Below are 57,671 nucleotides of genomic sequence, written 5' to 3'. Positions count from 1 at the left end.
GAGTCCCCAAACCCCTGAGATTTCGGTCCGGCCTTGCCTCGATCGATGTTCTCGGTGCGTTTGTAACCAGGCAGTGAGATCACTGACCATGCGCCCTTGGGCAACTGTCGCCGAGCCACGGATACCTGGCATTGGTCGTCCCAATAAGCGGCGTATTGCCAACCGTTGTGAGTCCAAAGCGAGCCAGGGCCAAAGTTCCATGTTGATCCTCGCTTGACGATATCCTTTGGCATTCCGTTTGTTGCTACGGTTGATACTCGGACATGCGGTCGTGGCTCGGGGGCATCAACGTCGCTAGAAACCCGATCATCGCTATCGGGATCGTTCGACATCAACACCTCGTTGCGGGAGGTTCCGTCACCGTGCTTTTCCGACCGACCAGTTTGTTGTGCCGGAGCAGACGGTGTGCTCCACAAGAGTGCAAGGGTTAAGAAGATTCGATACATGCGTGGGTGCCGATTAGCGGTTCCTTTCAGTCATGGCGATGGGGGGCTACAGCAAAAACTCACCCGGTAGCGTCTCAAGGATGCGGCGCAACTCGCGCCGCATCTCTTCAAGCTGTGTATTGTACGCGGCATCGTCAGCAAGGTTGTGTTGCTCGCCGGGGTCTACCGAAAGATCATAGAGTTGGTCGCGGTCAAAATAACCTGGCAGTGTCCCTGTGGATCTCGCCTCTGCATGGCCACCGCCTGGGATTGCCGTCAAATGGCTGAACGGCATTGATGGATCCTCGGTCACGATTTCGAGGTGCCGACGTCGTCGCTCTGCGTTCCACTTGTTGAGTAATCTTTCTCGCTGGTCCCGTGTCATGTTCTCAATGTGTTCGGGATAGCGTATCGCCATATACTTCCAATTGCCCTTGCGGACCCCCCGTGCAAACCCCAGCTCAAAGTAGAGCACTCGATCGGTGGGGGCAGGTTGTCCTTCAAGGTACGGAAGAAAGCTCTCACCATCGAAGTGGAACTCCGATGCGTCTACTTTTGCGAAATCGAGGATGGTCGGGGCAAAATCAACGATCGACACCAACGCGTCGCTGGTCGCTCCTACGGGGAACCCTCCCTTTCGCCAGACGATGCTTGGGTCATGCACGCCCCCTTGGTACAGCGTTCCTTTGGCGTTTTGCCCATGGTCACTGAAGAAAAAGAAGACGGTGTTGTCGAGTTGTCCGGTTGCTTCGAGCTTGTCGAGCAGCGCACCGACGGCGTCGTCAAGCCAAAGCATGTTTGCCGTGTCTGGGGTGACGGGAAGGCCGGCTGCGGTCAGACGATGTGCGATTTGTTCGCGTGAAGGCATCGCTGTGGGTGCCTTTTCGAGATACCCCACGGCAGCGATCTTTGGATCCGCGTTCCACGAGCGTTTTTCGTTCGTGGGGCCGTGTGGTACCGTGGTGGCGAAGTAAAGGAAGAACGGCTTGTTGCGTGGTTGGCCAATGAACTCAACGCCACCCTCAGTGATCCAATCCAAGTTCTGGACGGCCACATCGTGCAACCCCAGAAAATCAGGATTGTTGTGGTAAACGCGGTCGACCGAGTCAAATCCGGTGTTGCGAATCGCCTCACAGACACGATCGTGATTCCGAAGTAATTTTGCCGCATTTTCAGGTCGTCGTGCACTGGCATCAAAATCGGGAAAGGACTCCAGTCCATTCACTTCGACCACATGGTTCTTTCCGACCATGCCCGTCTCGTATCCCGCCTCTTGCAGCAATGCCTGCAGCGTCGTATCGCCCCCGACAATGTGCGTATTGAACTCAACGATTGACTGTCCTTCTCGCCGCGTCCTCGACGTGAACGGATTGTTTTTCGCACGACTGGCATAGTTTCCCGTCAGCACGTTGTAGCGACTTGGCGTACAGATGGGAGAACAGACGTGCTGCTCACGCATCACCGTTCCTTGGCGGGCCAACCGGTCAATATTCGGCGTTAGATTTCGACCTTCCCCTTGCGGCAAACAATTGAAGTGCTTCGGAAGCATGTCGTCTGCGATAAAGAAGACGATATTCGGAGGTCGATGCCCCTCGGCCGGTTGAATCGCCATAACGCCTTCGGCGAGCAGCGGAAGGTAGATTAGCGTGCTCAACAATACAGCGTAGGTTCGGTACATAAGGCCTGTGCCAGGTGGGAGGTGCGTTGGGATACGATGGTTCTGGTACAATGGTATCTTGTGAGGTTGCGGCGGGGACAGCAACCCCTGCCTGGCAGGTTGGAACATGTAAGTGTTTTGTACCGGAGCGAGAGTATGATGAACGACACGTTTACGTCAAACGAGATTCATGGCGGGACCAGTACGGAGGTATTGAAGCGGAGTTTTCTTGATAATCTCAGCTATCGCCAAGCAAAATTCCCTGCGGTTGCGACAACTTATGATCACTACATGGCGTTAGCGTACACGGTACGTGATCGTATCATGCAGCATTGGCTTCAATCCGCGAGTACGTACTACGAGCAATCGGTCCGTAGCTTGTGTTACTTGTCAGCCGAGTTTTTACTCGGGCCGCACCTGGGCAACAACCTCGTCAATCTGGGGATGGAGTCCGAAACGCGGCAGGCGATGCTGGAATTGGGTCTTGATCTCGATAGGCTACTGGCCGAAGAAGAGGAGCCTGGGCTAGGAAACGGTGGGTTGGGCCGGCTAGCAGCATGTTATTTGGATTCGCTCGCATCGCTTCAAATCCCCGCGATCGGCTACGGCATTCGATACGAATTCGGAATTTTCGATCAAGAGCTTAAGGATGGTTGGCAGGTCGAGCGAACCGACAAGTGGTTGCGATACGGCAATCCGTGGGAAGTGGCACGGCCCGAGATTACGTTTACGGTTGGCTTTGGTGGTTCGGTGCGCGAACAGGTCGACTCGGCAGGCAACTACCAGGTTGAGTGGGTTCCCGATCGGCACGTGATGGGAATGGCGTACGACACACTGATTGGCGGCTACGGTGTTCCCACCGCGAATCTATTGCGACTGTGGCAGGCGCAGGCATCGGAGTCCTTTGACTTCCAACTGTTCAACGTCGGTGATTATCAAGGTGCCGTGCTGGAAAAGATCGCCTCGGAGAATATTTCTAAGGTGCTCTATCCAAACGACGAAGCCTTACAGGGAAAAGTTTTGCGTTTGCAACAGCAGTACTTCTTCACGTCGTGCGCGCTTCAGGACATGATACGCATCTACCTGCAACGTAGTTCGCAGCTCGGAAATCTGCACGAGAAGTTCACCGTACAATTGAACGATACCCATCCGGCGATCGGAGTTGCTGAGCTGATGCGTTTGCTGATCGACCAGCACGCGATGCCCTGGGAGTTAGCATGGGAGATCACGCGTCGGACGTTTGCGTACACGAACCATACGCTGTTGCCCGAGGCTCTCGAACGATGGTCGGTGGAACTTTTGGGGCGTCTTTTGCCTCGCCATCTGCAGATCATTCTTGAGATCAATCGACGGCACTTGGAAGGGGTTCGGAAGCGGTATCCTGGGGACGAAGAGCGAGCGAGTCGATTGTCACTGATCGAGGAACAAGGCAGTCGTGCAGTGCGGATGGCACACTTGGCCTGTGTCGGGAGCTACTCGATTAACGGTGTTGCTGAATTACACTCGCGGTTGTTGCGGGACGAAGTGCTGCGAGATTTCCATGATTTGACTCCTGAGAAATTTCATAATGTGACCAACGGTGTGACGCCACGGCGATTCATGCTATTGGCGAATCCACGACTCTCCGCTCTGATCACCCACGCCATCGGTGATGGCTGGATTCGCGACCTTGATCAGTTGCATCGGCTCGAACCTCTGGCCGACGATGCAGCGTTTCGTGCCGAGTGGCGTGTCGTGAAGCGAGCCGTCAAAGAGGACCTGGCGGAAAAGGTCCAGCAGCGGACGGGAATTTCCGTTGACCCAGAGAGTCTATTTGATGTTCAGGTCAAGAGATTTCATGAGTACAAGCGGCAACATCTCAATCTGCTACATATTCTGAGCCTTTACTTTCAAATTAAGGATAACCCTGCCGCGGACGTCACGCCACGAACGTTCCTGTTTGCGGGCAAGGCGGCGCCCGGTTACCAGATGGCGAAGTTGATCATCAAGCTGATCAACTCGGTCGGAGAGGTCGTGAACGGAGACTCGGATGTGAACGGAAGATTGCGCGTGGCATTTTTCCCCGACTTCAATGTGAAGAATGGACAGTGGATCTATCCAGCAGCCGACCTGTCGGAGCAGATTTCGACGGCCGGCAAAGAGGCATCGGGTACGGGCAATATGAAGCTATCGATGAACGGGGCTTTAACGATTGGCACGCTCGATGGAGCGAATATTGAAATACGTGATCACGTCGGGCCCGAAAACTTCTTCTGCTTCGGGATGACGGTCGAGGAGGTCGCGTCGTTACAGGCCGCTGGCTACGATCCTGGTTCGCTTGTCCGTGACAACGCAGATCTATCGCGAATCATGCACCGGCTTAGCGATGGCACCTTCTCTCGCGGCGATACAGAGTTGTTTCGTCCTTTGGTCGAGAATCTTCAATACCACGATCCGTTTTTCGTTTTGGCCGACTTTTCAAGCTATGTGGAAAGGCAACGGGAGGTCAGTGCGGCCTTTCAGGATCGCGAAGTTTGGACGCAAAAGTCCATTCTGAATGTAGCCAGGATGGGTCATTTCTCATCAGATCGTAGCATCCGCGACTATTGTCGTGAGATTTGGCAGATCGACGCGATTCAGCCGAACGGTTTCAACAGCAAGTTCAAACCGTGAAGCTGAGCGTGTCTCAATCGATTGGCCCCGTCGGTTCAATAATTGGGAGCAAGCAGATGGGCGAATGATTGCCGTTTCCCGATGCGGGTACGCTCAACGGTCTCGGTTGCCGTATTGGCGAAGTTGCATGGGCACCGCAGTTTAGTTGCCAGTTTGACGAAGGATGGGAATGGGGGGGGCTTGCATCGCATTGCCCAAAAAAAAGCTGGTGTGCGGTGGCTTATTGTACGCGACGTTTTGCCAGGCGATGCCGAGTCGGTATTGAGGGTCTTGCATCAGCGTGTAGATGCGGTGATCGGTTGGCACAGTCGTTGAGTAGACACGCAATGATTTTCCATCGGGGGCCGTTGTCACAATTTCTTCGCGCCAGTCACCGATGATGTCGCCCATCAGATTCGGACCGCGCGGCGCGCCACGCCCCTCGATAGCAAAAATCGTTTCTTCTTGCTGCGTTTCCCAATTCCATTTGGTGACTCCGTTGCGACCGATCAATTCACGCAACAAGTCTCCGTCCCACCAAACAGCGTATCCTGTCGAACGAGGGCTGCGGCCAATCGACTCGCCCTTTGCATTTCGCAATCCGCCGGGACCGCCCCAGGCTTCGCAGCCAAAATGTCGAGGATCAATGTCGGCGGCGATGCCCGCTCCAACGTCAACGCCCGGGCTATGGCTCCAGAGAATTTCGCCTGTCCTTGCGTCTCGCATCGCTGCGCCGGGAGTCTGAAAACGCACCGTGGATCCCTCGTTTTCCTGAACGGTGAAAACTTCCTGGCCTGGGCGATCTGGATCCAGGTCGCTGACATGCATTGCGTCACCGTGTCTCAAGCCGGTCGAGTAAAGTCCTTTCCCGTTATCATCAACGACCATCGCTTGGTAAACAATTTCGTCGCGACCATCACCGTCGACATCGGCAACCGACAATGAATGCCCACCCATCCCCGAAAACGGTGACGCGTCGGAATAGGGCGGATAGCTGATGCCGGAATCGAAAGTCCATCGCCGCGTCAACCGTCCCTCACGCCAGTCCCAGGCAACAAGGACGATGCGACCATAAACGCCTCGACACATCACGACGCTGGGTCGCTCGCCATCGAGATAGGCGACGCAGGCAAGAAAACGGTCGCAGCGATTGCCATAGCGGTCGTTTCCGCCATTCCCGCCGATGCCGCCCCAACCGTCGATCGGATCGCGGCCGGGAATATAATCGACCGTCTCCAGTGCTACGCCGTCTTGCCCGCTGAACACCGTAAAGTACTCTGGCCCATCGAGAATTCGCCCAAAGGATCGTGACGTCTCGTCCGTGTCACGCCAATCTTTCGTAGCGTCGCCGACAACATTTCCCTTTCCGTCGACCGTCCCGTCGGCCGTTTTGCAGGCGACTTCCGCTTTTCCATCACCGTCTAAGTCGTAAACCAAGAACGGAGTGTAGTGCTCACCTTCGCGTACATTCTTGCCGAGGTGAACTCGCCAAAGCAGCCTACCATTCCATTCGTAAGCGTCGAGTATTGGACTGCCAGTGATCCCGGAATGCGAATTGTCTTTTGGATTGGAAATCTGATGCAGGACGAACTCGTACTGGCCGTCACCATCCAGATCCGCGATCGACACATCACCTGCTCGATAGCCCTCGACGACTTGGATCGGGATCTCAGCATAACCAGAACGCCAAATCGGTACCGCCGTCGAGGCTTTGCCTTCGCCATCCGGACCGATGGTGTTAACGAAGTAGCGGTCGTTCGGTGAACCTACCGTCTGCTGATCTACGAAGTTCGTACCGGCAGCCAACGGTTGCTCGTTGAGACGAGTCGATGATCCGTCCGAAGAAAGTCGGTACAGGTTGAACGTTGTTTCCTGAGGTTCGTTCGCAAACAATCGCCAACTGATGAAAACCTTGTCGTCGGTTTTCACCGCAACAACCCCTCGGTCAAGGAGTTCCATTTGTCGTTGTGCCTGGATGTCGGATGCCGCGACAACTGCAAACAGAAAAAGGAAACACAGTGTGGAGTACTTCAATTGAGTTTCGCCTGGATTTGGTTTTGCCCGCCACCTCTTCCCAAATGAACCGTCTATCTCCATTTGGGTTGGGAGGACCTTCACCTGCATCCGTCCCAATGGCATGTGGCTACAATCGCTGCATCATCCAACACGATGACGCCTTAGGTTTTGAGCCCCGTTAAGTTTATGAGCCAAGGTTCTGCGTTCTGCATGATTTCCTTCCAAGTGACCACACGTCCCTGATAAGCGGCCGTCCTCCCAAGAATGGTGGTTAGATTACTGCGCACGCTTTCCGGTACCGTCGAGTTGCTGCAATCCTTGTTTTGGATTTGGTCATAGAACGTAGCGATATTGGTGACGGCGCCTTCTTTGAAGATGCCAGGCGAACTGCCACCTTCATAGGCGTGCTCGCCGCGAATTTGGACCTGGCCACCGTAGGCGGTTTCTAGCACCCCCTCCGATCCGAACATCCGATTGCGGATGCCTTCCGGTTCGCTTCCATGTCCATCGAATTGTCGCGAACTGAATGTGATGCCAATGTTGTCGGCATAATTGAAGATCACGCTGAAGGTGTCCCAGCACGACCCAAAGTCGCGCACTTTTTGCCCGCCCGTTCCAAAAGCGCTTTCCGGCGCAGCATTCATAATCCAACTGGCCACGTCCAGCGTGTGGATGTTCTGTTCGGTAATGATGTCGCCTGACAAAATGCGATTCAAACCCCACGCGCGAAGCTGGTCTTCCGGAGTCCCAGAGGCTGCCGCAACGATTTGACCTTTCCATGGAATTCCGGCATGGTAGGTCGATTCACCAAACGCAAACTTGCCAACAGCTCCCTCGTGCACCTGCTTGATCGCTTCCTGAAAATACGTGTTGGCACGAGTTTGAAAATCAACCAGAAAGCATAGCCCCTTCGCGGTTGCCTTCTTCCCGCTCTGCTCCACCGACTTGCAGCCCGGTACATCCACGGCGATTGGCTTCGCTAGATAGACATGCTTTCCTGCCTCAACAGCGTCTTCGGCTTGTTGCGGGTGGAAGTAAGGTGGGCTCTCAATCGCGACCGCGTCGAGATGGGGATCGTCGAGCATCTTCTTGTATCCGGAAAGCCCCGTATGCCTTCGGCTCGCGGATACCTTCAACGCATCGCCAAACGAATTCACACGATCCTCGAAATAGTCAGCAGCGGCAACGACTTCATAGCCGCCGTGAGCCGCAAACAACTTTGCGATCCATGTCCCTCGACCTCCACAACCAATCACGCCCAATCGAAGCTTTGGCGCGTTCGATGTTTGTGCGAGCGCCGGAGCTGCGATCAATCCGATGGATGCAGCCGCGACTCCACTGCCAAAAACACGGCGGTTGAGGACCTTAAGTTGAGAACGCTGTTGCGGGTGAGAAGGGTTCACGGGAAGGATTCCTTGATGCGAATCATGGGGGGGAAGGAACAGTATGGCGGGTACTTCGTCGGTATGATGATAGCCGATCCCATCCTGCGGAAGAACACTTCGCCTGCAATTTCCTGTTACTTGACCTGGCGTACTCCAGGTGGGAACGTCCGATACACCCAACGCTTGCGAACCACTATACTGACGCCGTAAACGCCGTTGGTGGAATGGAAAGTTTCCACCGCATCACGCCATCGCAAACCGGGGTACCTTGATGTTCAATTTTGTCAGGTCTGATTTTGTTTCCCGCCGAATCATGGGTGTCCTCGCAGCCGGATTGCTGTTGTGTTGCCCGCTTGCTGCGGCCAACCCGATCGAGGAGGCGGCCCGAATCGTCGAAGAATCAGAAGTGACAGCTGGTTTTTTTGTCCATCTTGGTGCGGGCGATGGGAAACTGACCTCTGCTCTCGGGGCAGGGGAAACCGTCCAAATTCACGGACTAGTTCGCGACGCTAGCCAGTTGGCCTCGACAAGAGCAAGCGTCTTCGCAGCGGGCCAATACGGGAACATCGCGTTCGACCATTTCGATGCCACGGAATTGCCCTACGTGGATAACTTGGTCAACTTGTTTGTTAGCGAGGACTTGGGCGATGTTTCCATCGAGGAAGTCACTCGTGTGCTGACTCCCAATGGCGTCGCCATGATCAAGAACGATGATCGTTGGACGAGACTTGTCAAACCGCGGCCAGACAGCATCGACGAGTGGTCGCACTACCTGCATGACGCATCGGGCAACTCGGTTGCCCACGACGACGTCGTCGCACCACCGCGTCATTTGCAGTGGGTGGGAAGCCCTCGCTGGTCTCGCCATCATGACCGGATGGCCAGCATGAGTGCATTGGTGTCGACTGGCGGACGGATGTTCTACATCATGGATGAAGGCAGCCGGATTTCGATTCAACTTCCGCCTAAGTGGAAGTTGATTGCTCGCGATGCCTTCAATGGCAGTGTTCTGTGGAAGCGTGACATCGAGAACTGGCAAGCTCATTTGTGGCCTCTTAAAAGTGGCCCCACGCAATTGTCCCGTCGCTTGGTTTCGAACGGCGACACGGTCTACGTCACCTTGGGCTTCAATGAGCCGCTGACCGCGCTCGATGCGAAGTCGGGCAAGACGATCCGAACCTACGCGGGTACGGATGCCACCGAAGAGATCATCAATACCAATGGGATGCTGTTTCTGGTCGTCCGAAAAGGAAAGGCAGAGTTAGCAGATTATGCGCCGCTGCATGGAACCGTCGGTGATCAGGCACGTTCGCGTGACTTCTTTTGGGACGAGGAACCTCGCGTGCTGATGGCGTTCGATGCCGAGTCGGGGCGGCAATTGTGGGCGAAACAGACAAGGATTTCACCCCTGTCCCTCTCGGCGGATAGCTCGCGAGTCTTCTTCCATGATGGGGAATCGCTTGTTTCGGTCGATCAAAAGACGGGTGAACTGGGTTGGCAGAGCCAGCCTGTATCGCGACGAGAGTCCTTTACGTTCAACTTTGGTCCACGCTTGGTGGTTTACGAGGATGTTGTGCTCTATTCCGGTGGCAATGGCAAGATGCTGAGCCTTGATTCCAAAACCGGTAAAAGGTTATGGGATGCGGACTTTCCCAACAGTGGCTATCAATCGCCTCAGGACTTGATGGTGGTGGATGGATTGGTTTGGCTCGCCCCGCTGACCAGCGGAAAAGACACGGGAGTCTACACGGGGCGGGATCCGCGGACCGGTGAGGTGGTGAAGGAATTCGCACCGGACGTGGATACTTATTGGTTCCACCACCGGTGCTACATTGCCAAGGCGACCGACAATTTCTTAATGCCTTCGCGAACAGGAATCGAATTCGTGGATCCCGATACCGAACACTGGGATATTCACCATTGGGTTCGAGGTGGTTGTTTGTATGGGGTGATGCCCTGTAATGGTTTGACCTACGCACCACCGCATAATTGTGCTTGCTATCCCGAAGCCAAACTCTACGGATTCAATGCACTCGCACCGCTCGCCCCTTCGAGGCCAGTTCCCGGTAAGGTGAGCGAACGGGGGAGGTTCGAAAAAGGACCAGCCTTTGGCTTAGGGTTGGCTGACCCCAATCAGGATCGCCGCGAGGATTGGCCTGAGTATCGCCATGATGCAGGGCGTAGTGGAACGACCGGTGGGCCGATTGCGGAGGAGCTGAAAGCGAAGTGGGAGTGCAAGCTTGGGGGCCGATTGACTTCTCCCGTGATTGCCAATGGCAAGGTTTACGTTGCGCAAACCGATGCTCATACCCTTCATGCCTTGGATGAAACCAATGGCGAGTCACGTTGGACCTTCACCGCAGGGGGCCGCATCGATTCACCGCCAACGGTCAGCCGGGGCCGAGTTGTTTTCGGTGCCGCTGATGGATGGGTTTACTGTTTATCCACCGGCGGTGAGTTGGTTTGGCGATACCGGGCCGCACCGCTCGACCGACGTACCATGGCGTACGAACAACTTGAATCACTGTGGCCCGTTCATGGTAGCGTGTTGATTCACAAGGGAACCGTTTACTGCGTAGCGGGTCGCTCGATCTTCTTGGATGGCGGTTTGCGAATGCTTCGCTTGGATCTCGCTACGGGGAAAAAGTTGTCCGAGACGCTGATGGATGAAACCAATCCCGATACGGGCAACAACATCCAAGAGAAGCTGCAGATTCTTCAAATGCCAGTTGGATTGCCCGATATTTTGTCGTGCGACGGCAATCACATTTTCATGAAGTCGCAAAAGTTCGACCTCGAGGGCAACCGTTTGGAAATTGGCCCGAATTCCGGCGACTTCGCCAAGCAAGCCTCCAAACAACGTGGGGTCGACGCTCACATTTTTGCGCCAATGGGATTCCTCGATGATACTTGGTTCCATCGCTCTTACTGGGTGCTGGGGCAGAGTTTTGCCGGCGGACATGGCGGTTACTATCAAGCCGGGCGTTTTGCTCCGTCCGGTCGGATCTTGGTCAATGGGAACGGCTATGTTTATGGCTATGGACGAAAACCTCAATATTTGCGTTGGACAACAACCTTAGAACATCAATTGTTCGCCGCGGAACCCGATCCACCGGAGATCCCTGACCAACCGAAGAAGCAGGCCAGTGGTCCGGTGATCCCGTCGGCATCCTTTCCGATCACGCAAAGTCTGAATCCCGCCAACAAGCCGATTACGGTGGAAGCTTGGATGACGACGACCAAACCCAATGGGGTCCTGATTGCTCGCGGTGGACCAGCGGCTGGATTTGCACTGACGATCGAAGGGGGGCAACCTGTCTTCCATCTCCGCAGCGAGAACGTCTTGAACAGCGTGAAAGGCAAGTCCCGCGTCGTCGGGGGTTGGCACCATCTTGTCGGCGTGCTGGGCAAGGACAAGTCGATGAAGCTGTATGTCGACGGACGCCTTGCGGGCGAAGGGCGGGCCAATGAGCTGATCCAGACCGATCCGAAACAAGGACTCGACATCGGCCAAGACAGTGGTTCCTCCGTGGGTGATTACAAGGGCGTGTCGCCGTTCACGGGAGTCATCGATGAGGTTCGCCTCTACTTTGATGAGGCGAGCGAGGAGCAGATCACTCGCCGTTTCAACGAAGGAAACGAGATCTCACCCGACGCAGTGTTGGCGATAAGTTTTGACGACGGAACGGCACGCGACTACTCCATCCACCGGAACAACGGCACGTTGGAAGCAGGCAAGTTGGTCGACGGGCAATTTGGCAAAGCAATCATGCTCGTTGCCCCGAAGAACGCTGGCAATGCGGCCGGTCAATCAAGCAGTCCAAGTCTGGTCGATCCGAAGTGGACTCAGGATGTGCCGATTTACGTCCGCGGCATGGTGCTGGCCGGCAACAATTTGTTTATCGTGGGGCCGCCCGATATGATCGACGAAGAAGCAACCTTCCAAGGTTTGACCGAGCATGACGCAGAAACGAAGAAACTGCTTGATCAACAAGATGCCGCGTTGGAAGGCAGCGAGGGCGCTTCGTTGCTTGCCGTCAATATCGATACCGGTGAACTGAAGCAGGAAGTCAAGATCGATAGCCTTCCGACTTGGGACGGACTTGCCGGTGCGAACGGGCAATTGTACTTATCGACGCTCGATGGCTCTGTGATCTGCTTCGGGGAATAGAATCAATGCGGTCGATAGGTGTCTTGTTTATTTGGGTTGTTTTTTCGGCATCCGGTGTCGTCAATGCCTGCAACATTCCGGTGTTCCGGTATGCATTGGAACGTTGGCGACCCGACGATCTGGAAGTGATCCTCTATTTTGACGGTCAGCTCCGCGGGGCGGAGCAGACCTACGGCTCGCGGCTCGAGCAAGCCTCATCGGCAACGCCGCGAGCGAATGCACAAATCATCCGTGTCGATGTGAGTTCGTTGGACGACGGGCATCACCCTCAGCAAGCCGAGCGATTGGCATTTTGGGCGGATTTCCAGCGGCGAACGAATGCGACGCTTCCGTATCTCGTTGTGCGGTCGAAGCCTGAGGGAAGTCGCTCACGGGTACACTTTCGCGGGACACTTTCGGAGGCGAAAGAAATCGATCTGTTTGATTCTCCTGCGCGGCGAGAGCTCCACGAACGTCTGGTTGCAGGACATTCGATCGTCTGGATTCTAATGGGAGCTCCAAATCATCCCGACACGGTCGCCGTACGCGAACTTGCAGAAACAAACTTCGAGACGTTGGCTCGGAAAATCAAGCTCCCGGAGGGCATTGGCTTACCGGGATCGGAGCTGTTTTCCGACGTCCCCTTGGTACAGAAATACAGTTTGCTAGAAATCGACCCCCGCGACAACGATGAACGGTTTCTGGTTTCGATGTTGAGCGGGGTTCGCAAAGATGCATTTGAACAAGGAGAGCCGTTGTTGGTTCCCGTTTATGGCCGTGGCCGTGCGTTGGAAGTCATTCCTGTGAGTGAGTTTAACCTCCGCTTGGTCGAAGATCTCACCCTGTTTTTGAGTGGCGCTTGCTCGTGTCAGGTCAAAGAACGCAATCCGGGGTTTGATCTTCTGATCACCGCCGATTGGGATCGGGACCTGTTTGGCGAAGATGGGAAACTGCCCGACGATCGCAGTGACCTCGAAGGTCAAAACCTTTCACCGGTTCTCTTGCAAATCCCACCAGGAAGAAAGCCATGATGAACCGTACGATCGCCGTGATGTTGGGCTCTGCTCTGTTGCTCATCTCGCTGTTGGCAATGCTGATTCGGGGCGATGGGAATCGTTCCACGACGTCGACTTCGCACGACAAGCCTTTGATGGTCTATTGCGCAGCCAGCAATCGGGCCGTGATGGAACAAGTGCGCCAAGCGTATGAGGATGAATTTCAACGCTCGGTACAGATTCAATATGGCCCGTCCCAGACGTTGTTGTCGTCAATCGAAGTCACTCGAGATGGCGATCTGTATCTGCCCGCGGATGACAGTTTCTTGGAAATTGGGCGAAGCAAGCAGCTTGTCGCAGAGATACTTCCAATTGCAAGCATGCAAGCGGTCGTCGCCGTTTCCAAGGGCAACCCCAAATCGATCGCGACATTTGCGGACCTCCAGTCCTCGAACGTTCGATTGGTCCAGGCTAGCCCCGAAGGCACCGCAATCGGCAAAGTGACCAAGGCAATCTTAACGAACTTGAACCGTTGGGAAGAACTTGACCGCGCGACCCTTGCCTATCGTGGGACGGTCAACGAAGTCGCTAATGATATCTCTGTCGGAGCCGCGGACGCAGGGATCGTCTATGATGCCGTTCTACATACCTATCCTGGGCTTGAGTTTCTCGAATTGCCCGAGCTGTCGGCTGGCGTTTCGCAGGTTTCCATTGGCGTGATCGCATCGACGCAACAACCTCAGGCAGCACTCCATTTTGCTCGATATCTGTCGGCCCGTGATCGCGGGTTACTCCGTTACGCGGAGCATGGTTTCCACACTTCGGCCGGTGATGTTTGGGCGGACCACCCGAGTCTTTCTCTGTTTGCTGGATCGATGCTAAGGCCTGCCATCGAAGAGACGATCACCGCGTTCGAGGAGCGTGAAGGAGTATCCGTGGATCGTGTCTACAACGGCTGTGGTATTTTGGTCGCGCAAATGAAGGGCGGTCAGCATCCCGATGCCTACTTTGCTTGTGATAACGAGTTCATGAATCAAGTTCATGATTTGTTTCCACAGCCGGTGGAAGTGTCGCAGAATGAACTGGTTATTTTGGTGCAGAAAGGAAACCCACTTGGGATCGCTCGGTTGAGCGATCTTGCCCGGGACGGTATTCGCGTGGGGGTGGGGCACGAGAAACAGTGTGCAATGGGCTGGCTGACACAGAATACTTTTCGTGAAGCGGGCGTTGAGCAATCGGTGTTGCCTAATGTGACGGTTCAGTCGCCCACCGGGGATATGTTGGTGAATCAGTTGCGAACGAAGTCTCTTGACGCCGCCGTCGTGTACCTGAGCAATGCGGCCGGGTCAGCCGATGTGCTGGATGCCATCCGCATCGACGGGCTGAAGTGCAGTATCGCAACTCAACCGTGGGCGGTATCAAAGGAATCTCGATATCCAAGCACCGCGGAGCGTCTGTTCACGAAGCTTAGCTCGGCCGACTCGAAAGAAATCTTCGCAGCGGAGGGGTTTCAGTGGAAGATCGATCCGTCGAAGAGCGTCGCCGAATGACGAGAACGGATCCGCACCGAGAAGGATCGAAGGGGATAGCGAGCCAGCGGACTCGTCGATCCGATGCCCCCTTTTTCCTAGTGATGGGTGGGATTTCTAGCTGCTTTTTGCTGCTGATCTTGTTGTTGCTGCTTGCGGATGTCCTGTTTACATCGTGGTCGGATTTCTCTGCTGCTTTGCGGAAACCTGAGATTTTGGCTGCCATGCGTTTGACGCTGCTGTCGTGTACCGTCGCCGCCTTGTTGTCGGTATGGGTTGCGACACCGCTTGGCTATTTGCTGTCAAGGTTTAAGTTCCCAGGACGCATATTGATCGATACGTTGGTGGACATTCCAATCGTGTTACCCCCGCTCGTGTTGGGACTCAGCTTATTGATTCTGTTTCACCTCTCCATCGGCCAATGGCAGTTAGAGTCCTTCTTAAGGGATCGACTAGGGTTCCCGGTGACTTTCCGTTGGCCGGCAGTCGTCCTTGCTCAGTTCTCTGTCGCGTGTGCCTTTGCGGTTCGCACCATGCGGGTCACGTTTGACCAGATGAGTCCGCGTTGTGAGGAGGTTGCACGCACGCTTGGGTGCAGCCGAGCGCAGGCGTTTCTGCACATTGCGCTTCCGCAAGCGTGGCGGGGGATGATCGCGGCGATGACGATTGCCTGGGCACGCGCTCTCGGCGAGTTTGGACCGATCTTGGTGTTTGCCGGTGCGACCCGTATGAAGACAGAGGTTTTATCGACGACCGTGTTCTTGGAGCTCAGTATTGGGCAACTCGATGCCGCGGTGGCGGTATCGCTGTTGATGGTGGTGATGGCCATGGCGGTGCTGCTGATCTTGCGTCTACTCGGAGCCGGAGTCGCAGCGTGATCGAACTCGAAGATGTAACGATCCGCGCTGGCCGTTTTGAGTTGCAGAAGGTCTCGCTTTGTGTTCCGTCCGGAAACTACGCGGTGCTGATGGGACGCACTGGTCGAGGCAAGACGACCCTGCTTGAAGCGATTTGTGGGTTGCGGGCCATTGCATCGGGATCGATCCGTATTGATGGCACGGACGTGACCGATTGGTCTGCGGGCGACCGACAAATCGGTTACGTGCCACAAGACTTGGCGCTGTTTCCAACCTTCACCGTTCGCGAGCATTTCGAGTTTGCCTTGCGGTTGCGGAAACAGCCAAGACCCGCGATCGAAAAGCGGACGGTCGAGTTGGCCGGGATGCTGAAGGTTGAAGCCTTGCTCAATCGAAGTATCGAGGGACTCAGCGGCGGAGAACGACAACGTGTTGCACTTGGAAGAGCGTTGTCTTTTCGCCCCTCGGTGCTGCTACTCGACGAACCCTTGAGTGCTCTCGACGAATCCACTCGGATTCAGATGCAAAAGTTGCTTCGTGAGATCAAGTCCGAGCAGCACGTGACCACCCTCCACGTCACTCATAGCCAATCCGAGGCCGAAGCGGTTGCCGATCTTCAGTTGGTAATACGAGACGGTCATATTTCCATAGCTGGCGATGCGGTCGAACAATCCCTGGTTGTGGCCCATCAACCAAATCACGAGTTGCCCTTGTGACGGAACACGGGTGTCGACGATGGCGTGTTCCAGATCCACGGGGTTCCCTTTCGCATCAGCGAATACAAACCCAATTTCCGGGTGTGGATTCGCGCGCGAGTCGATCTCGCTGGCGCCCGCAGTGAGCTCGAACAATTGTGGCGCGAGGGAGTTTGTAGGTGAGGTTCCTTGCGAATACGTTGGTGTCATCACCAACGATGAGCAAAGTGCAACGATGGAAAACCCGATAGGAACTCGTCTCATGCGGTGATGGCTCCTCCTTCAAGTGGACTGTCAGCACCAAAGTTTAGGGTAGTGGATTTCGCCAGAAATCCGTAACTCAAATAGTCTTGGGGACTTCTGGCGAAGTCCACTACGTCCCAACTCGCAGTTTTAAACTTGACAGTCCATTCGTGACCTAAAAAATCAAAGTCGGCCCCAAGCCTTGTTCGGATTTGGCCCGAGGTCAAGTTCAAGTGTCCCGCCTTTGACGAGCTCCTTGTGTGGCAGCCAACAGGTCTGCAGTGGTTCCCCATTCCATTTCGCAGATTGGATATAGATGTTTTCAGGTGCCTGGTTGTTTGCGACAATCGTAAAGACTTTTCCGTCGTAGTATTCCGGGCTCAGCGAAATGACCACTCGATCGAAAACGGGCGTCGTGATGTCGTAACGGGGCTCGAGTCCCGATCCACCATCGAATTGGAAAAGACCGATCGCCATCAGCGCGCTCAGGGCACCCATCTGGCCCTGATCTTCATCGCCGTTGTAGCCGCTGAAGGGATTGGTTCCACCAAAGGCGGCTTGCTGGACTGCACGCACCCATTTCTGGCTGAGCCATGGGAAACCGATCCGATTAAAGTAGTGCGCCATTCCGGTTCCATCTTGGTTGGCATAATCGACCAACGCGTTCCCATGCAAGCGGCCAGGGAGATGGAACGCGTGCTGCTGTGCAATTTCAAATTGGGCGTTGAGTTTCTCGGCGGCTGCTTGATGACCGCTGAGCATTTCCGCGAGTCCCATGGGGTCATGCGGTACGTAGAAGGTGGTGATTGCTGCGCTCGTCTCACAGAATCCCTTTTGCTCAAAGACTTCTTCACGAGGCATGAAATCCGGCATCCAATCCCCATTTTCCATCCGGACCCAAGCCGACTGTTTTTCGGGCCAGATGACATGGCGATAGTTGCGTGCGCCAGCGATAAATTGGTTGTAGATCTCGTCGCGTCCGAGTCCTTTGGCCATCTGTGCGATGCACCAGTCGTGGTAGGCGTTGTAAAGCGTCAAACTGGTTACCGATTTTCCGTGACCGCCCGAAAGGGGGTTTCCCCAAGAGACATATCCTTTGCTGTTGTATTCCTCGAAGACGGATTCCGTGGGTTCCTTGGCATAGCCACCGTAGTATCGCCCGCCATTCTTTCCGGTGTTCTTTACCAATCCTTCCAATGCCGTCATCGTGTCAAAGTCTCGGATGCCTTTTGCGTAGGCGGAAGTGATGAACGGTGCCGCAGAGTCGCCGATCATGACAAACGTGTAGTTGCCTCCGGATGGACCGCGAGGGATCAGCCCACCATCGTTGTACATCTGGACAGAAGTTTTGCAGAAATCACTGTACCGCTCGGGGCAGATTAGTGGCCAGAGAATGTTGAGACTCCAGTGCGAGCCCCACCACGCATCAGAATTGTGCATGTTGAAATCGGGCGTTCCGTCATCATCAACAGGAATCTGCCGCAGTTTGCGCTCGGGGCCCGTCATGTCACAGTAGATGCCGCTGGCGTCGCTGACGACGCGTCGACCAAGCAGCGAACGCCATAGGTCGGTGTAGAACTTTGTCTTTTGCGCGTCCGTACCTCCATCGACTTTGATTCGGGATAGATGGGTGTTCCAATCCTCACGAGATTCCTGAACAATGCGGTCAAAGTCCCAGTCGCTGAGTTCTGCTTCGAGGTTTTGACGCGCCCCATCGATCGACGTGTAGCTGACCCCCACCTTCATCAGGATCGGTCGATTGGCCTCGGTCCGGAAACGAACATAGGCTCCGGCGCCGCTCCCTGAAATCGCGTCTGCCGGCAAATCGGCTTCGTCCTTGTTCCAGCCGCCGAAACCACTCATCGCGTCACGAAAACGTGCTACGAAGAAGACTGGCGAATCCTTCTTACGTCGCGAAGTCCCCTTCATCAGGCTCATGCCTTCGATTTCATTTTCATTGACCTTGCGGACTTCGGAGCGGACAACCGGCCCATGCCCTAGTTCCGCACCAACGTCAAAAAGAATATGGGCGTCTTCGGTGCTTGGATAAGTGTAGCGATGGAATCCCGTGCGCGTTGTGGAAGTCAACTCAGCGGTCACGCCGTACTTCTTCAAAACCACTTTGTGGTAGCCCGGACGGACGATTTCTTCGTCATGAGAAAAATCCGATTGGTACGCATCCATTCCAAGCGGGCCCGTCATTTCGCCTACGATTGGCAGCACAGGTATGCCCGAGAGTTGCCAAGCGTGGATGTGGCTAAAGCAGCGGATCTGCGTGTCGCCATAAAGGTAACCCGATTTCCAAGATCCCTTGGTTTGCGTATCAGGGCTTAGGTTGACCAGTCCGAAGGGGCGGCAGGCCGAGTTGAAATAGAACCAGCGGGAATTATGCGTGTCGATTAGCGGATCGACCCAGTCAACAGGTTCGTTTGCACAAGCAATGACACTGGAGAGTAGTAGGCAGGCGAAAACACCGATTTTCATGGATCATTCCTCGTCGATAGTTCTGTCTTTGTATCGTTCGAGCACATTGTACTTGTTTTTTGGGGATGATGGGTACGGCTTGCAAGGTGAGTTTCAACTGTCTGAACCGCTTCCCTTCGCGATCCCTTCACGCGAAACCATTCTGGACCATGGTTCGGTGGTATGAGTCGAAGGCGATTCCAAGGGACCCGTACAAAGTCACGGAAAATCGTTGACCTGATCGCTTTCGAGCATGATCACAAACGAGAAAAAGTTGTTACAATTTCGACGTTCACGTCACCTTCCCACGTCAATTGTCGTCCGAATTGACGTCCCTCTCACTCTCCTTGGGGCTCCATCATGTCGCCATTTATTGCAGAATTCATCGGAACCATGATGTTGGTTCTCTTCGGCAATGGTGTGGTGGCTAACGTGGTCTTGGCCCGAACCAAGGGGAACGATTCGGGGTGGTTGGTGATCGCGGCGGGTTGGGGCATTGCTGTTTTTATCGGTGCATTTTGCGCGAATGATTTTAGTGGTGCGCATTTGAACCCCGCGGTCACGGTGGCGATGGTGATCGCTGGAAAGCTAGGCGTCGGATCTGCCATAACCTATTGTGCTGGCCAGATGCTCGGTGCGTTCGCCGGTGCAACCCTTGTGTTCCTCTGTTACCGCGAGCACTTTAAGGTCACCGAGGACAAAGACAGCAAGCTGGCCTGTTTTTGCACGGCACCCAACATTCGCAATTTGCCGCAAGCCTTCTTTTGTGAAGTCCTAGGAACGTTTGCTTTGATTTTCCCCATCTTTTTGATGATCACACCCAGCCTGATTCAGGGGGACGCGCCCGTCGATACCGATCCGGTACTCGGTCTCGGTTCGCTTGGATTCTTGCCCGTTGGTTTGCTGGTCTTTGGCATTGGCTTGTCATTGGGTGGCACCACCGGCTACGCGATCAATCCGGCTCGCGACTTGGGCCCGCGATTGATCCACGCATTGTTGCCGATTCCAGGAAAACGCGACAGCGACTGGGGTTATGCCTGGATCCCGGTGGTCGGCCCGATCGTGGGTGGAGCCTTGGCAGCGATCGTCTACAAGTGGATTGCCTAGCTGATAGTGGCGATGTACAGCAAACCCCAATCCTCCCAAACGTCCTTTCCTTTCGGCAGAAACACCCACGCTTTGCAAACGCTTTTTTCCACTCGCCGTTTTTGTGTCCCTCCTATTCGCTTCCGTGGCGGATGCGCCGAACACTTCACGATCGGTCGTCGCGAAAGTTGCAAACATCTTGGTCGTCTGTTTCGGCAACTGCATCCGAAAAACAACTTTATGTTCCACCCTCAGGGTGTTTGGCAGAGCGAGTCGATACGCGGCGCGGAACCGCCTGAATGCCTCGACAAACCGTGCAAAGATTGGCGAGTTGATTTTGTGCAAGTCCGAGCAACGGCATGTTTTGACAAGCGAAGTCAAACGTGCCAATGCGATGCTCCGAATCATAGCCAACCAGTTCAACAAAGCCGCGGCCCTGAATGCATTGACCCTCCTCGGTTCCGCTGACCGCGACCGGGCCTTCCCAAAAGAGCACGTTCGTGGATCCGCGAGTGTCGATTTCGTGTTCTTGCAACAAAGGTTGAACCTGCAAAACCATTGCAAGGGATGGAAGTTCAATTCGCCATTTTGATGGATAAGTATTTCGAGTCGCAGGATTGGTCCATTGACTCTCGACGATGACGTTGCATCCACCGATTGGAATGAACTGAGCCTTGCCGCCCTGATCAATCAGCGACGCATAGTAAGGGGGGAGGTTTGATGGTTGACGGCTTCTCAAAACATAGATCAACAATTCTCGACCGTCGTCCAATTGCAAACAAAACCAATCCCATCCGCGTAGCGTTTGCGCCATCGTCACGGATCCATATTCGCGATCCATCCAACAAGTGCCTTGCACCGGAAGTTCCTTGTCATTCAGTTTCAAGAAACCGTGCGCGTCGATTTTAGAAAACGAAAAGTAGAAACACTCCTGTTCGGGGTGTTTGTGAAATCGTCCCTGATCGCCATGCAGACTCGCGGACTTCCGTATCGAAAGGTGCAAGTCCAAATGCATGTTCGTTGGACCGATTCGCAATCGTTGGGATGCACAATCCCCTTCAATGCTCCAGCGACCAAGGCGAACTTTGAACCGATCTCGCTCCGCGCGGCCATGCCACCAAAGCGATCGGCGATGGGTGAACCATGATTCGCCTGTTTGCAGATCCATCAAGCTAAAATGAGCACACCAATAATGCGTGCCGAATAGCCGCAAGGGCAACCAACGCCCGACGCGAACGGAATCGGTTCGCTGTCGGAAAAACGCGACGTGAAAGGTCAGCCGCCGATCCGAATCTGACAAGTGTCCGTTATAGTACCACCACTCCGAAGGGACATGCTCCTTGTAGCACAAATCACGAGGAAGCTGAACCGACACCTTCGGACTCGGAGCCATCGCATGTGGATCTTGTTGCATGGGGCGACCTCACTGCGAGTTTGAGTCTCGTGATACAAGCACCCTGATTCCTATTCAAATCGTCATCTGGCAACATGGGGTAACCCCTCAAGACGCGGGGCGCTGACCAGGCGACCGTTGGCCGCACTATACACGATGATCAACGTGTGCATCAGGTCCGTATTCGACGTGATGTAGGGAAGGATTCGTCAGTCGATTGATCTGTTGCCCTTCCAGCCTCATCCCTGTTTGAAGTGCGATTCTTGATGTCGAATTGGCACGCGTGTTGCAGCACCAATTTTTTGGATATTGACCCTGCCACTTTCGCTTGTGGCAGATCGGAAGGTTTGACTCGACACGATCCCGCTTATCAGAGGAGGCTTTCGACATGTTGAGTACACATTGGTATCCGATGCAAGAGATGAATCGACTTCGTAACGAGGTGGACCGTTTGTTCGGTCGTTATGGAAACGGGACGTCACGCCCGGCCGCAGTAGCAGCCTTTCCACTGTTGAACATGTGGGAAGACGATGATGTGCTGTGCGTCGAAGCGGAGCTTCCCGGTTTTAACCTGGATGACTTGGAAATCTACGTCACCGGTGGCAATCAGTTGTCCGTTTCAGGTGAGCGAAAGCAACTGGAAAGACAAGGTGGAGTTTGGCATCGCCAAGAACGCGGTTTTGGCAAATTTCAGCGAACGTTTGAACTGCCATGGAACGTCGATTGCGACAAGGTTTCCGCGACGTTTGAGCACGGCATTCTGTCGATAGCAATGCCCAAGAGCGCAGAGTCAAAACCACGGCGTATTGAAGTGAAGGCAAACTGATCGGATCAAGCCGGTCGGTTTCTGGTGGCAATCACTCACAGTTTACAAGGAGAACAAACCCATGACGACGACGATGAGCACGGCCGAAAAGCAATCGGCCGATGTCAGTAAATCTGAAACCACCTATCAGTCGACCTTCATTCCTCGATTTGATATCTGGGAGGGCGACGAGGAGTTGACGCTGTTCGGCGATCTTCCAGGCGTCGCGGTCGATGACCTTGATATTCGATTTGAGAATCGTGAACTTACTCTTCACGGCAAGGTCACGCCTCGATTCGGTGGCGAATACCTGTATAGTGAATATGGAATTGGGGATTTCCATCGTACCTTCGCAATTGGCGAAGCGATTGACGGCGAGAAGATCTACGCCGAAATCCACGGCGGTGTGCTGACCGTGCATCTGCCAAAGACGGAAAAGCTCAAGCCTCGAAAGATCGAGGTCAAGGCAAACTGAGCTTGCCTGGGAGTGATACAGGTCGCCTCGGTGATACCGCCGAGGCGACGTTGTCAGAGAGCATAAGCAGGGAAGGCCGGCTCCGCGTGCTGGCAGACCGCAGCGAGTTTGCCGCGATTACGATCCGGTGCCGAGAGATGAAGGAGTACGTCCCACCCGCGGCCCCGACGCTGGCATCGCTGGTCAGCGAGCGGCGGCTCCTTTTTTCTGGTTCCTGCTTGGGATTGTGCTGAAGATCCGCTAAAATGCTCGCTGCAATCAAACATCCTACCTGCTGTGGTTCCTCCTCAGCCCGAGTCCCCTCGCCCCCCACTCAAACCATTCTGATTGACATGAGCACTCAACGCCCGTCCAAATCTCGTCGCGATTTTGTCAAGTCTTCGGTTGGCGCCGCCGCTGCGTCAACGATTGTTCCTCGTGTGATGAGCGCCGCAGAGGGCAAGCCGCCCGCAAGCGAGCGATTGCGACTGGCATTCATCGGCGTGGGTGGCCGTGGTCGACACAACTTGACTTCGCTGGCAGGACTGGGATGCGAGGTGGTTGCACTGTGCGATGTTGATTCGATTCGGCCCGCACCCTGCAATGGGTCGAAGCAATGGGTCGAAGCGACGGCGTGACGGTAGGGGCGGGGCCCCATTCTGAGGAGCCCCGAGCGAGTGTTTGAGTATCTGCAAAGGCACTCCAAATCACCGATCCCGAGTGCCAAATTCTCGGTGGTTTTCACCCACTAATTCGTCCGAGGAGCCTAACTTAAAAACCGGACGACCTCTTCGGGCAGGGGTGGTTGGATACCTAAAACACTGCATGAGTTACGACTTGAAAACGGCACGACCCTGAGGGACAAGGAGCTGCACTTTCGGCAAAAACGATCATTATTCCCGCGGTCGCAGATTTCGATAGCGTCGAACAAGTCGCATCAAGAAGCGACACCCGCGCAGCAGACCATCAGGACCGTTTTGCCTCAATCGGGTTCAATGATTTGATAAATCGCCGCTCTTTTGCTGTTTGGCTGGACAGCGTCACGATTCTCTTCACACCGGCACGAATATCTTCATACAAGAAGAAAACGCGACGGCAAGACTGCTTGTTACTACTCGCTTAGATACTACCCGCTCGGTAGTTTCCGATCGCCTCGGTCGTGCTCAGATGCCGGTTGTAGAATCGCAAACGATGAAACTCAACGTCTTCGGGAATGGTGAATTCTGTTTCCCCGTTGACCTCGTTGAAGTACGGCGACAGACGAACGAAGCCATACGGTTTTTTGCCGCCGTCGAGCAACTCTCCGTCAACGACCAGGGACAAAACCTTGGATCCGGCGTCGACGTTCAAGACGACGTGACTGCGAACACCGGGTTTGATCACGCGGTTGCCGCTTTGGTGCACCACTTGGCCGGCGACATCATCGAGAATCACTTCAATTTGGCCGTCGGGTAGGACCGCGATCTCGATCCCCTGACCGCGGTGCAAACGGGCGCCATGCGCGGGTGGTGGTCTGTTCCGCAATCGCGAATCAAAAATCACTTGACGTTGGGTCAAGTCACCGGCAGTAAATGACAACTCAATCGCAAAACCGTCACCGGCCGAGATTTGGTTTAGCCAAGGGATTCCAACGCTTGCACCGGTGGCGAGTTTGTCGGGTCCATACGATTTGACCATTCCTTCCTCGGCGACTTCGCTTCGCAACGCCCGATTCCAAAGTGATTCTAGAAAGTCCGCGGGCACCTCGTGAATGCGGGCGATCTGCTTTTGCGTTTCGGAGATAAAATAGCGTCCGTCGTGTTCAAGCCAATCGGGATACGAAATGCCGTGGAAATATTTGGTGTCGTAAAGAAACACCTCGGGTTGCGACCAATGAATGGAGCCGTCCTTTTCGACGCCGCCACAGATCCAGGTCGGATTGCGGTTGCCGCGGACCACACCGCCATAGCTGGTCGTGCTGTTATTGTGGAAGAACAACGCGTACTTGCCGTTACGGAAGCGATAAACCTTGTTCAGGCATCGCGGTTGCTTGATGATTCGTCCACCGGGGTTGAATTCGAGTGGTTTCGTTTCCCAAGTCTTCCCACCATCGCGGCTGTAGGCTTGACCGGCGTATCCGGCTACGGTTCGAAAGGTCAAAAACAGCGATCCATCACGGAGCGGAACGACATTGTGCTCGTCGGCGACCTCGCCGCCGGGAATCCCGTCCAGTGCTGGTGCGGCGATCCCCATGTCGCCTTCGGGCAAGGTTTCCCAAATGATTTCTTTCGGGTCCGTCTCGGTCATCAAGTTCGGGCTCTTCAGCACGCATCCTTCGGAAGTGTGCATGAACCCTTTACCAAAATTGCCGACCTTGCCCATGCCCATGAACAAGTCGTTGCCGATCGTGATCGGTTTCGAAATACTCCAAAAGAATTGTCGCTCGCCACCATAGATGTTGTTCTCGTCGATCTTGAAATTCCGCATGGGGACCTCATATCGCTCACTCGACCAAGTACGACCGCCATCGTCGGAGTACTTCATCATCAATTTTCCCATGGTGTCGACACGGTCAATCAACTTGCCCGTGTAGTCCTTGACCTGACGCAAATCATCGAAGTTATAGGTGTAGATCGCGTAAATACGTCCCGATTGGCTGATCACAGGAACCACCCACGATGCCTCCGGCCCGTCAGCCGGTTCGATGTCGGCCAGCGGCGACCAAGTTCGACCGTTGTCCGTGCTGATCGTTGAAACGATGTGTTGCCCCCGCTCTCCTTCGTCTCCCGCGCCGGTTGTCATGACGCAGACCCAATCACCCTCTTGGTTGACGACCAAGTAAGGCTGGTCGCAATAGCCTTCGTCGGGAATCACCGCGACCGCGTTGGCCAAGTTGCGCCAGTCGGTTTCTTGAAACTTGTTCTCGACATCCACCGCGTGGCTAGCAGTGATCGGCCAAGTGATGAAGAACAGTGTCAGCGAAAGCAGGCTGCGGAACATGCAAACCCTTTGGGGGTGAGGGAGATGACCTTGGCGGGCAGCAGGGCAAACGCCGCTGTTGAAGTGGCGGGGGGAAAGAGCACATTAAAGCTGCTTCGTTTTGACATGTCAAATCGCATGTCTCCTCATGCCATTTCCACTTTCGTTCCGAGTTTGCGCCTTGAATCGACAAGTGCCACTTCGAGCTCTTATTCTATCGCTGTTGTTAGGGCCGATGCCCCCTTGTCGATGTCGCCGCCGAAAAGGTCATGCTGTCGGATGTGACGGGATTCGGAGGTTCGCTTCGTCGATCGCTTGAATCTTCGCCTTGGCGTTGATCAGGTAGTCCTTGAAGTCGGGTAACGTATCCGCCAGCTCCGTCTCAAGAAACGCATCTACGGCCAGCTTCGCATTCCACTCGCCCCAGAGCATCGACCCGAGTGCGAGCACGTTGGCGTCGTTGATCGCACGACACATCTTGGCCGAATGGATCGTCTCGACCACGGACGCGGTGATTCCCGCGAATTTGTTGGCGATGATTGACATCCCCATGCCGGTTCCGCAAAAGAGGATCGCCCGATCAGCCTGTCCGGCCTGCAGCAACTTGCACGCGGTTTGAGCGCAATCAAAGTAGTCGACGTTCGTCTCCCGCGTTGAGCCGACATCGACCACATCATGCCCCTTCTCTTTTACGTGGGCGAGGATCGCGTCCTTGAGATTCAAGGCGATCGGATCCGCAGCGAGTACGAGTTTCATCGTGTTCTCTTTATGCGATGTGTAACTTGCGACCCACGATGACGAACTCTCGTCGCGGATCAATCCTGCCACTTTGGCCGCTTGTCAGTTGCGATAGGAAGCTTCAGCCAGCCAGACCGGGAAGTCATTCGTCAACCCACACGTGCTGACGTCGATCTCCTTAGCATCGCGTGAACAACAAGTGACGACTTTGGTAGTGGACGAGGCCACGAGTCCCGTGTTGCAGGACTCGTGGCCTCGTCCACTACGTTGTTATGGATCCCGCGATGCTTAAAGCCAACTCGATGGGCTCCCGCGTTCGGTTTTAGACGAAAGTCGCCGTTTTGCCAATCCATGAAACCCGGATCGACGGAAAGACTATTTTTGTCGGAGCCCTTCGAACGGACCTCGGCAAAGAACGCATTGGCCCAACTTGGGTCCTTAGTATTCCAATAAGCATTGTAGTCGGATTGGCATTCCCAAAGCCAGCCGCCCCACGTAGCTAAGCGATCCTTGGTACGCCGAGTGCCATGGTGGAGGATCGCCCGGTTTATCGGAGCGTGGGATCAAGAAAACTCTTCGCGTGCGACGATCCACGCACCAATCGCCGGGTAGGCTGAGGTCGGCAAACGTGTTCTCGATGAATGCACTCCCGTTTGGGAACTGCCCAAAGCTTGGTGGGTTCATGGCGTATGTCGCCGGGACTGCCGTTTTTAAAGTCCTTGCCTTCGCGTCATGACCGGAAATCGGCAGGATATTCTGTGACCAGGGTTTGTCGGGCACGATATTGAGCTCTGCATTTCCGACGTCCAAGCTCGCAGCAACTGCGTCTGGCGAGTAGCCTGTCGAAAAGAGCGGCAAAGATTGGATCAAGGCAGCTGCGACTTCAGCCCAACGGTGTTGACCGCAATCACCTTGTAAACGTGATTCTGGCCCGCTACCCAAGTCGTGTCTGTGAATCGCATCGGAACGAGTGGTTGCAAAGGCGTATCACTGTACTGAAGGCCTTGAAAGAGGGGACGGCCAAACGGATTTTTCGATTGACTGGGAACGGTCGTGAGTTCCTTGCCATCGCGAAGGATGATAAAGTGCGCGATGCCACTTTCGAGATCGGCTTCGGCAACCCAAGTGATTTCACCGTCGGTCGCCCGAACGTTTTTTGGCGCTGGTGGCGGAGACGTGTCCGTTACCGCAGTGTCTTTCGTGTATTGCATCCACGCTTTGGCAAATGATTCGTTTGGCAACCAAACAGCCTGGCTCTTGTTGCCGGTATAATCCGTCTCGGGTGATGCCACGGTGCCCAGCAATGGTGCGAGCCATACATTGTCAGCAGGCATGACTCGCAGCGTTTGGGTGTTGCTACCTGACAATCGTGCGGCCAGACACGTGTCGAACCAGGGAATGGCAAGGTAGCGTTGGTTGCCACACTCGTGACTGGTTAGCGGATCAACAGCGATTCCGATCGGTGCGTCTTGACCACGCAAGGCGACAAACAGTGTTTCCATCCGAGGCCAGACCCCGGCGAAGCGGCCTTCTTTCACGGTGACACCTTCCTTCGTGCCTGGATTCAACATCATTGGCACTTCGAGACGCTCGTCGGGGACTTCGACCGTGTTGGCCGATGGATGTTCGCCGCGAGGTTCCAATAGCGGAACCCCCGAACGCAACCACGCCGCCGCAACGCGATCGGGATACAGAAGCGTCATCGTTCCGGCCCAAACGCCGCCGCCACTGTGGCCCCACAACGCCCAAGGCACTTCGGCGAGTTCAGGATGACCCGACGCTTCGCCGAGATCGGAAAGTGACTTCTGAAACGCAGCATCAGAGCCGTTGCGTGGGTCGCACCAAAGCTGGCAATCGGCCTCCTCCGGTTGCTCATACGACGCGGCCAGCAACGCGCAGTCATGTTTCTTTGCTAACGCCTGCCAATGCAGATCAAACGCACCTGTCAGCCCTGACTTGCAAGACCCTACGCCACAACCGTGCTGGTGAACGACCACACCACGTAGTGTTTCAACATGGGGTGGGACCCAGACGGTGTAACGGACTGGAAAGAGAAGTCTACCTGGTTCACGCGATCCCTGATAACGTACGCTGTAGTAGGGCGGTTCAATTTTGGGAAGAACGTCATTCTTCTCGATCAGCTGGATCGCTGCGTCCGCCAGTCGCTTGCCAAACGTGACATATCCTTCGGCAGAGTAGTGGAGGTCATCCTTGATTTCTTTTCCGCGCCGATTTCTTCCATCGTTCAGATCATCCGTATCGACCCAAGCACCGCGACGACTGGAGTTAGCCAGATCAACGAGTACCGTTCGCATTTTCCGCCAATCTGGATAGTCCTCATTTTCAAGTCCGAAATCACTGAGTCGACCGATGACAAAATTGATCTCATTCCTTCCCAAATCGGCGCGGAGCTGATCGAGCAGACCATTGAAGCTGGCGGCATACACATCACCGTGCTGTTCCCTCGCGTCCTTTTCTCCCTGCATCCAAAGAAACGTCACCGAAGCAATTTCCTCGTCTTTGATCGCCTCGTTCACTTTGGCCATCAACTGGTCGTAAAGATCGCCAATCTGCTTCGGGTTGTCACCTTCGCCAAGCTGCCATGCTTTGTGCCAACGCCGAATCGGCTGGCCGCCCAACGCGTCCTTGACAACGATGACGTTTTCTATGCCAAACCATTCCTCCACCATCGGAGTGAAGGACTCCTCTGGCTTCAATCCCTGCATGTTCGATTGGCCGGAAAGAACAAAAAGATGCGTCCCGTCGGCATAGATCGAACCGACGGTCAGCAGCAGAAGACCCATTGTGAAAAGGACGCGGTGCTTGGTGAGTGGCGAGTGGTTCATGTTGGACTTAGAGGGTGGGAGGTGGGTGTGGCAATTTCACAGAACGCATGAGTTGCCGCGAATGTCGATCATCACCCCATCGCAACCCCGACACCCCGGCTGCGGTGACGTCGTGGGTTTCGGCTAGGTGACTGGACAACGCCACTATGGAGCGGACACGTTGCAAATACAAGCACGAAGATAACAGTGGCGCTGTCCAACGAGTGGACCGTCAGTATCAAATTTCAGGGTCGTGGATTTCGCCAGAAATCCATAACTCAAATGTGCTTAGGGACTTCTGGCGAAGTCCACTACATCCAAACTCGCAGTTTTAACCTTGACGGTCCACGAGGCTGTTCCGAAATGAACTCGAATTCTCTCGCTCACCATTCTCTCGCAAACGAGTGGGACGATCAAGTTGACGACCGAAAAACAAGCGGCGGGGAAGCATCCAGGACTTGGCACACTTATCATGCGACCTACAAAGACTTCAAATAGGCGATCGTCTTGGGTACTTGAATGTTGATACTGGGGCTTTCATCTTCGATGTAGTAGTGCTCAACTCCTGCCTTCTTGGCTGCGGCTAATACACCGGGAATGTCGATTTGACCATCGCCAAGTGCGACATCGTTTTCGACGTCGGTATGGCCCGACATGTCGCCGACTATGCCCTGTCTGAGATCCTTCAAGTGCAGCAACTTGATCCTTGGGCCATACTTTTGAAGAATTGCGACTGGATCGGCACCGGGAAACTTGACCCACAAGATATCGAGTTCAATGAACACGTCTCGTGGATCGGTGTTTGCCATCAATACATCGAACAACGTACCTTCACCGTGCGTCACAAACTCGTAGCCGTGATTGTGGTAACAGAACGTCAAGCCAAATTCCGTTCGCAGACGCCGTCCGATTTCGTTGAATTCGCGAGCCGTTTGTTCGGCAAGTTCCAAGGTGAACGGCTGACGGTTGGGAATCCAAGCAACTCTTACAAAGGAAGCACCGAGCGTTTTGGCATGATTGGCGACCTCTTCGGTTTTTGTTTGAACATCCACGTAGCTGACACCCAGCGTGGAACACTTCATCTCCCGTTCGTCCAACAACGTGCGAATTTCCGCCGCCGTTTTACCGAACAGGTTTGAGAATTCCATGTCCGTAATACCCAACGCCGCAATCGTATCGAGCGTTCCTTCAAAGTCCTTCTCGAACTCATTACGATACGTATAGGAAACCATTCCAGGTGCCTGCGGAAACAGCGGCTCGGCAGCCAGCATCGTGGTGGCAGAGAGAATACAAAGAGATGACAGTAAGGAGGCAAGTATTGTTTTCATATTTCAGCCTGTTTAAGTAAGAGTTAGTCAATCGACCTACGAGAGCCGATTGTTAAAGTCGAGCAGGACGTGAGGATAGTAGCTGGTGGCCATGACACAGAAAGGCCGCTCGTTGTCTTTGTTTTCGTTGGCGAAATACTCCTCGAGCTGATCCAGTGGCATCGCCGGGTTGGTGTACATCGTAGGGTCACCGGTAGGTTCATCCGAATGCATGGCGAAACGGTCGGCGACGCGGACTTCTCGTTGCCATAGCAACCGTAGTATTCCTTATTGAGATCGTCGGCGACGAAGATCAAGAAGTTGACCTTTTCGCTGGCATCCTCCGCCGCCGCAGAGGAATGAGAAACGCAGGGGAAGATAGAAAATACTGCAGCAAACGCGAGCGTCTTTCGAGTGAGTGTTTGCATAGTGGGTTTTGAGTTTCTGGCTTTGGAACGTTCAGCTCTTAAAGGTAGCGAAACTCGTGGCGGAGTGCATCGAGTCCGCAGGGTCAAGCGGCAATCATTGCAGCAGGGCGGCAGCAATTTCTGCGACATAGGGAACCGCCTGTCGCTGAACACTCTTCAGACGCGACGCCTCGAACGACGAAAGACCATGTCCGTCAATGTGCTCCAGATCGTTGCTCAATTGATTCCAAGCCTCGACCAGATCTTCGGCTTCGTCTTGCAGTTTCCCAAGAAATCGCTGATCGTTCAGACGGCCACGCGTGTCCAACGCCTCGTGCAATCTCTTGCTGTGCAGGTAGAGATCGCTGGCGGCGCCACGAAGTGAATCACGATACGAACTCGGCCTGATACTTTTTTGATATCGATTCAGCTGTTCGTCCAAGTACTCGGCAGTTCCTTCCAACGCTGCGGCCGCTTGCACCAAGTTACCTAAGCTGCTGGTGGGAGCGTGAATTCCTTCGATGCCAAAGTCACTTCGAAGTTGCTGGCACGCGCGGTCAATCTCCGCAATCGTTCCACGGTTCAGCGAGGGGATCTGCTGCAGACTTTCGGAGAGCGAACCCCAGCTTTGATCGATCTGAGCAAACACATCACGCATCTGGTTGCGATCCCCACGCTTCTCGCAAAGGGTGTGAAACCGTTCCGATTGATGGTACAGGTCACGAGTCGATTCCAACACTCGCAATTGCTCTTCTGGTTTCAGTCGCACCAAAGATCGAAAATCTAGTTGCTCAAGGACACTTTCCATACTTTGGTGTAAGCGATGACCGGAAGCCAAGAGGTCGTCCTGTGAAATCGGAGGCTGTATCCGCAGCAAGTGATAAGTTTCTTCACCGCATTCACTGATTCGATCGAGTCGACGCGCGAGGTGAGGATTATTCTGTGCGTAAACGCGGCCACTAAAGGAACGCCATTGCCCCACCATCTCGGTGAACCGATCAACGATTTCGTCATAGCTCGATTGGTCGACACGGCCAGCTTCGTTGACCAATTGTTGACGCAACAATCGCAAGTCGTGTGTCAGTTGCCGGCATTCGTGCTGAGAGACGACCGCGATCTGCAAATCGTCCTCTAACGCTTGCATGTAGGTGCAAGCCTTTAGCATCACGTCGTGCAATGCATGGCGATCGTATTGCGGCTGAATGTTGAGCTGAGCTCCCATCAAGCCGCAGAGTTCATCACATTGCTCAATGGCGGCGGTACATTGATGGCTCAGGCCGCTGATTCGTTGTAGGTTGAAAGAGAATTGGCGATAGCGAGTGTCAAGTTCACGATAGGGATCGACGATTGGCGTGAGCGACGAAAGTCCGTCACAACGTTCCAGGAGCGCGTTTCCGTCGGCCGCGATCGCATACGCTTCGGACAACAAACCGCGGATTTCCGGGTGAGCCGCTGCTTCGGATCTTAACTCAGAAACCAATGGCGAGAATCGCTGATTGAACCTCACCAAGTTCTCTGCGTATTGGGCCGCTTCACGCGAACGGACATTGATTGACAACTGTTTGCGATCAACGGGCGGCCTGATGTTGGTGCCGGGGCCGCTGAAAGCTGGCGTGGTACCGAATCCTGATGGCAATTGAACTCGATACGGATCTTTGGCTGGCGTGGGCGTCTGCCCATCGGCTCGTTTCTCGGCTTCCATTCGCTTGATTCTCTCGCGTTCCAGCTGAGTCTCGGCCAATGTACGGAACAAGCCTTCGATCAATTGACCGCGTTGGGCCGAAGCCGACTTGCTGGGGAAAATCAGCGCAAAGCAGACGATTGCGATCGCAAGGCGACTCAAACTTGACATGTCAGTCTCGGCCGTGAGGGAAGATGGGTAGCGAACCAATACAATAAGTATACCAATGGAACGACGCGAGAACGAACTGCGTCGAATGCTCGATTTAGGAAACAGCTCTGGATCAATAAGGCAAAGGCTAAAGCAACATAGCTTCGCATGATGTTGCTGATCATCTTGAAGACACTTTCAGTTTCATCAATCGTTCTGAGTGTCGTACAATTCGGCTTCTACATACGAACGCACCGTCACGGGGCCAAGCAGACCCGATACGATCAAATCAGAGTCTTGTTGGTAGTGCTGGTAGCCAGGAAAGCCGAAACGGCCAGAACTTCGCTGGGTTTGATTTAGCAACCAGTCGGGCCATCGCTTGACGTTTGGCCCTCGATGTTCCACATCGCCTGGAAGTTGTTGATCTCCGATCAACCGGTTAGGCCACAGGTTCGTGACTCTCACTTCCAAATGATTGACTCCTTCGCGGGCACAACCATCGAGGCTCACACGGAACGGAGCTTTCCACAAAATGCCAAGGTCTTCGCCGTTCATCAAGATGTGTGCAATCACAGCAACGTTTCCCAAATCGAGTTCAAGCGAAAGGTTCGGATCGATCAGCTGTTTGGGAAGATGAAACTGTTTTTGATAGGTTGCTGTTCCGGAAAAATGGCGTATCCCTTGGTCGGGCGAAGTAGACCATGAGATCAATTCATCGAACTTTGCATTGCTGGTTGTACCAAGATTTTCCGGAAAGCTGACGTCCCAAGGGCCTGTCGATTCAATCGGATCAGGCACCGATTTCACACGAATTACTTTTTCTTTATCCAACGATGTGCGAAACAGAACTCGGCGATCGGATCCGTCGCTGCAGTGCCAAAGGCGAGAGATACAAAACAAGATAAAGCCAACATCGTGAGATTGGGAACTGCTTGTTGGCTGCCGCGGTGAGTGTTCGTTTCTTCATTTCTTGCTGCTCGGATACTGTGACGTGACCCAACGGACTCGACCTCCGCTTGCTTCACGAGCTGAAGGTCGAATACTCGAGTGCATTGGCATCGTTCGGCCGTGCTTACTTGGCTTCGATCGTTACCGTGCCGGTGATCTTATCCTTCAGAATCCAACGATCTGATGTCTTCATTGCTTGGACAGATACTCCGTCCACGAAGACACCTGTTGTACGGTTTGCCGCTGGCAACTCAACGCGCGCCGTCATGCCTTTGGGAAGTGCAAGCGTGAGTGTGAAAGTCGACTCGTTCTTCCAATCGATTTCAATCGGACCAAGTACAGTGGGAACACGGCCGCGAGCGTACTTGAGACCGCCGGGGCAAGGCCGGATCATCGCATTGGTCCAGCCTGGGGTCTCCGGCTGAGCACCGAGCACACACCGCGGCAATAGGTTTGCAGGCGCAGCACCCCAAGCGTGGTTCCAGTCTTGGTTGGGCTTGTACTTCAAGTCCCAAGCTTCCCAGCTAATGGTCGTTCCGCTGTTGACCATATGTTTCCAACTTCGATCGCCATCCGCGACCATCAAGTCGATTGCCTTTTGGTCGCTGCCGTGGTTGAATAGGCCATCAAGGAAATACTGAGCCGCATAGACGCTGCATTGCATGTCTTTCTGCTCAAGCCACTCGATGACTCCCGCAAGTTTGTCCTGAGGAATCAGCCCGAACGCGAGTGGGAAGAAGTTGGCGTGGATGCTGCTGTGGTCGGTGCCCACACCGTCCCGGTAGATGCCCGCTGCTTCGTCGAAAAGCGTCATCTGAAAGGCCGCTTTCGCTAGCTCCGCTCGAGCTGCAAAGGCCTCCGCATCCTCACTCTTTCCGATTGCACGAGCCATTTCGACCATCCGCTCGAGTGCTTCGATATGAAAAGCGTTGACGACTGTGTTGATCTCGGTGAAGACAAATCCATCGCGTTCTTTCTGTGGCCAATCCACGATATCATGCCGATTTTGATCGATTTCGGCACTGCGAACCAAGCCATCCTCGCCACTGCGGTGCATCAGCGTCTTGGCCTTCAAGGATTCATAGCGATGCTTGAGCCACTCGAGGTCGCCAGAGTACATCCACTCGGCATGAGCCATGAACACCATATGCGGCGCCCACTCCGTTGGCCATGTGCCGTTTTCGATCAACCAGTCAAAGGTCTTTGCGGCCATTTCTACTTCATCATCCGCGTAGTAGTGACTCAACTGGTTCAGATACGCGTCGGCTTCGTACGGAATGCGTTCACGGTCGCCATCCACGTAGACTCCTGCAAACGTCGTTGCCTTGATGCTGTATTTGCACAATTCCCAAATCCGATTGAGCGTCTCATCAGAACACTCAAACGAACTGGCGTCGTCATTCCAATCGGACGCAAACGCGGCACGGCGGACGATGTATTCAGGCTTGAACTCTCCCTCCCAGCCTTCGATTTCCACCCACCGAAATGGCATGACGGGTAACCAGGACTTTGGCGTTAGCACCGCCGGTGGATGAGCACGCGTCGCTCCGGCCTGTTCTGTGTTTCGCACATCCACGGGTGTTGGCACGATCCAAGTTCCGAACTCTCCGCTACCCTTGCGAAATTCGCTGACGCCGTAGCGGACGGTTCCTGGTGGCTCACGATCGACTCGGCCGTCCACGAGCTTTTCGCCGAAATGAACCTTGCCCATCCCTCTGCCGCTGCGGGGAACACGCAGCGCAACGTTTCCGAACGCGACTTTGCCAAAATCGACAAGAGTGACGTTTTCGTCAATTTTCTTGACCGACACAGGCGACTGATCGGTGAGTGAGATGGAGTCTTCTGCTGGGATCTCGGGCAGCTCTTTGATGAATAGATTGCGGAAGCGGTAAGTTTGTCCCTGTTCGCCGTGGTGCTGGATACCGAGGTATCCCGACGCATCGGTTGTGTCGCGGAAGGTGACGGTGGGAACGCCGTTCAGCTCGATGGTGATGCGATCTTCAATGCACGTGACCACAAAGCGGTTCCAGCCATTTCGATCCAATGCATTGGCGATTGCGGGATCAGCGAAAGCCGCTTTGGATTCCTCTTCGTGCTCAAGGAACGGTTCCTCCGAACGTCCTGCAGTACTTGGCCAAATCCATCCACGTCGTGCCTCGTCATAGAGGCCGCCCGACCACCGCCGATCCGATCCATCGCACTCCGCCTGGTAGCCGAAGACTTTCTTCTGTGCGTCTGGGTCGACATGGCATCGGAACATGACACCCGAATTGGCAGCGCCTTCGGGAAGGTGAATCTCAACACTCAGCCGAAAGTCCGCATACTTCTTCTCCGTAACCAGGAAAAACTTCTTGTCGGCGAGGAGGTGAATCTCATCATCAACTACTTTCGCTTCGCCATGGGAATAGGGATTCCGCCAACCAGTGAAGTCCTTAGCATTGAACAAGGGCGTGTACCCGCGGCTAACCATCGCCTCGAATTCGGCGGAACCGTCTTGCTCAATCGTTGGCTTGGAGATTGAATTGTGAGTTGATTCTTGAGCGAAACAATTGACAAGGAACAAGAGGGGAATTAACGCCGGGGCTACGAGTTTTCCGAAAATGTCTTGGTGTCTCATGTTGTTGATCGGGCAATCAGTTTTCTGAAGATGCGAATCGGGTAACGTAACGTAACTTGAAAAGAGCTTGTCGGCTTATTGGCGGACGATTCTAACTCCGCGGGAGGTAATGCCCCAGTTGGTCCAGCGCCATTTTGTGGGCGATTTTGCTGTAATTTGCCGGATCAATCTCGGACGGCGCGGAAAAACACGAGTGCTTCATCCACACCAGGATTTGGGGTTGGGCCGTAGCGGTAGTCGCCAAGACTTTCGGTGATTCCGAGAACGGCCGAAACTCTTGGCGAGTTCCGCTATCCAAAAAGCAAGACGGGATGATGCGCGAGTGGTCTTTCACACCTTAATTTGAGGGTTGCCGCAACTTCGTAGTACGGACTTCCACCAAGAGTAGCGAGCTATTCCGCCAAGCCCGAAACACACATCTTGGGTAGCAAGATAGCGCTGCCGCGCAGGCCCCCATAGGGGCGTGCGCAACACACGGATGTCGTTTCTGGCCTTCGCCGAGAAGGGGCTACCTACCGCTCAAAGTCAGGGTCCCCGGCAGCCATCGCGTCCGCCTCGGCGAGCGCAGCTTCGTAATCGTCAAGCGCTTGTTGGTCTGCGTCACCGACGTGACCTTAGACGTTCATCAACCGACTGAGATTCTAAAACCGAAGCACTCATGCACCCCCAAATAGAGAATCCCGCCACTCACCGCCAGATCAACTCGCTCTCACCACAACTTCCGCGAATGCTTACTCGCTAGATTCTGTAAGTCCTTGACGCCTAACGAATTACAGCAAATCCGTTCTGTTCGGTCAAGCCTGTTTGCGATTCGGACGGTCGCGGAATTTCTCGGAGCGGGTTAACAGCGGTGTGTTAACCAGAGGTCATTTTATCCGCTGCGAAAGACAAATCCGTTTCCGGTTAACAACAGGGAGTCGATTCGCGTCAGGTTCGGTCGCGGAGTCGCTGCTGGTAGGTGGTTTCTAGTTGCCCCAACTGATCGAGCGAAAGCCCCGCAAGATCCGAGTCCGACGGATCGGTCTCGCCGACGATGTCCCGTAACATTTTGACCACGCGAAGTCGCTCCTCGAGCTTTCCGTCGAGCTTTCCGTCGAGCTTCGCCTGCTCGGTTCGCGCCCACTCGTCGCGTTCGGCCTTGAGCCGGTCTTCGTAGACTTGGCGTTCTTCTGGGTTCTTGGCGATCATTTCTAACACTCCTACGGCTTCGGTGAACACGGCACCCGGCAACCGACGGGCCAGTTGCTCGGCGGTTTGGTTTGCCGCCTCACGGAAAAAATACAACCACTGCTCTATCGGATCGGTGATAGGCTTATTATCGCTCGGAACGACGTACTTGGGTAGCTCGAAAACGTGAACTTGCAAGCAATCGCTGAGCGAAAGCCCCCGATCCGTACGAAGTTCAAATGCGTGCTGTAATGCGGGTTCTTCGCGGAACAAGACAGAATCGAGGATGCAGATGCTGATTGACGGGTTCAGGTCAGCGTATTGGTCACCTTCACCCAACTGCTCGATCAATTGCTTCGCTGCATAATACGTCAAACGTTTCGGTAACCCCAGCGGGCGAGTGGTTTGGACCTCGATATTGTATCGCCGCCCAACGCTGTCGGTTGCCTTGATGTCCAGAATCGACAGTTTGTCGACGTCGAAGTCCTTCATGTTGATCGGGTTCAGAATCCTTACGTCAACGATTGGGTTGGCAAACCGCAGCATCGCGTTCAAGAAATGCACCGTAATCCGCCAGTGTTCTGGGCTCCCGAGCAGCCGTTTGGCCGCGAAATCAACAAGCGGATCAATGCCGATGGACATGGCGAATTTGGTGAAGGGACGAACTAGGATATTTGGAAACGCTAAACCAATTATGAGCCCCATAGCGTCTCTCCGCTACACCCACCCCCACCGCATGCTTACTGCAAAACGACAACAACGGTCTTATGATCATCGACTGCGCCACTACATCCACGATTCGGGAGACCTGCTGACAGCCAAGAAACTGGGCGTTCCCCGTTCGACCATTCATGGCTGGCGCCACCATAACTGTGGACCAGTCGTTTCGCACGTCCAGCATTCGGAAACCGAAAGTTTGACCACCGAGATCGCGCGACTGAAACGGCAAAATGAAGTCCTGCGAGCTTGGTTGCGAGTGGCTTTGGTCTTGTTGAAACTGACCGCGTTCTCATTCGAGCGACAAAGACTGCCTGATGGAAAGAACAAGTCACGCCTTCTGCGTGCCATTGACCGATCCAGCAAAGCGATTCCACTGACGCGAGTTCTCCGAACCATCGGACTTTCGCCTTCACGTTATCATGCTTGGCGAAATCGGAAGCCTTGCGAACTGACCGATTATTCATCGTGTCCCAAAAGCCACCCGACACAAACAAGCGTCAACGGAAATCGCAACCATCCGAGAGATGGCAACGTCGGACGACTACCGACACGTTCCCACAAGTACTCTGTCTCGATTGGCGCAGCGGTTGGGAAGGGTCTACGCATCAACCAGCACTTGGTACCGGCTCATGCGACAGTACAATTGGCGTCGTCCCCGGAAACGAGTGCATCCGCCCAAGCCGAAAATCGGAATCCGGGCTGCGTCGGCAAACGAACTTTGGCACATTGATGCGACTTTGATTCGATTGCTCGACGGAAGCAAGATCTACCTGCATGCCGTAGTCGACAATTTCTCCAGACGAATCCTCGCATGGCAGACAAGCGAAGCATTTGATCCATCGATCACTGCAGAACTATTGATCCAGGCCGCCACGGGAATCGGGGAATCGGAGATGCCAGCGGTGATCGTTGATGGCGGGGTCGAGAACTACAACGCCACTGTCGATGCGACTATCGCTGACTTGCAGTTAAAACGAATCTTGGCACAAACCGAAATCACCTTTTCAAACTCGATGATTGAAGCATGGTGGCGAGTGTTGAAACACCAGTGGCTTTTCCTGAACACACTCGACACGTTTGCCAACGTCACAAGGCTCGTTGCATTTTATGTCGAGCAGCACAATTAGCAATTACCGCATTCAGCGTTCCAAGGTCAAACGCCGGATGAAATGTACTTTGGCACCGGGGGCAATGTGCCGGAGCGATTGAAGAGCGAACGATTGAAAGCAATAGTCGCACGCCGCGATTCCAATCTTGCGGCATCGTGCAGCGTTTGCCAAGAACTACCGAGTTCCATTGGAGCAAACCCGCCACCGATCAAGGCGACCTGACGACACCACAAAATGTAACGATCAACCAACCCCATCACACCAACTGTCTGAAGGTACGCCAAGAGATCGCCGACAAACTCAAAAACGACTGATCTCAACCGTGAGATCGCTTCCCAACGGGAGATCCAAAGCCGACTGAGGGTCAAGTCGAGCACGGCTTCCCGCAGGTTTCCCGAAATCCGCCCTCCGCGCCGAGAACTCGAACAAAAAATCCAGAATGTTTTGACAAACAGCTGGGCAAAAGCACGTCCAGTGGGTAGGTTTCGCGCTCTCGGTAAAAACGATGAGATCCGTTTAATCCCCCATTTTCGCGATGAAACGTATTTCGTCACGACTGAAGATTGCCGCTTCATTAGCGTGCCGGATTTTCATCCGGAATCGGGCTGCCGTGGGGGTCGACGGTTGGTGCGTTCGTCTCATCGTCTAGCCGGCTGCGCAGGCTTGCGTCCGTAAAGTGCTCGAGGCTTTCGGCGGCATGATGAATTCGCGTCGAATCGACTCCGGCGAGTGAGACGAGGTATTGTTCCCATAGCCGATGCGATCGAACCAATCCCACCGCCCACTGACGCCCCGATGAGGACAGCGCATCGTGATCCTCGGATCGGACGATGTCGCCTCGGTATACAAGCCAACGGACAACAGCGTAAACCGATAAGCGATCGGAGAGAAGAACGCTGGCCAGCTGATTGACGTCCATCCGGATCGATTGCCCCCGTTCTTCCGCCCGATACAACAACGCAACAACGTCTTCGGCCAAGATACTCAGGGTCAGCAAGCGGTGCCGCACTCGCTTGACCAGCACACCGTGGCGGGGCCCCAACGACACCGCCAAGATCATGATACCCCCCGCGGCGACCGCCATCATGCCCGCCGTGGACGTGCTTCGAAATCCAAACCAACCAGGGACCGTGATCGCGCCAAGATGTCCGAGCACGGCTGCTGCAGACGCGATGATCACACTCAGCGCGATCATCGTCGTCAATCGATCGGTCAGCATGTAGGCGGATGCGGGCGGAACGATAAACATCGCAACCACGAGAATGTTTCCGACGCTTTCAAAGCTGGCGACCGCCGTCACGGCAACCAGAATCATCAACAAGTAGTGCATCAATCGTGCGTTGAATCCGGTTGTGGTCGCGAGTGCTGGGTCAAACGAACTCAGCTTCAGCTCCTTGAAAAACAGGATCACAAAAAGCAGGTTAAGGATTGTGACGATGGAGAGCGTGACGACCGCCCGAGGGATTTCCCAATTCAAAACGTTCATCGTGTCAAGCGGCGTGAGTTCAATCGCTCCATATAGAACGCATCCTGGGTCCAAGTCAACGTGGTCCGCCGCCCGAACGATCATGACCAACCCTAAAGCAAACAGCGTCGTGAAGACCACGCCCATCGACGCGCCCTCGTCCACGTCACCGACGCCTCGAATCCACTCACTAAAAAATGCCGTCATGACGCCGACGATGACTGCGCCAAGGAACATGGGAAAACTACTACGACTGCTGGTGATCATGAACGCGGCGGCTAATCCGGGTAGCACCGCGTGACTGATCGCATCGCCCAGCATACTCATGCGGCGAAGGACCAAGAAATTGCCTAGCAGCGATGACGCGATGCCACAAAGCGCTCCCGCAAGAACAATCCAACCATCGAGTTGCCAAGTCCAACTGATCGCGATCATTGATTAGCGTTCCTTTGAAACGGCGGGTTCAAGGGAATGCGGACTGTCGGGCACCCGCGCTTGCGACTTCTGAAGCAACGTTTCCAATTCTTCAACAATCTCAGGTTCAAGAACGTGTTCAATGGCATCCGCGTCTCGATCCACTTTACTGGCGGCGATATCCGCGTAGGTGATCAAATAGATCTCCCAAAGTCGATGCTCCCGAGTCAACCTTGTTGCCTCCGCGAAGCCTTTGTCGGTCAAGCGAAGAACATCGTGCTTCGCTCGTTCAACGAGTCCCGCCTTCTCGCTTCGTCTGATCGAACGATTCAACTTGGTCGGCGACCAACTACGGCGAGTCAACAGATCCGAGAAGGCGATGAACGCGTTTGCCGATGGGGCCTTTTGGGGTTCGGACAATTCGTAAAGCGCACGAAGCAAGTGGTGACGGTTAACCGTGTTGTTCATACGACGACGACGAAGCAACCGCACCAACAACCCACGGCGAACGCCGAAAACAAGGCTAAACGCAAAGAAGACGCCGCATACCAATACGATGGTTGCACCTGAGGGCAGCTTGGAAAAAACGGCACTGATTCCCGCGCCAAGCATGCCTCCCATGGCCCCGAGTGCCGCGGAGATCATCACAATCCATTGCATGCGGTCCGTCCAAAAACGAGCCGAGGCAGCGGGAATGACCAATAAAGCAATCATCAAGATCAGTCCAACGGCCTGTAGCCCGACGATGCAGACCAGCACGACTAAGGCCATCAACGCAAGGTCGAGCAAGATCACAGGAAAGCCACGCGAACCGGCGAATCCCTCATCAAAACAAAGTAGCTTGAACTCCTTGAATAGCAATGCCGAAGCTGTGGTGCAGATCAGTGCAACCAACGAAATGAGCACGGCTTGATCAAATCCCATTGAGGCCGTTTTGCCGTAAATGAATGCTTCCAATCCAGCGGCGTTGCCACCTTGCATCTGGGTAACGATGCCAAGCAGTGCCATGCCGGCACCAAAAAAAACGCTAAGCACGGCGCCCAGCGCCGTGTCTTCCTTCAATCGGGTGAAATTGCGAAGTAGCAAAATTACGGCGACCCCCAACATTCCGCTGACGCTTGCCCCCAACAGCAAAAGTGGCAACGATTTCCCATTTCCACCCATTGTGGTTGCAATCATAAAGGCGATCGCGATGCCGGGAAGCGTCGCATGAGAGAGTGCGTCGCCCATCAACGCGCGCTTGCGCAGCAAAGTGAAGGTACCGACCACGCCGGCGGCACATCCGAGCAGGGTCGTCGCAATCACCACCACTTTGGTGTTGTAGTCACGCAGCAGAAAGAGGTCAGCCCACTGATCCCACAGAGGCCAGTGAAAAGCCTGATCGTTAAGCGACCGGTTCGGTATCCCGTCCGCGGCGAACAGACTCGTCGCGAGAACACACGGCAGCAAGATCCCTAAGACGGACCCTACGGCCAAATGACGAAACGAACGTCGGCGAATCACAACGATCGCTCCTGACGACGCATCGCTTCGGTGACCTCATCCAACAGCGTCAAACGACCGCCGTAGGTTTTCTGTAGATTTTCGTTGGTGTACACATCATTGACTTTGCCGTGTGCGACCACTCGCATGTTCAACATCACGCAATAATCGAAGTACTCCGAAACTGTTTGCAAGTCATGGTGGATCACCAGCGCCGTCTTTCCAAGGCTCTTCATGTCACGCAGAATCTCAACAATCGCTCGTTCGGTCGCCGCATCCACAGCCGCAAACGGCTCGTCCATCAGATAGAGATCGGCATCTTGTACCAGCGCTCGAGCAAGAAACGTTCGCTGTTGCTGGCCGCCTGACAGCTGACTGATTTGCCGACGCGCTAAATCGGCAATCCCCACTCGGTCGAGCGCCTGCATTGCCGCTTGTCGATGTTTCTTTCGCACGGGTAAACACCAACCGATCTTGCTGTAGAGTCCCATCGCGACGACATCCACCGCATCCACAGGGAAATCCCAATCTACACTTTCTCGCTGAGGAACGTAGCCAACGCGTTGCCGAGCATCGCGATAGGGTTGCCCGAACACTTCGACACGGCCTGAAGCGACGGGAATCAAGTCCATCACCGCTTTCAGTAACGTGCTCTTGCCAGCCCCGTTTGGCCCGACCACGCCAACAAGCGAACCGGCCGGAATGTCAAACTGAACATCCCAAAGCACTGGCTTGCGATGATAAGCGACGGTCAAATCGTAAACCGACAAAGGGACCGATTCTGTCACGGCGATGGACTTTCTTGCGAATTCAGCGAGAGCTTACCGAGCATGCCGGTTGCCGGAGCCGTTCCGCCAAGCGAACGTGCGACAAGGGTGATGTTGTGGTCGAGCATCCCAACGTAGGTCCCTTCATACGTCCCCCCTGCGCCCATTGCATCCGAGAACAACTCGCCACCGATACGAACATCGTAGCCTTTTGATTTCGCACCTTCGATCAAGGCATTGATGTTGTTCGGCGGAACACTGCTTTCGATAAAGACGGCTTTGACTTGCTGGTCAACGATCCGCTTAACCAGTTCATTGATCCGTTGCAGGCCCGCTTCGGATTCGGTTGACAAACCTTGGACCCCAAGCACTTCCAGCCCGTAGGCGCGTCCGAAATAGTTAAAGGCATCGTGCGAGGTAATCAGCACTCGACGATCCGCCGGGATGGAGCCGATGGCTTGAAGTCCGTACTGATGCAGGCGAACGAGTTGTTGCGAATAGACCTCGGCGTTCGAACGATAGTCGTCGGCATGCGGAGGATCGAATGCGGAAAGGGTCTCAGCGACGACCTCAACACATCTTGACCATGCCGAAACGTCCATCCAAACGTGCGGGTCATGGTGCCCACGCACGTCTTCCGGTTCGAGCAGGTAGGCCTCATCGATCTTCTCGGTCACCGCAATCACGGGCTTGCTCTTCGCCATGTTCTCAAACGTATCCGCCATTTTGCCCTCTAGCATCAAACCGCTGTAGAAAGTGACGTCACTGTTCATCATCGCCAACACATCATCGCGGCTGGCTTTGTGAAGGTGAGGATCGACGCCCGCACCAATGATTTGAGTCACCTGAACGTGTTGCTGCCCCACATGACGCACAATGTCCGCCACCATTCCAACCGTCGTGGTGACGGCAATGGGGTATTCCTTGGCGAAGACCGGTGGCGGAGATGACTGGGACGCTGATTTGCTGTTGGATCGCGAACAGCCCGTCGAGAGGATCACCAAGACGGCAGCAAAGGATCGTATCCAAATTTTCAATGTAGGTGCCTGTTGGCAAGAAAGCGGAAGAGGAGCGTCGTACGGCGTCGACGGACCGCCACCTTCGTCTCCTTGCAAAGTCAGCTGATAAGAAAAGAGCCGTGCCAAGAAAAGAGGATGCCGGTACCGATTCGGACGGCTGTTGCCCCCGCAAAGCGAATGGCCAACAACCCGTATCCCCTATCAGTCTAGCAATTCCGGCCGGTTCGTCGAGGGAGCCGCATACGGGCGTGACCTGCCAGGCGGCCGCGGGGTGGCCACAGCCCAAACAAGCCGGTTCCATGAAGTCGATGCCAGATGACCATGGTGAGAGGGCCCCCCCAGCCCAAGGCCGCAGCTCCCCAGCCAGAGCCGAATCGGGGAAGCTCCGCAGCCTCGTGATCGCACAATGCAAGCGGCGCAAACGCCGCGATTCAGCGCACCGCGCCGGTGGATACCAATTGGTCCGGCGTTGCTTCGCCTTCAACAAACGGATTGCTGCGAACCGGTCCCTGAGCAGGCTCCTCGACGCTGAAAGCGGTGGAGCAACTGACACAAGGATTGCTGCTATGGTTGACGCGAGGAACGCCCGGTTGGATGAATTCGGATTCCAATCGGCCGCGGTAGCTTTCCGGTGCGGTGACCATGGGAGATGCCGGGAACGGGCTCATGCCATACGGACGCGCATACCGGGCACCATAGTAGACCGGCGGATGCATTGCAAAATAGGGCGGGGTCCGGTAACCGCCGCCAAATCCACCGTAAAAGTTGTAGCCGGATCCGCAGCCGTAGCCGCCAAGGAACCCAGGATATTGAGCCGATGCACAATTGGCAGAGGAAAGGGCCGCCGCAATTGCGACCACGATGGCGATGGAGAGCTTATTCATGGAAAAACCTCTGAGGGATACCCGTTTTTGGGTGAGGGAGAGAAGTCGGCGAAAGCCCCCCGTGCTATCATTCACGCTAGTTGCCCATAACGACCGTTTCAACTAAATCATTCCAAACATTCGCATTTTCCATCCGTCGATGGCATCCTTTTTGGCTCCTTTTGGGCCGCGTCATTTGCAAAGTGCGATTTGATTATGTGAACAAGCCTTCAAAACGCGGCGAATCCTTGAAAATCGTTTGCATCATTCATTCGCTTTGCGGTGGTGGCGCTGAGCGTGTGATGGCCAGGCTCGCCGCCAGGCTATCCAAGCGTTCACATGACGTCGTGCTGGTCACCCTCGACGACGGACTCCATGATCGCCACGAGTTATCCGCTTCGGTCCGAAAGATCGCGTTGGACGTCATGGTGGATCGGCCCAGCCCACTGGCCAAGCTGCCAAATCTGCTCCGCCGACTGCGAGCGATTCGCCGGGCCGTGTGCCGAGAGCATCCAGATGTCGTCCTATCGTTTTGTGACCGGACCAATATTGACGTGCTGTTGGCCATGATCGGCAGCCCGATACCGGTCGTGATCAGTGAACGAAGCGACCCAGAACATCAACAACTTGGGCGTTTCTGGGAAGGGGTACGCCGCCGCGTCTATCCCAGGTCAGCCCGCGTCGTTGCCTTGACCTCGTCCATCGCCGAGACGCTTTCGCCGCTGCACCGTGACCGGATCGAGGTGATTCCGTCAGCGGTTGATCCGGTGGCGAGCGAGTACCGTTCGCAGCGAGAAGGGAACGTGATTCTTGGCGTCGGCCGCTTGGAGCAGGAAAAGGGTTTCGACCGCTTGATCGATGCTTTCGCGATCTTCGCGCAACAATCGGGCAAACGGTTGCCAACGCCCTGGACGCTACGCATCGTCGGTGAAGGTTCCCAGCGAGACAGCCTGCAAAGGCTGGCGAATTCACTTGGGGTTGCCAACTCGGTGGAGATGCCAGGCTGGGTACGCCCGATTGAACCGGAGTACGCCAAAGCATCCTTATTCGTGCTGCCTAGCCATTACGAAGGGTTTCCGTCGGCGCTTCTCGAAGCAATGGCAGCCGGATTACCTTGCATTGGGATGCGATGCCAAAGCGGCGCGGTGGAAATCATCAAGCATGAGTCGGACGGGCTGCTGTGCGATGACAATGTGAACGCGCTCTGCGAAGCGATCAAGCGGTTGACGGACGACCCTGAACGATGCGCCCAATTGGCAGCGAAGGCATCGGAAGTCAGCGACCGTTTCGGCTGGGAATCCATGGTGACTCGGTACGAAGCGGTGCTGCGGGAATGCTGTGTCGGTGCGCGGTGATCGGCACAGAAGGCGTGGTAAGCCCGCTTTCTATCTGGGGGGCTGCAAAAGCATCCTGGGCAATCCGAAGGTGTTTTCGTAAGCTTTAGCCGTTCGCAGACACTTTTCAGAACGACGTTCACAATGAAATCACGATATGGCCAACACAATTGTCATCTTTGGCGCCTCAGGCGATTTGACCAGCCGCAAACTGATTCCGGCACTTTACCGATTGTTTCAAAAAAACCGACTTCCCGAAGGTTCACTGATCGTCGGTGTTTCCCGGAGCAATTTCGAACACCAACAATGGCGAGATTCACTTCGCACCAGCGTTGAAGAATTCGCCAACGATTGTTTTGACAATGAAACATGGGCTCGTTTCGCTGACACGCTTTACTACCTGCCAGGTGATATCAAAAATGCAGACGACTTCGAATCGCTTGCCGAATTCTTAGACACGATCGAACCCGAGCATCATTCGGGGAGGTTGTACTATTTGTCGACCATGCCTCAATTGTACGAGGAAGCAATCAAACAGCTGGGCGCAGCCGGCTTGAATAACGACGAAACAGGTTTTCGACGCGTGATCATCGAAAAACCGTTCGGTACCGATTTGAAGTCGGCTCGTGCACTCAATGCCTCGATTCACGGAGTGTTCCGCGAAGATCAGATCTACCGCATCGACCACTATCTTGGCAAAGAAACGGTACAGAACATCTTTGCCCTTCGGTTTGCGAATCTGATCTTCGAACCTATCTGGAATCGGCGTTATGTGGATCACGTTCAAATTACGGTCGCGGAAGAAGTCGTAATTGGTCGGCGAGCGGGATACTATGACACGGCAGGAATTTTGCGTGACATGTTTCAAAACCATCTTTTGCAGTTGATGATGATCACCGCGATGGAACCGCCCGCTCGTTATGATGCGGCGATGGTACGAGACGAAAAGGTGAAAGTGCTGCACAGCATTCGCAGGATGACGGGCGGTGACTTCGCCTCCGACACCGTTCGCGGGCAATACAAAGGGTACCTAAAAGAAGAAGGCGTGCCGGCCAATAGCGATACCGAAACCTACGCGGTCTTGAAGCTCTACTGTGACAATTGGCGTTGGAAAGGGGTGCCCTTTTATCTCCGTAGCGGCAAAGGGATGTCATGCCGAACAACGCAGATTGTTGTTCAATTCAAGAACGTTCCCCATATCCTGTTCGGCGAAAAGACACGCGAACCGGTGGGGAACCGATTGGTGATGCAGGTCCAGCCGGCTGAAGGAATTCAGCTGCACTTTGAAACGAAGGTGCCCGATTCGGAAATGAAAACGCGAACCAGCACCTTGGATTTCAGCTTCAGCAATACGCCGGGCGGCAAGTCGCTGCCGGATTCCTATCAACGGTTGCTGTTGGATGCGTTGACCGGTGACGCCAGTTTGTTTGCTCGAAGTGATGAAGTTGAATTGGCGTGGGGGATCATCGACCCCATCCTCGCTGCGTGGCGAAGCCCTGCAGCACCGCCGCTGTATGAGTACGAAACGGGATTGTGGGGGCCACCCGAATCGACGCAGTGGATGTACAAGCAAGACCGGGAATGGTTTGACGTCTGCCCAGTGCTTTAAGAACCTATCCAGGCTAACGGTTTGCGAACACTTGCATCAGAAACATCATCGACCGCCGTTCGATTCCGGGCGACGTACTTTCGCGAGGTCCTGCGACATTAAGCGTCTCTGGCCGTAAGCTATCGATCCATTGTCGCGCCAGATCAACGTCGTCACGATCGAGACGCGCGAGCAAAAAGTCTTTGCTCAACCGGCGACAAATTCGATACGTCAACAACGTCCCGCCAGTCAATTTCCGTTCGTAGAGAATAAGCGTTGCGTCGCTGTCCACGACATTCAATTCGGTGCGTGCGGGGTAATCTCGCGAGTCGGTTTCGGTCAGCATGTAGCGACTTGGGATCGAACCATCTTCGGACAACCTCGCCGCTGGGCACCACCCACCGTGCTCGATGCCCAACGCAATCGCACACTCAAGTCCAGCGCGGTCAACCCCTGTCTGACCGCCGGAAACGATCTTGTTTGGCACAAAGGGAGCGGCTGGTGACTTCGCGTTCCTTCTCATTTCAATCCGTTAGGGGGGACTCAACAAACGGTTCGCGTGATGGTGAATTTGATTCATCGGTTGCACCAGTTTACCAAATCGGTGCCATGATTTTGGCAAGGGTGCTTTGAAGAGCTTGCGTTCGGGAAGTGTGGGATGGTTGATGGCCAACTGCAAACTGTGCAGCCCGATGCCGACATCCATTGAGTGTCGCCCACCATACTTTCGGTCGGCCCAAACGGGATGCCCCAAGTTTGCAAACTGAACACGAATTTGGTGTTTGCGGCCGGAAAGCAACTGGACCGCCACCAGTGTTTCGGATTGCGATTTCGCGAGGGTCGCAAACCGCAGCCTTGCCAACAGTGCATTGGGGGTCGATTCGCCGCAAACGCGCATCCGCCGTGCGGCATCATCTTTGATGACGAAATCACTCCGTTCGCCTGCCTCGTCGCGGAGTGCACCCTCGAGCATGGCAAGGTAGATTTTGGATGCCCGGTTGTTTCCTTGACCCGAGAACTGGGGTGCCAATCGGGACGCCGCCTTGCTCGTTTTGGCCATCACGATCACTCCGCTGGTCATCGCGTCGAGTCGACTGACAATCCCTAAAAAGGCCCGTCCAGGCTTGTTGTAGCGTGTTCGCAAGTACTCGCAGCCGAGCCAGTGGAGCGTCTGCTCCCCTTCGGCCCCCATCGTCGCCAAACCGGCGGGCTTATCGACCACCAACAAATGGTTGTCTTCAAAGAGAACGTCAAACACTTTCCGTCTCAATCAATCGGAGCAAACGTGGAACGAACTGTCGCAGAGCCCGTGACCGATGACTAATCGCTCGCTTGACTGCCAGATCCAGATCGCCAAACGTACGATGGTATTCGCGAATGATGAAAAGCGGATCGTACCCGAAGCCGGCTGTACCCTGTCGCTGGTGTGCGATTCGTCCGGTGCATCGAGCATTCGTTTCGATCCGGACATCGCCATTGGGATCGGAAAGGCACAGGTAGCTGTTGAAGTGCGCGATCCGTTTTTCATCCGGAACCTCCGCCAATTCTCTCAGCAGCTTGTCGTTATTCGCTTCGTCATCGCCATGCTCGCCTGCATAACGTGCCGAGTAGACACCGGGCCGACCACCCAACGCATCGACCGTCAATCCGCTGTCCTCGGCAACCACCCATTGGCCAAGTCGCTTCGCCTGTTCGGTCGCTTTGATCGCCGCGTTTTCCGCAAACGTTGCTCCAGTCTCTTCGACGTCGATCGAATTGGGAATCTCAGCAAGCGACCGTAGCCGAATCTGATCCTCAGGAAGAAGCAAACGCAACTCGATCAGCTTCTTGGGGTTGTTCGTTCCGACCACGAGCTGAAACATGTTGTTTGCCTTGGTTCGCATTACATCAATGATCACTGAATGGGATGCCCCTCCAACACGATTCGAGCGACCAACGGCAGCGAGCGAACGTGATTCGATCGGTACCTCACTTCGCATGCGGCCGTGCCGCACTACGAAAGGAATTCGCGCTCGACGAACTTCGTATCGTGACGACCTTCGACGAACTCGGCGTGTTGCAACACTTGGTCATGGAACGAGGCGGTGGTCGCGATACCCTCGACTTGGAGTTCCATCAACGCTCGTCGCATTGTCGCGATCGCTTCTTCACGAGTCGAGCGGTAGACAATCAACTTGCCGATCATCGAGTCATAGTAGGCGGGGACGGTGTAGCCAGCGTACACGTGCGAATCAAAACGGACACCGAGTCCGCCAGGAATAAAGATCTTGAGAATCTTTCCCGGGTTCGGTTGGAAATTTTTGTCGGGGTTTTCCGCGTTGATCCGGCACTCCATCGCCACGCCGCGACACTCAATTTGGTCTTGCGTGAAAGACAGTTTCTCGCCGCCGGCAACACGAATCTGTTCACGGATCAAATCGACCCCCGTGACCATCTCGCTGACGGGATGCTCCACTTGGATGCGCGCGTTGACTTCGATGAAGTAAAAGTTATTGTCGGCATCGACGATGAACTCGACGGTCGCCGCGTTGCTGTACTCGGCACCTTTGATCATTCGGACGGCTGCGGCGCAAATCGCTTCACGTCGATCCGCTGGCAAGCTTGGGCTCGGCGCTTCTTCGATCAATTTCTGGTGCCGCCGCTGGACGCTGCAATCACGCTCGAACAAATGGCACACATTGCCATAATTGTCCGCAATCACTTGGACTTCGATATGCCGTGGGGAGCCGATGTACTTTTCCAGATAGCATCCACCATTGCCAAAGGCCGCTTCCGCTTCCTTTCGAGCTTGGGAAAATGCGGTGGCAAGCGATGCTTCGTCCTCGGCCACCCTCATTCCCTTACCGCCACCGCCCGCGGTTGCTTTGATCAAAACGGGATAGCCGATCTTCGCAGCGGTGGCGATGGCATCGGCGTCATTTTCGATCAGCCCGTCGCTGCCGGGGACGACGGGAACTTCGTTTTCGATCGCCATCTTCCGCGCGGTATTCTTGTCGCCCAGCTTTTCCATCGCTTGGGGACTCGGACCGATGAACTCAAATCCGCTCGACCGACACACTTCGTTAAAATGGGCATTCTCGGCCAGGAAACCATAGCCGGGATGAATCGCGTCAACGCCGGCGACTTCCGCTGCGGCGATGATTTGGTCGATTTTCAAGTAGCTATCGGCACTGCGTGGTTTGCCGACGCAGTAGGCTTCGTCGGCCAATCGGACGTGCATCGAGTCGGCATCGGCTTGGCTGTACACGGCCACCGAGCGGATGCCCATTTCACGGCATGCACGGATCACACGTAAGGCTATTTCGCCACGATTGGCGATTAGGATTTTCTTGATCAAGAGAAGTTCTCTGCGAATGCGATTACGCGTTAGGATCGACGCGGAACATGGGTTTTCCAAAATCAACCGCTTGTTGGTCGACTACCAAAATCTCGGTGATCGTCCCGGAGCACTCGGCGGGAATCTCGTTGAACACCTTCATCGCTTCAACGATGCAAACAATGGTGTCTTCGCTGACACGTTGGCCGACCTTCACGAAGGGGGGCGATTCCGGTGTCGCTTTGGCGTAAAAGGTTCCGACCATCGGCGCATTGATGGTCACCGTGCCTGCGTGTTTGTCCGTTTCGCTGGCAGGCACCGCCGTTGCGGGCGACGAGATCGCGGCCGCAGCGGCATGATGGACCACCGCCGGGGCAGCGGCGCCACGATTCAATTTGATCTTTTCGTCACCCTGTTGCAGGTCAACTTCTGACAATTCGTGTTCTTCCATCAACTCGATAATGGTCCGGAGCCGTTCAATATCGAACACGTTCTGGCTCGGCTTTCCGCCTTTACTCATATTTGATTCACCGTCAGTAGCATTGACGTTCATGGTTAAAATGGGGACTCGCCCGAAAACGGATTTTTGAAAGGCCAAGTTTTACAGCACAACGCGACAATCATCGAGGCCCTTTGCCAAACCGCTGAGCACTTCGCAGCCCGTTGCGGTCACTAAGCAGTCGTCCTCAATCCGAATACCGAACTGATCTCGCAAATAGACGCCGGGTTCAACGGTCACAATCATGCCAGGTTGCAGGATTTGATCGCAGTTGGCGCTCATTCGAGGAGATTCGTGGATTTGTAGGCCAATTCCATGGCCGAGTCCATGGTTAAACTCGTTGCCAAAGCCTGCTTTTTCAAGCATTCCACGGGCAATTGCGTCAACCTGCTTGCCTTCGACGCCGGGGCGGATCGCTTCAATTGCGGCCAATTGTGCTTCCAACACCGCTGAATAGACTCGTTGAAAAGCCTGCGAAATTGGCCCAATCGTCATCGTTCGCGTCAAATCGCTGGCATAGCCCTGAAACTTGGCTCCCCAGTCGATCAAGAGGGTTCCGGTGGACGGAATGTTGACCTCCGCTGGCTGATAGTGGGGAAGTGCGGCCGCAGCATCCAACGCCACGATCGGCTTAAAACTTGCCGATTCGGCGCCCAAGAATCGCATTCTTGACTCCAACTCATGAGCGATCTGCCGCTCCGTCCATTTCGTCGTCAGCATCGGCATCAGCGATTGAAAGCAGCGTTCGGCGATCGACACCGCCTCGCGGATGATCTTGATCTCCCCCTCGTCCTTGACCATTCTCAACTGCTCCACCGTCGAAGAGGTTTCGATCCATTCAACGGAGGGGCACTTCTCGCACCACTCGCGGTACTGCGCTAAGGTGACGTGGCCCGCCTCGATTCCAATTGGACCATAAGGGGAACTATTGATCACCTCTTGAACCAAGTCCACCAGTAATTGGCTGGGCGGACGAATCAGGGTCTGCAAACCGGGGCACTCTTCGGCCAACTGAATTTCGTACCGACCATCGCTCAGCATTCGGGTTTCCGAGGGCCCAATCAGTAAGTAGGAGCTATCGCCAGTAAAGCCGGAAAGGTAGCGGACGTTGATCTCGTCGGTCACCAACATCGCATCCACTTTGAGCGAGTCAAGCAATGATCGAAGCGCTTCGATACGGGGATTCATGGTGTGTGACTTCGTGTTAAAAGCGATTCCGCAAGCGAAATCGATCGTTTAGTGATGGTTGTGGGCTTTAGGGTCATAGTCGTTATGACGCTGGTTCACATGCACGTGCAATTGGGGATGATTTGCGTAAAGCCATTGCCAACCAATCTCCGTGACCGCACTGTTGTCCAAATAGAGCGATTCAAGGTAGGGCAACGTTGTAAGCGTTTTCAGTCCTTCATCGGTTACCGGTACGTCAATCAGATGGATTCCTCGGAGGGTTTTCAAAGTCGCGATATCGCGTGTCACCTCGTTGCTGAGGTTGCGGGACCCGAGTCGAAGTTGCCGAAGTTGAGGGATCGCTTTCAGCTCGGCAACGCCTGCCGACGTGCATAAGGAATGTGGCAAGTTCAAGAACCACAGCGATTGGCATCCGCCAAGCGTCTTGAGACCCTCATCGGAAATCGGTGAAAGTCGGAGTCGAAGGTGTTGCAAGTTGGGTAGCGAACAGAGCACCTTCATCGATGCGTCGCTTACCTGGCCTTGATCGAGAATGACCGTCTCAAATTCAGGATAGGCTTCCAACTGTTTCAGCATGTCATCGGTGACGATGAAATCCTCGATGTGTAGCTTCTTGTTGTGTTCCATCTTCAGCCGGAATAACAATCGCTCGAACTTGATTTCGGGAGCCAAATCGATCGTCACCGGGGCCGGTTCGCCGTTGTTTTTCCAAGCATAGACCACGGTACCGACGAACGAGACGGCCAACAGCGCGACCAACATGGCTCGCCGCCGACGCTGTTTCGCCAAACCTTGCTGAGCCTGAAACGCTTCAAGCGAATCAGCGTCCCACATTTCGCTGGCCACCCCCTCTTGGTCCAATTCGAGAGGTGACGAATCGTCATTTTGGTCAGGCGTTTCAGCAGTCATGGGGTGCAGGCGCAGTCGCTTCTTGCTCAGCGAATTTGGGCAGCGGAAACCGGGGTGTATCCTGGCATCGGGGTGTTGACCCAAAACGGCAACACCCCGATGCACAGAGGAAGCTTCATCGTGGAGCAGCTTAGCGAGACGATTGACCCAGAAACCGTCGTGCTAAACCATGGACGCTCCGACCACGTTGGGAGGCCAGCGAACGATTCCCGCAAAGCGTTCACCAACGATGAAGCCCCTGTTATGGTTTGTTCATCGAGCCACAGGTGTGACTGTGAAAGCGGGATTAACAACCGTGTGGCCAAAGTGTCAACGCTGATTTCCGACGATCGAATCAGATCGTTCAAAAAAACGAGTTTCACGACCGAAAACCTACGGCACCACTTGGCGAATGAACTCGGGATTCGGGTTACTTTTGCCTTTCCGCTCGCACTTGAAGAACTCGGCGACGTAGCGAACGGGGGTTCGTTTTTCGGGGACCTTGAATCGATCCCCTTTTTGCAGCACCGGCCGGTACTCATCCATTTGGCCGAATTGGCGTGTCCCGGCGGCCTGGCAAGGAAACCAGTGACCGTTGCCCTCACCGTCTTCCAGATAAAACTCGGGGTAGCAGTGTCCGGGGATCCAGACCATTCGCGATGGCACCTTGGCATTGCGACACAGCGCAACAAACAGACTGGTCATCTCCTCGCAGTCCCCCTTGCCGTCTCGCAGGGCGACCGATGCGTTTTTTAGGTCGCCTTCGACATACTCAACCTTCTCGCGTACGTAATCGTAGATCTGCTCGACCCGCTGCCAGTCGTTTTCTGCTTCCATCGCCGCCAATTCGCGTGACGCCGCTCGAATGATTGAATTCGTGGCGTCAATGTTCGGGCTGTTTCCGAAATAGGCACGCAATTCGCGGTCGGGACGAAGGGGGATGACCAAATCGTCGGTTCTTTCCGGTGCAAGCATCCGCGATCGCTCGATCTGCATCGTAAACGAAATTTCGGCTCGAGTCCCCGCAGGCACCCGCGGCATCCGGCATGCAACCTGTTTCACACCGCTGGCCAACTCGCGCACTTCCCAACCCGCCACCAGCGGATCGATCGTTTGGCTGACGACCGTCACCTTCTGCTCCGGCCAGTTCGTTGGCACCGGGAACGTGGCAAAGACATCGGTGCAAGTTACCGGTGGGTCCAGCACCATCCCGATCCGCCACGTGTTGGTTTGTGGCGAATCGTAGGTGATTCTTGAAGCGTCAGCCGTACCGTCCGAGGATCCCGATGGCTCCTCCTCCGTGCCGGGAGAACCACTCACGACCGTGTCATCGGCCACCGATTGACGACTCCAACGAAGTGCACCGACACCCGCACACCACAACGCGGTGCTTAGTAAGGTCCGCCGATTGACGATCGGGCGTGCCGACTTTTTTGAATACATGATCACAGTCGCCTGTTATGCGAGGAGCAAATAACCGAAACGGTCGAAGCACCATTGGATTTGACTCCAACAGGACTTCGACCGTCGCTCACTATTTCTAAGGATAGTTCAACCAAACGAGGATCCTATCCGTCGTTCTTCTAGTTTTGGAACTGGGACTGCGGCACAGGAACGGCTCCCGGAGGCAACGGCTCGGCGTTGATGATGCGATCACCACGAGCATCGAAGTCATCCGATAGCGTTGTTCCGCTGCCGTAGGTTTGGCCGTGATAGACTTCACCGCCAACAATACCGCCGCCAATGATTTGCTCGTTGTAAGGAATACCGCCGCCAACGACCTCTCCCGACAAATAAGGATCGCTGACAATCGGACCGTACGAATTCATTGAAGAGCCGCAATGGCAACCGCCGACTTCTTCGCCATAGCATGATCCATATCCCGTCTCGCATTGGCCGCAGTTGCCATAGCTGCCGTATCCACCGTAGCAATCGGAACAAGACGGACAACACTCCGCCATGGTTGCCGCACCGCATTGGGGATGACAACAAGTCGGTGCGCTGTAATGGGGTGCAGCCGGTTGCTGACGATTAAACAGGCCACAACGAGGCCGATTCAGTAGGCCACAACGCGGTTGAGGTTGAGGTCCGACCATCACAAGCGGCTGCTGAGGGATTTGCGTCGTAGGTGCATAGGGTGCGGGAGCGTAAGGCGCCGGAGCATAAGGTGCCGGCTGGGGTGCGGCAGCATAGGGTGCAGCCGTGTAGGGGGTGTAGGTGCTCTTGCACAAACCGCATTTTGCGCCGCGACCAAAACAAAATTGTTTCAATGTTCCGCACCCCGAACTGACAGTCAACAGCATGGCAGATGCCAGAATCGACATAATGCGAGTATTCATTCTTTTTCCCTTGACTTGCATAGTGAGCTTATTCGGTGTTCCCAAACGAGGAACCAGTAAAAACTAGGTCGTATTCGATGATGTGCAAACGCAACATCGTGTTTTTTCTGCAACAATTTGTTGTCACGCTTGCACGCCTCACTCCTGCTGTCGTTTTGCCCGCCCACAGATGACCATGCTTCGTCACTACAACCGACCGTTGTCTACGCTCGCCTTCTTGATGGCGATGGCGATCTCTGTTTGCGCAGAGCCCGCTACAAGTATTGAAGCGCCGAGCGAGAAGCTCTCCAGCCCACACGCATCGACTCTACCCCCTCCACAGCAAATCAACGCGGCACTGCCCGCGAACCTTCCGGCCCAGCTGGGAGATCGAATTTGGTTGATCAACACGCGGTCGATGACGCAGTGTACGTGTTGTGCCGATCTTGACGCCCCTGCGTTTACCGTTGCTCGCATGACATGCAATGGCGCCACGACGCGCTCGTCTCTCGGAGAATACTTGGCCGAGATTCGCAGCGACCGACCGTTGGTGATTTATGTTCACGGCTATCGTTTTGACTATTGCGAAGCAGTCGAACGAGGGCTGTATGTCTACCGCCAAACGGAGGCTCGGCGTTGCAGCGGGCCAGTCGATTGGGTGATCTGGAGCTGGCCGAGTGAACGGACGGAGTTCATCACACGCGATGTCCGTGAAAAAGCCAAGTATGCGGACACTCAAGGGCTCTATCTCGCTTGGTTGCTCCGCGAACAGGTACGTCGATCGGTGAAAACAAAATTGATCGGCTACAGTTTGGGCGGGCGAGTCGTGACGGGCTCCCTACACGCCTTGGCTGGCGGCTCCTTGGGCCATCGCACGCTTCCCGGCGAATCCGTACGCAGCGCCAAGGTGGATGTTGGGCTGATCGCCCCAGCTGTCGAACGAGATTGGCTGTCCCCGGGGGAATACCACGGCTTGGCGACATCCAACATCGAAGACCTGCTACTCATGTACAACCAGCGCGACATCGTCCTCAAACGGTACTGGTTCATTGACAAGGTGCGAGGCGCTGTCGCCCTTGGACTTGGCAGGATGCAATCGTTTGCACCTCGAGTCGATGG

General features: G+C 54.8%; 44 protein-coding genes (2 of these 44 only partly in view). 14 read left to right on the top strand and 30 right to left on the bottom strand.

The features are described 5' to 3' along the window. Positions 1-332, bottom strand: the beginning of a protein-coding gene (locus tag Poly41_RS12015) for a BNR repeat-containing protein (RefSeq protein WP_197231246.1). It extends 997 nt beyond the left edge of the window; only the first 332 of its 1,329 coding nucleotides appear in the window; its start codon is at positions 330-332; its stop codon lies off the left edge, out of view. Positions 333-492: 160 nt separating this feature from the next. Next, positions 493-2,103 carry a sulfatase family protein gene (locus Poly41_RS12010; protein WP_197231245.1) on the bottom strand — a complete coding sequence of 537 codons (1,611 nt, stop codon included), beginning with the start codon at positions 2,101-2,103 and terminating at the stop codon, positions 493-495. 135 nt (positions 2,104-2,238) lie between these two features. On the opposite strand from Poly41_RS12010, the gene Poly41_RS12005 reads away from it, so the two are divergent. Continuing rightward, on the top strand, positions 2,239-4,734 hold the full coding sequence (locus tag Poly41_RS12005) for a glycogen/starch/alpha-glucan phosphorylase (RefSeq protein WP_146526395.1): 2,496 nt from the start codon (positions 2,239-2,241) through the stop codon (positions 4,732-4,734). 141 nt (positions 4,735-4,875) lie between these two features. Here the strand turns inward: Poly41_RS12005 and Poly41_RS12000 are convergent, their stop codons facing one another. Both Poly41_RS12000 and Poly41_RS11995 read right to left on the bottom strand, forming a co-directional pair. Further along, a complete protein-coding gene (locus Poly41_RS12000) occupies positions 4,876-6,747 on the bottom strand; it encodes a rhamnogalacturonan lyase (RefSeq protein ID WP_197231244.1) in 1,872 nt (623 codons plus the stop codon). 143 nt (positions 6,748-6,890) lie between these two features. Further along, positions 6,891-8,132 (bottom strand): Gfo/Idh/MocA family protein, encoded by a 1,242-nt coding sequence (locus tag Poly41_RS11995; RefSeq protein ID WP_197231243.1) that lies wholly within the window; start codon positions 8,130-8,132, stop codon positions 6,891-6,893. 295 nt (positions 8,133-8,427) lie between these two features. Between Poly41_RS11995 and Poly41_RS11990 the strand changes: the two genes are divergently transcribed. From Poly41_RS11990 to Poly41_RS11970, 5 genes are read left to right on the top strand one after another with little or no spacing between them, the layout of a single operon-like run. After that, on the top strand, positions 8,428-12,285 hold the full coding sequence (locus Poly41_RS11990; protein ID WP_197231242.1) for an outer membrane protein assembly factor BamB family protein: 3,858 nt from the start codon (positions 8,428-8,430) through the stop codon (positions 12,283-12,285). A 5-nt stretch (positions 12,286-12,290) separates the two neighbouring features. After that, complete coding sequence (locus tag Poly41_RS11985) at positions 12,291-13,295, top strand: hypothetical protein (protein WP_146526392.1); 1,005 nt, start codon at positions 12,291-12,293, stop codon at positions 13,293-13,295. Next, positions 13,292-14,809: a substrate-binding domain-containing protein gene (locus Poly41_RS11980; RefSeq protein ID WP_146526391.1), complete on the top strand. Its 1,518-nt coding sequence runs from the start codon at positions 13,292-13,294 to the stop codon at positions 14,807-14,809. Before Poly41_RS11985 ends, Poly41_RS11980 begins: the two co-directional genes overlap by 4 nt. Further along, positions 14,806-15,666 (top strand): ABC transporter permease, encoded by an 861-nt coding sequence (locus Poly41_RS11975; RefSeq protein ID WP_197231241.1) that lies wholly within the window; start codon positions 14,806-14,808, stop codon positions 15,664-15,666. The genes Poly41_RS11980 and Poly41_RS11975 overlap by 4 nt, the downstream gene beginning before the upstream one ends. Next, on the top strand, positions 15,663-16,361 hold the full coding sequence (locus Poly41_RS11970; RefSeq protein ID WP_146526390.1) for an ABC transporter ATP-binding protein: 699 nt from the start codon (positions 15,663-15,665) through the stop codon (positions 16,359-16,361). The genes Poly41_RS11975 and Poly41_RS11970 overlap by 4 nt, the downstream gene beginning before the upstream one ends. A gap of 405 nt (positions 16,362-16,766) precedes the next feature. Here Poly41_RS11970 and Poly41_RS11965 read toward each other — a convergent pair whose 3' ends face one another. Continuing rightward, a complete protein-coding gene (locus tag Poly41_RS11965; RefSeq protein WP_146526389.1) occupies positions 16,767-19,067 on the bottom strand; it encodes a GH92 family glycosyl hydrolase in 2,301 nt (766 codons plus the stop codon). A 339-nt stretch (positions 19,068-19,406) separates the two neighbouring features. Here Poly41_RS11965 and Poly41_RS11960 point away from each other — a divergent pair, with 339 nt between their 5' ends. Continuing rightward, positions 19,407-20,153: an MIP/aquaporin family protein gene (locus Poly41_RS11960; RefSeq protein WP_146526388.1), complete on the top strand. Its 747-nt coding sequence runs from the start codon at positions 19,407-19,409 to the stop codon at positions 20,151-20,153. Between the two features lie 217 nt (positions 20,154-20,370). On the opposite strand, the gene Poly41_RS11955 is transcribed toward Poly41_RS11960, so the two are convergent. Then, positions 20,371-21,546 (bottom strand): lipocalin family protein, encoded by a 1,176-nt coding sequence (locus tag Poly41_RS11955; RefSeq protein WP_146526387.1) that lies wholly within the window; start codon positions 21,544-21,546, stop codon positions 20,371-20,373. A gap of 367 nt (positions 21,547-21,913) precedes the next feature. Here Poly41_RS11955 and Poly41_RS11950 point away from each other — a divergent pair, with 367 nt between their 5' ends. The 3 genes from Poly41_RS11950 to Poly41_RS11940 all read left to right on the top strand — a co-directional run bounded on the left by Poly41_RS11950 (position 21,914) and on the right by Poly41_RS11940 (position 23,422). After that, a complete protein-coding gene (locus tag Poly41_RS11950) occupies positions 21,914-22,351 on the top strand; it encodes an Hsp20/alpha crystallin family protein (protein ID WP_146526386.1) in 438 nt (145 codons plus the stop codon). Between the two features lie 61 nt (positions 22,352-22,412). After that, entirely contained in the window at positions 22,413-22,805 is a 393-nt protein-coding gene (locus Poly41_RS11945) for an Hsp20/alpha crystallin family protein (RefSeq protein WP_146526385.1), read from the top strand. 332 nt (positions 22,806-23,137) lie between these two features. Then, complete coding sequence (locus Poly41_RS11940; RefSeq protein WP_146526384.1) at positions 23,138-23,422, top strand: hypothetical protein; 285 nt, start codon at positions 23,138-23,140, stop codon at positions 23,420-23,422. Between the two features lie 481 nt (positions 23,423-23,903). Here the strand turns inward: Poly41_RS11940 and Poly41_RS11935 are convergent, their stop codons facing one another. The 9 genes from Poly41_RS11935 to Poly41_RS11895 form a co-directional block, all read right to left on the bottom strand. Further along, entirely contained in the window at positions 23,904-25,763 is a 1,860-nt protein-coding gene (locus Poly41_RS11935; protein ID WP_146526383.1) for a sialidase family protein, read from the bottom strand. 246 nt (positions 25,764-26,009) lie between these two features. Next, complete coding sequence (locus Poly41_RS11930) at positions 26,010-26,498, bottom strand: RpiB/LacA/LacB family sugar-phosphate isomerase (protein WP_146526382.1); 489 nt, start codon at positions 26,496-26,498, stop codon at positions 26,010-26,012. Positions 26,499-27,346: 848 nt separating this feature from the next. Beyond that, positions 27,347-29,326, bottom strand: coding sequence for a sialate O-acetylesterase (locus Poly41_RS11925; protein WP_146526381.1), 1,980 nt, complete (start codon positions 29,324-29,326; stop codon positions 27,347-27,349). A 458-nt stretch (positions 29,327-29,784) separates the two neighbouring features. Next, positions 29,785-30,633, bottom strand: a complete 849-nt coding sequence (locus tag Poly41_RS11920; RefSeq protein WP_146526380.1) for a sugar phosphate isomerase/epimerase family protein — start codon at positions 30,631-30,633, stop codon at positions 29,785-29,787. 36 nt (positions 30,634-30,669) lie between these two features. After that, positions 30,670-30,888 carry a hypothetical protein gene (locus tag Poly41_RS11915; protein WP_146526379.1) on the bottom strand — a complete coding sequence of 73 codons (219 nt, stop codon included), beginning with the start codon at positions 30,886-30,888 and terminating at the stop codon, positions 30,670-30,672. A 246-nt stretch (positions 30,889-31,134) separates the two neighbouring features. Next, on the bottom strand, positions 31,135-32,871 hold the full coding sequence (locus Poly41_RS11910; RefSeq protein ID WP_146526378.1) for a hypothetical protein: 1,737 nt from the start codon (positions 32,869-32,871) through the stop codon (positions 31,135-31,137). A 186-nt stretch (positions 32,872-33,057) separates the two neighbouring features. Continuing rightward, complete coding sequence (locus Poly41_RS11905) at positions 33,058-33,657, bottom strand: glycosylhydrolase-like jelly roll fold domain-containing protein (RefSeq protein ID WP_146526377.1); 600 nt, start codon at positions 33,655-33,657, stop codon at positions 33,058-33,060. A gap of 265 nt (positions 33,658-33,922) precedes the next feature. Continuing rightward, positions 33,923-36,415 (bottom strand): family 78 glycoside hydrolase catalytic domain, encoded by a 2,493-nt coding sequence (locus Poly41_RS11900; RefSeq protein WP_146526376.1) that lies wholly within the window; start codon positions 36,413-36,415, stop codon positions 33,923-33,925. 927 nt (positions 36,416-37,342) lie between these two features. Continuing rightward, a complete protein-coding gene (locus Poly41_RS11895; protein ID WP_197231240.1) occupies positions 37,343-38,224 on the bottom strand; it encodes an Rpn family recombination-promoting nuclease/putative transposase in 882 nt (293 codons plus the stop codon). Between the two features lie 707 nt (positions 38,225-38,931). On the opposite strand from Poly41_RS11895, the gene Poly41_RS11890 reads away from it, so the two are divergent. Beyond that, on the top strand, positions 38,932-39,429 hold the full coding sequence (locus Poly41_RS11890; protein WP_197231239.1) for a DDE-type integrase/transposase/recombinase: 498 nt from the start codon (positions 38,932-38,934) through the stop codon (positions 39,427-39,429). 26 nt (positions 39,430-39,455) lie between these two features. On the opposite strand, the gene Poly41_RS11885 is transcribed toward Poly41_RS11890, so the two are convergent. From Poly41_RS11885 to Poly41_RS34040, 6 genes are all read right to left on the bottom strand, one after another. Beyond that, positions 39,456-39,731, bottom strand: a complete 276-nt coding sequence (locus Poly41_RS11885; RefSeq protein WP_146526373.1) for a hypothetical protein — start codon at positions 39,729-39,731, stop codon at positions 39,456-39,458. 254 nt (positions 39,732-39,985) lie between these two features. Further along, complete coding sequence (locus tag Poly41_RS11880; RefSeq protein WP_146526372.1) at positions 39,986-41,311, bottom strand: metal ABC transporter permease; 1,326 nt, start codon at positions 41,309-41,311, stop codon at positions 39,986-39,988. Between the two features lie 3 nt (positions 41,312-41,314). Further along, positions 41,315-42,793, bottom strand: coding sequence for a metal ABC transporter permease (locus Poly41_RS11875; protein ID WP_231615612.1), 1,479 nt, complete (start codon positions 42,791-42,793; stop codon positions 41,315-41,317). Further along, positions 42,790-43,560: a metal ABC transporter ATP-binding protein gene (locus Poly41_RS11870; RefSeq protein WP_146526371.1), complete on the bottom strand. Its 771-nt coding sequence runs from the start codon at positions 43,558-43,560 to the stop codon at positions 42,790-42,792. Before Poly41_RS11870 ends, Poly41_RS11875 begins: the two co-directional genes overlap by 4 nt. Beyond that, positions 43,557-44,576, bottom strand: a complete 1,020-nt coding sequence (locus Poly41_RS11865; protein ID WP_146526370.1) for a metal ABC transporter solute-binding protein, Zn/Mn family — start codon at positions 44,574-44,576, stop codon at positions 43,557-43,559. Before Poly41_RS11865 ends, Poly41_RS11870 begins: the two co-directional genes overlap by 4 nt. 413 nt (positions 44,577-44,989) lie before the next feature. After that, positions 44,990-45,442 carry a hypothetical protein gene (locus Poly41_RS34040; RefSeq protein WP_197231238.1) on the bottom strand — a complete coding sequence of 151 codons (453 nt, stop codon included), beginning with the start codon at positions 45,440-45,442 and terminating at the stop codon, positions 44,990-44,992. Between the two features lie 197 nt (positions 45,443-45,639). On the opposite strand from Poly41_RS34040, the gene Poly41_RS11855 reads away from it, so the two are divergent. Both Poly41_RS11855 and zwf read left to right on the top strand, forming a co-directional pair. Next, positions 45,640-46,776: a glycosyltransferase family 4 protein gene (locus Poly41_RS11855; protein WP_146526369.1), complete on the top strand. Its 1,137-nt coding sequence runs from the start codon at positions 45,640-45,642 to the stop codon at positions 46,774-46,776. Positions 46,777-46,912: 136 nt separating this feature from the next. Then, positions 46,913-48,364, top strand: coding sequence for a glucose-6-phosphate dehydrogenase (gene zwf / locus Poly41_RS11850; protein ID WP_146526368.1), 1,452 nt, complete (start codon positions 46,913-46,915; stop codon positions 48,362-48,364). A gap of 13 nt (positions 48,365-48,377) precedes the next feature. On the opposite strand, the gene Poly41_RS11845 is transcribed toward zwf, so the two are convergent. From Poly41_RS11845 to Poly41_RS11805, 9 genes are all read right to left on the bottom strand, one after another. Further along, positions 48,378-48,866: a putative molybdenum carrier protein gene (locus tag Poly41_RS11845; RefSeq protein ID WP_146526367.1), complete on the bottom strand. Its 489-nt coding sequence runs from the start codon at positions 48,864-48,866 to the stop codon at positions 48,378-48,380. Between the two features lie 9 nt (positions 48,867-48,875). Beyond that, positions 48,876-49,601: an RluA family pseudouridine synthase gene (locus tag Poly41_RS11840; protein WP_231615611.1), complete on the bottom strand. Its 726-nt coding sequence runs from the start codon at positions 49,599-49,601 to the stop codon at positions 48,876-48,878. After that, positions 49,594-50,205 carry an RdgB/HAM1 family non-canonical purine NTP pyrophosphatase gene (gene rdgB, locus Poly41_RS11835; RefSeq protein ID WP_146526366.1) on the bottom strand — a complete coding sequence of 204 codons (612 nt, stop codon included), beginning with the start codon at positions 50,203-50,205 and terminating at the stop codon, positions 49,594-49,596. The genes Poly41_RS11840 and rdgB overlap by 8 nt, the downstream gene beginning before the upstream one ends. 131 nt (positions 50,206-50,336) lie before the next feature. Beyond that, positions 50,337-51,680 carry an acetyl-CoA carboxylase biotin carboxylase subunit gene (gene accC / locus Poly41_RS11830; RefSeq protein WP_146526365.1) on the bottom strand — a complete coding sequence of 448 codons (1,344 nt, stop codon included), beginning with the start codon at positions 51,678-51,680 and terminating at the stop codon, positions 50,337-50,339. Positions 51,681-51,702: 22 nt separating this feature from the next. After that, positions 51,703-52,179 carry an acetyl-CoA carboxylase biotin carboxyl carrier protein gene (gene accB / locus Poly41_RS11825; protein WP_390621422.1) on the bottom strand — a complete coding sequence of 159 codons (477 nt, stop codon included), beginning with the start codon at positions 52,177-52,179 and terminating at the stop codon, positions 51,703-51,705. 81 nt (positions 52,180-52,260) lie between these two features. Further along, positions 52,261-53,346: a M24 family metallopeptidase gene (locus Poly41_RS11820; RefSeq protein WP_146526363.1), complete on the bottom strand. Its 1,086-nt coding sequence runs from the start codon at positions 53,344-53,346 to the stop codon at positions 52,261-52,263. 48 nt (positions 53,347-53,394) lie between these two features. Beyond that, the gene (locus tag Poly41_RS11815; protein WP_146526362.1) at positions 53,395-54,255 is read right to left on the bottom strand and encodes a leucine-rich repeat domain-containing protein; all 861 of its coding nucleotides are present in this window, start codon (positions 54,253-54,255) and stop codon (positions 53,395-53,397) included. Between the two features lie 372 nt (positions 54,256-54,627). Next, positions 54,628-55,677 carry a transglutaminase-like domain-containing protein gene (locus tag Poly41_RS11810; protein WP_146526361.1) on the bottom strand — a complete coding sequence of 350 codons (1,050 nt, stop codon included), beginning with the start codon at positions 55,675-55,677 and terminating at the stop codon, positions 54,628-54,630. A 140-nt stretch (positions 55,678-55,817) separates the two neighbouring features. Further along, the gene (locus Poly41_RS11805; protein WP_146526360.1) at positions 55,818-56,573 is read right to left on the bottom strand and encodes a hypothetical protein; all 756 of its coding nucleotides are present in this window, start codon (positions 56,571-56,573) and stop codon (positions 55,818-55,820) included. A gap of 175 nt (positions 56,574-56,748) precedes the next feature. Here Poly41_RS11805 and Poly41_RS11800 point away from each other — a divergent pair, with 175 nt between their 5' ends. Continuing rightward, a protein-coding gene (locus tag Poly41_RS11800; RefSeq protein WP_231615610.1) for an alpha/beta hydrolase crosses the window boundary here: on the top strand, positions 56,749-57,671 show its 5' portion. The gene runs 142 nt beyond the window's last position; only the first 923 of its 1,065 coding nucleotides appear in the window; its start codon is at positions 56,749-56,751; its stop codon lies beyond the right edge, outside the window.

It is taken from the genome of Novipirellula artificiosorum (genome assembly GCF_007860135.1).
GTDB lineage: Bacteria > Planctomycetota > Planctomycetia > Pirellulales > Pirellulaceae > Novipirellula_A > Novipirellula_A artificiosorum.
This window is presented reverse-complemented; position numbering and strand designations above follow the sequence as displayed.

Excerpts from the sequence above, each read along its gene's own strand:
- Poly41_RS11925 (WP_146526381.1), bottom strand. The coding sequence starts at position 29,326 with ATGAACCACTCGCCACTCACCAAGCACCGCGTCCTTTTCACAATGGGT.
- Poly41_RS11920 (WP_146526380.1), bottom strand. The coding sequence starts at position 30,633 with ATGAAAACAATACTTGCCTCCTTACTGTCATCTCTTTGTATTCTCTCT.
- rdgB (WP_146526366.1), bottom strand. The coding sequence starts at position 50,205 with ATGTTTCAGCTCGTGGTCGGAACGAACAACCCCAAGAAGCTGATCGAG.
- Poly41_RS11880 (WP_146526372.1), bottom strand. The coding sequence starts at position 41,311 with ATGATCGCGATCAGTTGGACTTGGCAACTCGATGGTTGGATTGTTCTT.
- accB (WP_390621422.1), bottom strand. The coding sequence starts at position 52,179 with ATGAGTAAAGGCGGAAAGCCGAGCCAGAACGTGTTCGATATTGAACGG.
- Poly41_RS11820 (WP_146526363.1), bottom strand. The coding sequence starts at position 53,346 with ATGAATCCCCGTATCGAAGCGCTTCGATCATTGCTTGACTCGCTCAAA.
- Poly41_RS12010 (WP_197231245.1), bottom strand. The coding sequence starts at position 2,103 with ATGTACCGAACCTACGCTGTATTGTTGAGCACGCTAATCTACCTTCCG.
- Poly41_RS11985 (WP_146526392.1), top strand. The coding sequence starts at position 12,291 with ATGCGGTCGATAGGTGTCTTGTTTATTTGGGTTGTTTTTTCGGCATCC.
- Poly41_RS11975 (WP_197231241.1), top strand. The coding sequence starts at position 14,806 with ATGACGAGAACGGATCCGCACCGAGAAGGATCGAAGGGGATAGCGAGC.
- Poly41_RS11940 (WP_146526384.1), top strand. The coding sequence starts at position 23,138 with ATGAGCACTCAACGCCCGTCCAAATCTCGTCGCGATTTTGTCAAGTCT.
- Poly41_RS11960 (WP_146526388.1), top strand. The coding sequence starts at position 19,407 with ATGTCGCCATTTATTGCAGAATTCATCGGAACCATGATGTTGGTTCTC.
- Poly41_RS11955 (WP_146526387.1), bottom strand. The coding sequence starts at position 21,546 with ATGCAACAAGATCCACATGCGATGGCTCCGAGTCCGAAGGTGTCGGTT.
- Poly41_RS11810 (WP_146526361.1), bottom strand. The coding sequence starts at position 55,677 with ATGTATTCAAAAAAGTCGGCACGCCCGATCGTCAATCGGCGGACCTTA.
- Poly41_RS12005 (WP_146526395.1), top strand. The coding sequence starts at position 2,239 with ATGATGAACGACACGTTTACGTCAAACGAGATTCATGGCGGGACCAGT.
- Poly41_RS11895 (WP_197231240.1), bottom strand. The coding sequence starts at position 38,224 with ATGTCCATCGGCATTGATCCGCTTGTTGATTTCGCGGCCAAACGGCTG.
- Poly41_RS11805 (WP_146526360.1), bottom strand. The coding sequence starts at position 56,573 with ATGAATACTCGCATTATGTCGATTCTGGCATCTGCCATGCTGTTGACT.
- Poly41_RS11910 (WP_146526378.1), bottom strand. The coding sequence starts at position 32,871 with ATGTCAAGTTTGAGTCGCCTTGCGATCGCAATCGTCTGCTTTGCGCTG.
- Poly41_RS11945 (WP_146526385.1), top strand. The coding sequence starts at position 22,413 with ATGACGACGACGATGAGCACGGCCGAAAAGCAATCGGCCGATGTCAGT.
- Poly41_RS11930 (WP_146526382.1), bottom strand. The coding sequence starts at position 26,498 with ATGAAACTCGTACTCGCTGCGGATCCGATCGCCTTGAATCTCAAGGAC.
- Poly41_RS11815 (WP_146526362.1), bottom strand. The coding sequence starts at position 54,255 with ATGACTGCTGAAACGCCTGACCAAAATGACGATTCGTCACCTCTCGAA.
- Poly41_RS34040 (WP_197231238.1), bottom strand. The coding sequence starts at position 45,442 with ATGAATAAGCTCTCCATCGCCATCGTGGTCGCAATTGCGGCGGCCCTT.
- Poly41_RS11845 (WP_146526367.1), bottom strand. The coding sequence starts at position 48,866 with ATGAGAAGGAACGCGAAGTCACCAGCCGCTCCCTTTGTGCCAAACAAG.
- zwf (WP_146526368.1), top strand. The coding sequence starts at position 46,913 with ATGGCCAACACAATTGTCATCTTTGGCGCCTCAGGCGATTTGACCAGC.
- Poly41_RS11900 (WP_146526376.1), bottom strand. The coding sequence starts at position 36,415 with ATGAGACACCAAGACATTTTCGGAAAACTCGTAGCCCCGGCGTTAATT.
- Poly41_RS11890 (WP_197231239.1), top strand. The coding sequence starts at position 38,932 with ATGCGACAGTACAATTGGCGTCGTCCCCGGAAACGAGTGCATCCGCCC.
- Poly41_RS11965 (WP_146526389.1), bottom strand. The coding sequence starts at position 19,067 with ATGAAAATCGGTGTTTTCGCCTGCCTACTACTCTCCAGTGTCATTGCT.
- Poly41_RS11950 (WP_146526386.1), top strand. The coding sequence starts at position 21,914 with ATGTTGAGTACACATTGGTATCCGATGCAAGAGATGAATCGACTTCGT.
- Poly41_RS11980 (WP_146526391.1), top strand. The coding sequence starts at position 13,292 with ATGATGAACCGTACGATCGCCGTGATGTTGGGCTCTGCTCTGTTGCTC.
- Poly41_RS11990 (WP_197231242.1), top strand. The coding sequence starts at position 8,428 with ATGGGTGTCCTCGCAGCCGGATTGCTGTTGTGTTGCCCGCTTGCTGCG.
- Poly41_RS11935 (WP_146526383.1), bottom strand. The coding sequence starts at position 25,763 with ATGTTCCGCAGCCTGCTTTCGCTGACACTGTTCTTCATCACTTGGCCG.